The following is a 57,671-nucleotide window of genomic DNA, read 5'->3' as shown; positions in this document are numbered from 1 at the left end:
ATGACGCAATTCTCAGTGCCATGGATCAAGATCCGTCTGGCGAAGCCGGGCGCAGTGCCTCAAGCGAAAGCTGTAGGCGTGGTCATCGAACGAGGCCAAGCATGACCATTGCTTATGTCGGGGTCGGCACCAATATCGACCGTGACAAACATGCCAAGGCCGCTTGGCTAGAGCTGCAATCTTTGGGGAGCAATCTGCGTTGCTCCTCGATTTATCACTGTGAACCGGTGGGGTTTGATAGCCATCCGTTCTATAACTTCGTGATTGAGCTCGATACTTTGTTGTCATTGACCGAATTTTCACAACAGCTGCGTAAAATTGAGTTTAAATACGGGCGCGCGAAGGATGCCCATAAGTTGCAAGACCGCAATTTAGATCTCGATATCGTGTTGTTTGGTGATGTGGTTTCTTCTCAAAAACCTCAACTCCCTCGCAGTGATATCTTTAAATATCCTTTTGTCACACAACCACTATATGATCTCTGTCCTGCTCGGGTAATCCCCCAGGATGGACGAACCGTCAGTGAAATATGGCAGAAAATGGAGCAGCTAGACTCCCTCTCTGTTGTAGATATAGAACTATAAATTTATAAGGTTAGAAATGAGTTATTTTGAAGCGTTTATTTTGGCGTTGGTGCAAGGCTTTACCGAATTTTTGCCGATCTCAAGCTCTGCACACTTGATCCTTCCTTCAGCTGTACTTGGCTGGGAAGACCAAGGCTTGGCATTTGATGTGGCGGTACACGTTGGTACATTGGCGGCAGTAGTTATCTATTTCCGCAAAGAGGTTATCTCACTACTGAATGCGTTTTTTGGTTCAGTGTTCAAAGGTGATCGAAGCAAAGAAGCGAAACTGGCTTGGATGATCATCTTAGCGACTATTCCTGCTTGTGTGTTTGGCTTGTTGATGAAAGATATCATTGAGCTTTACCTACGTAGTGCGTGGGTTATCGCGACCACGACCATCGTGTTTGGTTTGTTGTTGTGGTGGGTAGATAAGAACTCAGCACTACGTGACGATGAGTATCAAGCAGGATGGAAGAAGGCGCTATTCATTGGTTTGGCGCAAGCGATGGCGATGATCCCAGGTACGTCTCGCTCTGGCGCAACTATTACTGCAGCGCTGTACCTTGGTTTTACTCGTGAAGCGGCAGCTCGTTTCTCTTTCTTAATGTCGATTCCTATTATCACGCTAGCGGGCGGCTACTTAGGCCTTAAGCTAGTCACTAGCGGTGATCCAATCCACGTTGGTACTTTGTTGACGGGTATTGTGGTCTCTTTCATCAGCGCTTATATCTGCATTCACTTCTTCTTGAAGTTAATCTCTCGCATGGGTATGACGCCATTTGTTATCTACCGCTTGATTCTAGGTTGTGGCCTGTTTGCTTTCTTGATGATGCAATAAGCTCCAACTCAAAGTTCAAAACGCACAAAGCCCGCGGATTCAGCGGGCTTTGTTGTTTAAATTAATGATACAAGTTAGCTACTTTTAAGCGGTAGCTAGAGCGCTCTCAATAGCCTGAATACGGCGCTTCTCTTGCTCATCACGAATATCTTTACCTTTAAAACCATCGGCAATCACGGCTTTAACATCGACCCCTAATGCAGCTTGATACGCTGCTTCAAAGCGCGGTTTTTGTGGATAAGGATCAGACTCTAATCCTTTTCTTCCCGCATGATCTGCTTGGCAACACAGCAAGATGTCATTGAGTCTCTCAGGTTTGCGCCACACATCAAATTTGTTGAGGATCTTTAGGAAGGTGGATGGTTTGAGCTCACCTGCACGATGGATGTTGGAGTGCTGTTCGCAGACAAGCAGTGCCAAATCGCGAAACTCATTTGGCACTCGCACTCGTTCACACAGTGATTTGATCAGCTTGAGCCCAGTATGACAGTGCATCTTATGGCTTGGCCATTCACTTGGTGGGGTAACACCTTTACCAAGGTCATGAACTTGAGCGGCAAAACGAACGGGCAGAGAGGTGCTTAATAGTGCTGCCTGCTGAGCAACCATCAAGGTGTGAATACCAGTGTCGATCTCAGGATGCCACTTTTCAGGCTGCGGTACGCCAAATAGCGCATCCAACTCAGGGAGTACCACGGCTAGGGCACCGCATTCTCTTAAGGTTGATAAGAAGATCTCAGGGTGTGGTGTGCTCAGTGATTTGTGCCACTCTTGCCAGACTCGTTCTGCTGTTAGATGTTCTAATTCACCTGACTCAACGATACGTTGCATCATCTCTAGTGTTTCTGGCGCAATGGTAAAACCCAAGTGATGAAGCTTGGCGGCGAAACGAGCCACGCGCAGCACGCGAAGTGGGTCTTCGACAAAGGCTTCGGAGACGTGCCTTAGGACGCGGTTCTCTAGGTCTTGTTGACCATGATAGGGGTCGTAGAGTGTACCTTGTTCATCTTGTGCGATAGCGTTGATGGTTAGGTCGCGACGCATGAGATCTTCTTCGAGGGTAACGTCAGGTGCAAAATAGCACTCAAAACCTGTATAGCCAGAGCCAGACTTTTTCTCAGTTCGTGCTAATGCGTGCTCTTCTTTAGTTTTTGGGTGCAAGAAAACTGGAAACTCTTTACCAACGGCGGTAAACCCAAGTTCTTCCATCTGCTGCGGCGTACTGCCGACGACAACCCAATCTTTGTCGTAGCTCGCAATTTCCAGTAATTGGTCGCGTACTGCACCACCTACTAAATACCTGTTTAGGCTCTGGTGTATTGGTAAGCCATCGTAGTTTTGCAACTTATCACCTCGAAATCTTTTATCACTGCTGGACTTTATGGCGAGCAATGGTAATTTCCATTTATCGTAATTATAGGGCAGCCCATGTATAAGGAATATTTTGGCTTCGTAGAGATGCCATTCTCGATTGTACCAAATTCTCGCTACTTGTTTTTAAGTCAGCGTCATCAGGAAGCAATGCAGAACCTGCAAGCTGGATTGGGTGACGGTGGTGGTTTTGCCATGCTGACAGGTGAAGTGGGAACTGGTAAAACGACCGTTGCTAAGGCGATGTTGGCATCTTTGGATGATCAAACTCAAGCAGGCCTTATACTGAATCCGACATTCTCTAACATTGAGCTGCTCGAAGCGGTGTGTGATGAGTTTGAGATTGATTACCCAGAACAGGCTTCACTCAAGCAGTTGAGCCAGGCTATTCATAGTTTCTTGTTGGACAGCCATGAGCAGGGGATTCACACCCTACTGGTGATTGATGAAGCTCAGCATCTCGCCGCTGATGTATTGGAGCAGCTGCGACTTCTGACCAACTTAGAGACAGACAGCCGTAAATTATTGAAAGTGCTGCTGGTGGGGCAACCCGAGCTGCAACAACATTTGCAAACTAATCAACTTCGACAGCTAGCACAACGTATCACAGGGCGTTATCACCTGCTGCCTCTCAACGCCCAAGAGGCGGGTAAGTACATTGCGTTTAGATTGGAGACTGCGGGTGCACAGCAGATGCTGTTCTCTAATCGCGCAGTGAAATCCATCGCCCAATACACCCATGGCATACCGAGATTGATTAACCTTGTGTGTGACAAAGCCCTTCAATTGAGCTTTCATCAAGGCGAAAAAACACCATCTCAAGCTACCGTTGAGCAAGCGTGTCAGCAGATCATGTCGTTCCAAGCTGAGGTGTATCAAGCGCCGGTTAAACAGCAGTCGGCAGTTTGGCCGAAACTGGTGCAATACAGCGCGTTGAGTGTGCTGGGCTTAGGACTCGCTTGGGGGACGTTTACGTACCTACCGCAAAACATCGATAAGTGGCTTGTTAATGAACAGGTGGCGTCTGACCTTGAACCTCAAATTAAAACGGCGATGCAGGCTCCTATAGAGATTCAAGCTGAAACAACAGCCCCTCTGCTGCCTGAACATATTGCTCAACAGCTCACGCAGGGCACAAGTCGAGCTTCTGCCATCCAAGACCTGTATCAGTTGTGGGGTTATCAATCTTCACTTCGAGATGGCTTATGTTTGAGTGAACCACAGAGTGTGTTCGTGTGTGTTGAAGGGCAAGCGACACTGCGTGAACTGATTCAACTCAACTCACCAGTAGTATTAAACCTGACCTTTGAGGAACAGTCTTATCATGCAGTGCTGTATGGTCTTTCTGACAAGTCGGTTGAATTATTAGTGAATCAATCTTTAGTTCAAATACCGGTTTCAGCATTAGAAACCTTGTGGCAGGGCGATTATGTTGCGATATGGAAACAACCTCTGAGAGAGACACTTAGAGAGGGGGATTCCGGAGAAGCGGTCGCATTGCTTGATTTGCTGCTGTCTGAAGCATTAGGAGAAAATGTAACGGGACAAGAGCTGTTTGATGACGAGCTCAAGCGTAAGGTCGAAGCATTTCAGATCTGGCAAGGAATGTCAGTTGATGGCATTGCGGGAAAAAGAACGCTTGCGCGTCTACAACGAATCGCTCAGTTAGATTCACCTATCCTGATGAGCATTGATGAGGAGAGAGGGTAATGTCTCGAACAATGAGCCGTTTACAAAAATCGGAAATGCCCGGGTTCCAGCTGCACCTGGTGTCGACTCAAGCTCCTAAGTTGCGTTCGCATCGTGGTGCATCAATCGCGTTGAGCCTATTGATCTTATTGGTACCATCGCTACTTGTTGCGGGAGGCTTGCTTTATCAAGAGCAAACCTCTAAAGAGCAAGGGAGTGTAGTTGCACTAACTGAGTCAGTAAGTGTGGTCGCGGCGGTCACGCCAGAGTCGATTCCTGCTCAAGAAGCCCCAGAACTCGACCCTGATGAGTTGGTGGTGAGTGACGTAGATTCTGAGTTGTTTAGCATTCGTCCTGCACCTCAGGTGGGCGAACTGAAAGCTTTACCTCGTCAAATGAACTATGCATCGGTTAACGCTGAAACAGTTAACAGTGATGAGCAAGAGACACAAGTGTCGAATGAGCAAGACGACTCTGTATTGGCTCAGGTTGATTCCGAGGATGAACCGCAACAACTGGCCGATGAATCAAACAATCCGCAAGTGAAGCAAAACACTAGTAGTGCAGGTAATGAAGCGATGGAAGGTGACCTGTTACAAGGACTGGATCTTACCGAGCTGTCTCCTGAGTTAGCCCTCAAGATTGAGTCGATTCTTGATAACAGTGATTCACCGTCTGAGGTGGACATTGACCAATACCGACCTCAACCGACTGTCCAGCTGGAGTCGCATACCCAGAGCTTAAGTGGTCGTTTACCAAGCCTGAACCTGCAAACGCATATGTACTCAAGCAGTGCAGAGAGGCGCTGGGTTAAAATTAACGACAAAGAGGTGGCACAAGGGGATTGGATAACTCCTGAAGTGCAGCTAATAGAAGTGAAGCCGCAATCTATTGTGGTGGAGTTTGAAGAGCAGGCTATCGAAATCCCAGCGCTTTATGAGTGGCAAGGTTAATCGCTGGAGCGATTGAACATTAGAAAAACAAAAAGGAGCACATGAGTGCTCCTTTTTTGATTTGTTGCGATTACGCCCAACCGTTTGGTGATTTTCTCTTGCGCGGGATTAGGTGCGGAAGAATCAGACCAAACAACAGACCTAGGCCTGCGACACCGCCGCCGTACATGAAGTACTTCAGCAGTAGGTCATCTTTTTGCGTGTCTAACTTAGCGCGTAGTTCGCGGTTTTCAGTTTGAACGCTTGTCAGCTGTTGGCTGATTTCGCTGTAGTTCTGCTCTAGCTCAGAAATTTGCGTGTTGCGAGAATCAAGAGAGCTGATTAGGCCCGCTTTTTCGCTATCTGCGCTTTGACGAGCGTTAGCCAGCTTAGCTTTCACTTCTGCTAGTTCTTTTTCTAGCTTAGGCATGCGCAGTGCCATGCTCTCTTGAGAAGTGACAAACTTGCTCTCAACCCAGCCTTTACGGCCACGGTTGTCTTGAATTTGGGTATAACCAGTTTGCTTATTTGCTTGTAGGAATGTGATTTTTTGACCGGCATCGACACTACCAATAATACGGTAGCTATTGTTTGGGCCAGAGTGCATATAAGTAAATAGTTTATCAGCAATATAACGGTCTTGTGCAAACGCAGCTGGGGCTGCAAGCATTGCGAACAAAACGAAGCTAATCAGTTTTTTCACAGTAAATCCCTTAACGATTTCAATTGGGGTGGGCAATAAGTCAGCCTCAGTTAGCAGATAGTATTTAGTTTCTCGGTAGGGTGCAACAAAGAAGGGAGGCTGAGCCTCCCTTTCTGTGTATTTGAGTCAATAATGACATGAGATTTACATATCGTTACTGAAACTCACAATTTTCTGACGTGCATTCAGCCCCTGAAATAGGGTTAGCCGATGAACATACCTTGAATTGCGTAGAAGAATACAACCGCAAGCAGTGCACCTGCTGGCAGTGTTACAATCCAAGAAGCAACGATGTTACGTACTACGCCAAGGTTTAGAGCTGCGATACCGCGAGCGAAACCAACACCCAATACCGCACCAACAAGTGTTTGTGTGGTTGAGATTGGTAGACCAGTACCAGAAGCAAGAACTACGGTACATGCTGTTGCAAGTTGTGCTGCAAAACCACGGCTTGGTGTTAGTTCTGTAATACCAGTACCAACTGTTGCCATTACTTTATGGCCAAGTGTTGCAAGACCAACAACGATACCAAAACCACCTAGAGGTAGAATCCACCATGCGATGGTGCTCTTACCTGTGATTTCACCCATGTGTTCAACTGTTGATACAACAGCAGACAGTGGACCAATCGCGTTAGCTACGTCGTTTGAACCGTGAGCAAATGCCATCGCACACGCTGTGATAACCATAAGAACAGAGAAGATACCTTCTACGCCAGCAAAGCTGTGGTCTTCTTCGCGGTTAGCGAATTTCTTCTGGATGTATAGGTAGCCACCAACCATAACGATCGCAGAAACGCTAGCAGCCCAAACCCAAGCTTCAGTGTTGCTTAGGTGAAGACCAACGTGCTTTAGACCTTTCTTGATTGTTACTAGCGCGATCACCATTGTTGTGATGAACATGTACACAGGAACAAAACGCTTAGCGTTGAACAGTGGGTTCTCAGTATCAAAGATCAGGCGCTGAGCACTTACGAAGATAACGTAAGCGAAGAAACCAGAGATAACAGGCGTAATGATCCAGCTACCTACGATACCTTGAACGCTGCCCCAGTCCACCGCTTCAGTACCAACAGACACACAAGCGAAACCGATGATAGCACCGATGATTGAGTGCGTTGTTGAAACAGGCCAGCCCATGTAAGAAGCAAGTAGTAGCCATGTACCAGCAGCAAGTAGTGCTGACATCATGCCGAATACAAGTACGTCAGGTTGGTGTGCAAATAGAGATGTCTCGATAACACCTTTACGGATAGTATCGGTAACTTCACCGCCAGCAAGATAAGCACCAGCAAATTCAAAGATCATTGCGATAATGATCGCTTGTTTAACGGTTAGAGCTTTTGAGCCTACTGAAGTGCCCATTGCGTTCGCAACGTCATTCGCACCAATACCAATAGCCATCAAGAAACCGAAAGCTGCTGCAATAAGAATCAGGACAGTGCCGTAGTTAGCAAGGATATCCATCGTAATACCTAGTTGTTTGATAACAAGCGGAGCAAATTTAGACGCAAAAAACCGCTCAGCGAGAGAAATACTCAACGCATAAGTGGTTTTGGTTAAAAAGTGCTCTTCGTTATATAGTTAACGTTTGATTTAAGATCGAGAAAGCATTACTTCAAGACGAGCGCCAACACGCTGCGCTTGGTCTGCAATACCACCGACCCATTCAAGAATCTTGTATAAGAACATGATGTCGACAGGGTTTAGATCCGCTTCAATTGCCATTAGTTGTTGGCGTAGCTCGATCTGCATCGCGTCTGTATCATCTTCGATTACATCTAATTGATGAATCATCTCAGCAACGAGTGTTACTTCACGGCCTTTAAAGCCAGTCTCAAGTAATTCATCTAGTTCATTGATTACGTTTTGTGCTTGGTTCGCTGCATCTAGGCAACGTTTAACGTAAGCGATGAAATTCTCTTGTAGAGGAGCAGGAATGACAAGCTGACGACCGTAAACGCGGCCAGCGATGTCTTTCGCTAGGTTTGCAAGTTTGTCTTGCTGAGTTAATAGCTCCAACATATCGGTGCGATCAACCGGCATAAACAAACCGCGAGGAAGTTTAAGGCGGATTTCACGTTTTAGTACGTCTGCTTCTTTTTCAAGATGAGAAATCTGCGCACGAATTTCAGCTGCCTTTTCCCAGTCACCCTTTGAAGATACTTCAAAGAAGTTAACTAGGTGAGAACAACATTCGTTCACACACACAACGTGACGTTGCAAAGGTTTAATTGGGGACTTTGCAAATAACCCCATAATTGTATTTACTGGCATGGTTGTCCAACCTAATAAATAATAACCTTAAAAAAAACATACACCATGTTCGTGGTGAAATGTTAAGCGATGGCTATAAAGTCGCGCATGTTAACCTAATCAATCTCTCATTAAAACTGTTTTAGATCATCATATGGGCGATATTTCTGACTTGCCGAGTTCTAAAATTGGCAATATCCTGTTCCTATCTTCCCAGAAAGGTATAACTATGGAAACCGAGATAGAACTGAAGTTTTTTGTTTCTCCTGAATTTTCAGAGACTTTACGCAATAAAATTGCTGAAACGAAGGTACTTCAGCACAGTTGTCGAGAGCTAGGTAACATCTACTTTGATACGCCGGACAACTGGCTACGTGAGCACGATACTGGCTTGCGCATTCGACGCTTTGATGACGTATTTGTACAAACCGTAAAAACAGCGGGTCGTGTGGTTGCAGGTTTGCACCAGAGACCAGAGTACAATGCGGAGCACGATAGCAATCAACCGAATCTATCTCTTCACCCTGGCGATATTTGGCCAGACGGTAAGGATATCGAGACACTGCAATCTGAACTGATTCCTCTTTTTTCGACTAACTTCACTCGCGAACAATGGCTGGTGGGGATGCCTGATGGCAGTCAGATTGAGGTGGCGTTTGACCAAGGCTTTGTTGAGTCTGGTGACAAACAAGAGCCAATCTGTGAGGTTGAGTTAGAGCTTAAATCTGGGCAGGCTGATGCACTATTCACACTGTCGCGACAGTTCTGTGAACAGGGCGGGATGCGTTTGGGTAATCTGAGCAAAGCAGCAAAAGGCTATCGCTTGGCACAGGGTTATCAAGGTGATGAAGTTAAACCACTGGCATTGGTCGATACCGACAAGAATGACACGGTTGAATCTTGCTTTATTCAGTCACTAGAACACGCTCTATCTCACTGGCACTATCATGAGCAGATCTTCACTGAGCGTCAATCAATTGAAGCACTGCATGAGATCAGCCATTCTCTGAGCTTTATCCGTCAAACCTTTACTATTTATGGTGGCATTGTCCCGCGTCGTGCGAGTGCGATCCTTCGCCAAGAACTGAAATGGTTAGAGCAAGAACTAGAGTGGCTTAAGAGCTACGACCATCTAGAAGATTTGCTAGAAGATAAAGGCCACGTTTTACGTAAGCTAGATGCTCGCAAGTTCTTGGTTGCTGAGCTAAAAGAGATGCAAGAGCAGCTTCCAGATCGTGAAGAACTACTCACTCTTTTGAGCTCTGCGCGTTATACAGGTTTGCTGCTTGATTTGAGCCGTTGGATCCTATCGCGCGGTTGGCAGCCATTCCTTGATGAGAAAGCGCGTGAACAAATGGCACGTGGTATCGAGTGGTTCTCGGTCAAGCAATTAGATCGCACTTGGGCAGAGCTAATGGAAGCTTTCCCACCTGAACGTGTCATGACCAGCCAAGCTTACATCGATCAGCAGTACCGCTTAATGCGCAACCTATACTCAGGTGTTGGGTTTGCCAGTCTGTATGATGCTGATGAACGTAACAGCTTCCGTCTACCGTGGGCAGATATGATCCAGGGTATTGATGACCTGTTGATGCTAAGAACGCTTGCCCCGTTAACTGACAAGTTAGAGGGTGATGAGAAGGATCAACTGGAGCGTTGGTTGGCTCGCCAAGAGGTATCTATCCTGCATGCGATGGAGCAGACGCGTCAGATCAGCGTTGAAGTTGAGCCATACTGGCAAGACTAATAAAAACCAAATAGAACATGAAAATAGGGCATTGCGCCCTATTTTTTTATCTGCTGTTCTAGCTTATCTAGCCGTTCAAGGATCTGTTGCTGTTGTTCCAGAATAAGGTCGAGTTTTTTGTCCTTGTTCTCCAGCTTTTGATTCTGTAAATCGGTTGGTTCGGTAATTAAGGACGTCACCAAACCTGAAATCATACCGAATACACCCACACCACAAATGATCACCAAAGAGGCGACCAGTTTTCCTGAGTTTGTCACTGGGTAGTGATCGCCATAGCCTACGGTACTAATCGTCACAAACGCCCACCACAGTGCGTCGTGGCCAGTGGTAATGTTCGCCCCTGGCTGTTTATGCTCAAGCAGCAGAATCGTACCGGCACCAATGGTGAGCAACAGCACTAGCAATAAAATGATGGAGGCGAGTGTGGTTTCTTTGCGATTGCGAAACAGCTCTCTAAAAATACGTTTGCTTGAGCGTAAAACCAAAATAATCCGTAATATCTGAAAGATACGTGCGAAGCGTAGAGGTTCTATCATCGGGATACTGGCAAGGAAATCTATCCAGTGGATCTTTAAATATGATGTTTTACTTTCCGCTCGAAATAGATCAATAGTGAGCTGCAGAAGAAAAACACTACAGATTATAAAATCGAGGCCGATAAGAACTTGTTTAGATTCGTTATCGATAGGCGCGAACAATAAGCCAGAGATCACAAATAACGCTAAGAAAGAGAGAATCAGTGATAATAAGCTCATTGGCTTGGGTGTGTCTTTGGTACTATCTAACATTCATACGAAGCTCGAAATAAATCGCAATCTTTAGCAAATCGTTGCTATTGCGCGGATATGGAAGCGTCCAATATATAAGACTTAATGGAGAACTGACAATGACCAAACTGTCATTCAAGCCGTGGGAAAGGGTAATCTCTGACGTTCGTCTCGTTCCAAAAATGATCATGCTGATGGTATTCAGTACCATTTTGATCATTGCCAAGCAGCTGTGGGATGCAAGCACATTCCATGATTCACTGCTTGCAGCAACGAACAACGCACAAGTAGCACAAGAGCACTACGAAACGTACCTAGTACAAGTGGCTTGGCAAACTGGCTTGATGATTGTGGTGTTTGTGGTTCTTCTGATGGCAGCGGCACGTGTAATGCTGCGCCAGACTCAGTATCTGAGTGAAGCCATTAAAACGATGGCGGATAAAAATCTGTCAGTGCCAATCCATATGGACTGTAAAGATGAGTACGGTGATGTTGCTCGTGAGCTTGAGAAAACTCGCGTTCAACTGAATGACATGATTAAAACGCAAGTGGCTTCATCTGATGAATTGTTTGCACTGACCGAGGTGATGACAATCAGTATGTCAGAAACCAAAGAGTCAGCGCAGGAAGAGTTCAACGAGATTGATCAGCTAGCGACTGCAATGAGTGAGATGACATCAACGGTTCAAACGGTGGCTGAGCACGCACAGAATGCCTCTTCTCTCACGGAACAAGCATCAGGCCAAGCTCTGACTGGTCAAAAATTTGTGCAAGGCTCTGTGTCTAAGATGAGTGAGCTCTCGACTGATATCGCAGCATCAGCGGCGGCGGTAAACCAAGTAGAAGAGCGTGTGGATTCAATTGGAAGCGTAGTGGGTACTATCCAAGGTATTTCTGAGCAGACTAACCTTTTGGCATTGAACGCGGCAATCGAAGCTGCACGTGCTGGTGAGGCAGGTCGTGGCTTTGCGGTTGTTGCTGATGAAGTGCGTAACCTAGCGCAACGCACTCAACAAGCCACGGTCGAAATTCAAGATATGATCACTCATCTGCAAACCAGTGCAAACTCAGCGGTTGAGTTGATGGAGAAGAGTGTTGTCGAAGCAGCTGAAGGCGTTGATTTGGTCACCAACGCGGGCTCAGAGCTCGATGGCATCGTGAATCAAGTAAACCAAATCAATGATATGAACTTCCAAATCGCGACAGCAGCTGGTCAACAAAGTAGCGTCGCGGAAGAGATGAGTGTCAATCTAACCAATGTTCGTGAGCTGGTGGAAGCCTCGGTCACCGTGGTTGGTGAGCTTCTTGAGACCTCACAAATCATGCAAACCAATGCTGAAGAGCTGGATGGTAAGATCAAGCAATTCAAGGTCTAAGTAGGCTTTATAAGCTTAGGTTTTGTTTCTAATCCGATAAAACGCCCACATTCCTGATGTGGGCGTTTTTTATTGGCATAAGTTTGATATAAATAGAGACAGTATGCGCTTAGCCAAACAAGGAAGAAAAATGCAATTGCCAGCTTCACTTACTCAGCACTCTCAATCGGCTTTAGAAAACCTGCTTGAACATCAAGGCGAAGCGATTTCGACTTGGTCTCCTCAATATCAAGAGCAACTTAACTACATTTTAGGGCTGAGCAGTTTTGTCGGCGATTGCTTGCAACGTGATAGTGAGTTAGCAAAAGTGCTGCCTTCAATGCTTGAGTGTGAAGAGCGTGCCGAAGGCTATCGAGAGAGGTTGGCAGCCCTGCTGGTTGAATGCCAAGATGAGATGAGCGGTCAGCGAGTGTTGCGTCAGTTTCGTAATCGCGAAATGTCTTATATCGCGTGGCGTGATTTTACCGCGTCTTGGCCTCTAGAGCAGAGCCTCAGCCACCTTTCAATGCTCGCTGAAGCCATGATCTTTGAAACCTATCAGTGGCAATACAACATCTGTTGCAAAGAGTGGGGCACGCCTTGTAATGCGCAGGGAGAAGCTCAACCTATGCTGATCATCGGCATGGGTAAGTTAGGCGGAGGAGAATTGAACTTCTCTTCAGATATCGACCTTATTTTTACCTATCCAGAGAATGGCGAGACACAAGGTGCACGCAGAAGTATCGCTAATGCGCAGTTTTTCACTCGTCTCGGGCAGCGCATCATCAAGGCACTCGACCAACAGACCTTTGATGGCTTTTGCTATCGCGTTGACATGCGATTGCGTCCGTTTGGTGAAAGCGGTCCATTGGTCATGAGTTATGCAGCGCTAGAAGATTACTATCAAGAGCAAGGGCGCGATTGGGAGCGCTATGCCATGGTGAAAGCTCGGGTGATGGGGAGTGAGATGTACCCTGAGTATCAAGAGCTGCGCCAAATGCTGCGTCCGTTTGTGTTCCGTCGTTATATTGATTTCAGTGCTATTCAATCTTTGCGTCGAATGAAATCGATGATCAGTAGCGAGGTTCGTCGTCGTGGCTTATCTAACAATATTAAGCTTGGCCCTGGCGGAATTCGTGAAGTGGAATTTATTGCGCAGGTCTTCCAGTTGATTCGCGGTGGGCGTGAACCAAGCCTGCGAGACCGTGGTCTATTGAACACCCTTGAAGCGATCGACAGCTTGAAGCTTTTAGAGTCAGGTGAAGTTGCACACCTCAGAGACGCTTACCTATTCCTTCGCCGTTTAGAGAACCTACTGCAAGCGATGGCCGACAAGCAGACTCAAACCCTGCCTGATAATGAGCAAGAGCAGCTCCAACTGGCGGTAGCTATGCAGTTTGAAAGCTGGCAGGCACTGATTGATGAGACCCGTCAGCACATGGCTAACGTTCATGTGGTGTTTGAAGAGCTTATCGGTGTGGAAGAGGAGGAAGCGAATCCAATCGCGAGCCACTTTAGCGAGTTGTGGGATATGGCACATAAGCCAGATGTGATTGAGCATGTCTTGGAGACAGACATTGATGCCGTCGACCCACAGAAAGCCGCTAATACCATTATTCAGTTTAAGGTTGACATCGCGAAGAAAACGTTAGGCCCAAGAGGACGTGAAGTTCTTAACCGTTTGATGCCGAAAGTGTTCCAAGCTTTATATACCAATAAAGATGCAGAGTTTGGCTTGTCGCGTGTGCTGCACCTGCTGCATAAAATCGTCACGCGAACAACGTACCTTGAACTGCTCGATGAGCACCCAGCGGCTCTGACTCAGTTGGTACGCCTGTGTACCGCGAGTCCAATGATCTCAGAACAGTTAGGGCGTTACCCAATCCTGCTTGATGAACTGATTGATCCTCAGCAGTTGTATAACCCTGTACCACTTGAGTCCTACAAAACTGAGCTGCGTGATTATCTGGCGCGCATTCCTGAGGATGATATGGAGCAGCAGATGGAGGGGCTGCGTCAGTTTAAGCAGACCTGTATCTTGAGAATTGCAGCGGCGGATATTGCAGGTGTGTTGCCTGTAATGAAGGTGAGCGATCACTTAACCTATCTAGCAGAGGCGATTGTGGAAGCGGGTGTGAATCAAGCTTGGCTGCAGGTGGCCGCTAAATATGGCGAGCCAACACACATCAAAGATCGTGATGGACGCGGCTTTGCGGTCGTTGGTTACGGCAAAGTCGGTGGTTGGGAGCTAGGTTATAACTCGGATCTAGATATTGTCTTCATGCATGACTGCCCAGTGCATGTTTATACCGACGGTAAAAAAGAGATCGATGGTCGTCAATTCTATCTGCGATTGGCTCAGCGCATTATTCATATCTTCTCGACTCGCACTGCCTCAGGCATTCTTTATGAGGTTGATACGCGCCTGAGACCTTCTGGTGCATCAGGCTTATTAGTAAGTCCAACCGATGCTTTTGACGAGTACCAGCACAGTGAAGCATGGACGTGGGAGCATCAGGCATTGACTCGCGCACGTATGATCTATGGTGATGAGCCTTTGGCATTGGCATTTAACAAGACGCGTCATGATGTGCTGTGTCTTGAGCGTGATGGTGAAAGCCTCAAGCAAGAGGTAGTTAAGATGCGCGAAAAAATGCGTGACCACCTCGGCGGTAAGAAAAGCGATCGCTTTATGCTTAAACAAGACAATGGTGGCATAACAGATGTTGAGTTTCTTGCTCAATATCTGGTACTGAGATACAGCCATGAGAAACCAAAGCTGACACGTTGGTGTGATAATGTGCGCATCTTCGAGAGCTTGATGTCACAGGGTATTATGGAAGAACCACAAGCGATGGCACTCACTCACGCCTACACCACACTGCGCGATGAAATTCATCACCGTAACCTACTTAATCTCGATGCTGATGTGGCAATGGATAAGTTTGAGCAAGAGAGAGCTCTCGTCACTCAGGCTTGGCAGCAGTGGATGCTCGCTGAATAGCGGGAACCTTGTATCAGCGTAACTGTCTAGAATGTGAAGCGGTGACTCAAACCGCTTCATTGTCTTTTTCTATGGTTTAGCCACTACTATCAGTGTGCTAGACTCTATCCAGATTCGATTTTTGGAGATCCCTAATGAAACCTATTCTACCTGACTACAGCCAATCGGGCGTGTTGATTGTCGGTGATGTGATGCTAGACCGTTACTGGTATGGCCCTACCGGTCGTATTTCACCAGAAGCGCCAGTACCCGTAGTAAAAGTAGAGAATAACGAGGAGCGTCCTGGTGGTGCAGCTAACGTGGCAATGAATATTGCATCATTAGGTGGCCATGCGCATATCGTTGGTTTAACGGGTAAAGATGAGCCTGCACAAGTACTTAAGAACACACTGAGTGCACTTAAAGTTAATTGTGATTTTGTTGAGCTAGAAGATTACCCAACCATCACTAAGCTACGTGTGATGAGTCGTGGTCAACAGCTGATTCGTCTAGATTTTGAAGACAAATTTGAGAACACTGACCCTGAGTTGGTTCTATCTCGTATGGAACAAGCGCTACCGAACGTGCGCTCTGTGATCCTGTCTGATTACGCAAAAGGCGCGCTTGAGCATGTACAGAGCTTTATTCAGAAAGCGCGTGCAGCAAATGTTCCGGTGTTTATTGACCCGAAAGGCGCGGACTTTGAACGCTACCGTGGTGCAACACTACTGACGCCGAACATGGCGGAATTTGAGCTAGTTGCGGGTAAAGTGAAATCTGAAGAGGAGCTAGTGGCGAAAGGTTTAGCTCTGATTGAAGAATTTGATTTTGAAGCGTTACTTGTTACTCGCAGTGAACACGGTATGACGCTACTGCGTAAAGGCCAAGAACCGTTCCACCTGCCGACACAAGCGAAAGAAGTGTATGACGTGACTGGTGCGGGCGATACCGTTATTTCGGTACTTGCGGCTTCTGTTGCTGCAGGCAAGCCACTTGATGAGGCGTGTGCACTGGCAAACGCAGCGGCAGGTGTTGTAGTTGGTAAGCTGGGTACTTCGACTCTTTCTATGATTGAGCTAGCAGAAGCAGTACATGGTAGCCAAGATACAGATTACGGCGTGATTTCAGAGGCTGCTCTGATTGAAGCGGTGAAACGAGCTCGCGCTAAAGGCGAGAAAGTGGTTATGACTAACGGCTGCTTCGATATTCTTCATGCGGGCCATGTTTCTTACATGAATCACGCTGCTGAGCTGGGTGATCGCCTGATTGTGGCTGTGAATACTGATGAGTCGGTTAAGCGCTTGAAAGGTCCTGGTCGTCCTGTAAACCCAACTGATCGTCGTATGGCGGTTCTTGCTGGTCTAGGTGCGGTAGACTGGGTTGTTCCTTTCTCTGAAGATACCCCACAGCGCCTAATCTCCGAGGTGCTGCCGAGCATCTTAGTTAAGGGCGGTGATTACAAGCCAGAAGAGATCGCGGGTGGTGCAGAAGTGATTGCAGCTGGTGGTGAAGTGAAAGTGCTTAACTTTGAAGATGGTTGTTCAACTACAGAGATCATTGAAGCGATCAAAGGTGGTCGTGGCTAAGCGCTTCACTTAGGTTGATAGCTGATAAATAAAAATGCCGCTCTATGAGCGGCATTTTTGTATTTGCTATGTAGAGAACGATAAGCTCGCTCTCTATCAGACGGTGTGTTGAGTGATTAGCTTGCTGGTTTTAGGCCTGCGTTTACGTCAACAATGTCTTGCTCGCTAAGTGTTCCTACCGCTTGACGCAGTTGCAGTACGCTTAGGATGTAGTTGTAACGAGCGTCAGAGAGGTTCTTGTTCGCATCGTATAGACGACGAGTTGAATCAAGTACGTCAACGATAGTACGAGTACCTACATCGAAACCTGCCTCTGTCGCTTCAAGTGCAGATTGAGCTGAAACTACCGATTGCTCGTAAGCACGTAGTGCACCGATCGATGCGCTGATGTTGTTGTTGAACGCGCGAACGTCTTTAACAACACTACGGTAAGTCGCTTCAAGATCTTCACTTGCTGCTACGTAGTTGTATTCAGCCTGCTTAGTTAGTGAGGTCGTATTACCACCTGTGTATAGTGGCACAACTAGGTTTAGGCCAAGGTTTAGGTTGTCTTGGTCATAGTCACTTGAACTGTTCGATTGATCAGCTAGAGAGTAGCTACCATCAAGCGTTAGGCTTGGAAGGTGACCAGAGCTTGCTAGCGAGATGTTATCTTTCGCGATGTCTTGAGAGATACGTGCAGCCAGTAGGCTTAGGTTTTTCTCTTGAGCTTGTTCAACTAGCGCGACTGCTGACTCAGAAGACTTGCTTGCTGAGAAGCGGTCAGTATCAAGAATGCTTAGGTTAGAGTGCTCTTGACCTGTGATTTCACGAAGCCCTTCGTAGTTGTTAGTCAGTGTGTTTTCAGCTAGAACTTCGTCAGCTAGCACTGCATCGTATTGTGCTTGTGCATCGTGTACGTCAGTAATTGCCGATAGACCAACCTCAAAGCGCTGCTTAGTTTGCTCTAGTTGACGAGCAACAGCAGCTTTCTCTGCACGAACGAACTCAAGGTTGTCTTGTGCACGCAGTACTTCGAAGTAAGCCGTCGCAACACGAAGGATCAGACCTTGTTGCTCCGCCGCGTATGATGAATCAGCTTGACGTGCTGTTTTCTCAGCAGTGTCTAGTGTGATCCAAGAAGAGCGTTGGTAAAGCTCTTGCGTGAAGCCAATGCCTGCACCCCAAACATTGCTGTCATTGTTTGCGCTGTTACGGTCACCACGGTTGATGTCGTAGTTCGCAGTTAGGTTGATTTGCGGTAGTAAAGTACTACGGCTAGAAGTGACTGCTTCAAAAGCGGCATCACGCTGCGCAGCTGAACGAAGAAGTGTTGGATCGTTTTGTTTTGCTTGGTCATATACTTCGGCTAGCGTATCAGCGAAAGCTGATGAACTCAGGCTGCCAATTGCTGCACTGATAAATAGTGGAAGCAGTTTTCTCATTTTCCTATTCCTGCCTTAATAGAATTTTTCTTTACAGAGTTTAACTCAGTTTGGTGGTAATTTACTCGAAACTTTGCACTTTTTTACATTTAACTGTCCACTTGTGCAATATTTATTTTCGGATACTTAAATTTAATTATAAATTTTGTATAAAAAGTTGAACCTAGACCTTGGTAGTTAACTCGTACAATGAGTAAACTATAAAGATCACTTAGTGAGGTGCTAAATGCAACAGTATGACAATCAACAACATGAGTTTACTCCACAAGATGTGGAAATTGTCTCAAAAGAAACGCTCTTTCGTGGTTTTTTCAAAATGGTTAAGTACACCTTTCGACATAAGTTGTTTGAAGGCGGGTGGAGTAAGCCAATAGAACGCGAAATGTTTGAGCGTGGACATGCTGCTGCACTGCTACCTTACGATCCTATTCGAGATGAAGTAGTGATCGTCGAGCAGATCCGAGTTGGTGCCCTTGAGCACGAGAACCCTTGGCAATATGAAATTGTCGCGGGAATCATCGATACCGATGAATCACCGGAACAAGTCGCTCGTCGAGAAGCGGTCGAAGAGGCTGGTGTTGAAGTGACTCATGTCTTGCCGATCACTTCATATTACCCATCATCGGGTGGTTGCTCTGAGAAGTTGGATGTAATGGTTGGCTGCGTTGATGCAACCACGGCGAAAGGTGTCCATGGGCTTGACTACGAAGGTGAAGATATTCGTGTTCAAGTGATGAGTCGTGAACAAGCTTATCAACTGGTACAGCAAGGTGTGTTCGAAAATGGTGCTACTATTATTGCTTTGCAATGGTTGCAACTGAACTACCTGGATTTACAGTCAAAGTGGAAAGAGTAACGCTATGCCGAATATAGCGGTGAAAAAGCCGTATCATGTTGATCTTGCTGAATTGATGCGAGTCTATGAGACAAATTACGCGAAATTGAACGCGCTGCTGCCTGTGGGACATCAGGTCGGCGACGTGCGTTGTTATCAAGCGGTTAATATGGTGTATCAATTGACAGTGAATGAGGTCACAAAATACACCACATTAATAGATATATGTCAGAGTGATGCGATGCCAGTATTCCCTTTGCCAAAAATGTCTGTCAGGCTATATCACGACGCTCGCGTTGCAGAAGTGTGTGCCAGTGGGGACTTCTCAAGAGTCAAAGCGAAATACGACTACCCAAACACTAAACTTTTGCAAAAAGACGAGAAATTTCAACTCAATAAGTTTCTTGGCGAATGGTTAACGTTTTGTTTAAAAAATGGAATCAGTCGCACACCTATTACGCTGAGTTAGCGTACGTTTGAATACTTTGAAGATCTAACAGTAACGTATCTGGATTTGTTATTTTGGAATTATCACACACTTCAAAATTAGATGAGAGCAGCATTAAGTTAGTGCAACTGACCGACACGCACCTCTTTGCGCCAAGTAATGGTAGCCTGCTGAGCATCAACACAGAAGATAGCTTTCGTGCTGTTGTCGATGGCATTGTGAACCAAGGTTATGAATATGAAGCGGTTCTGGCGACTGGTGATATCTCTCAAGATCACAGCGCAGAGTCTTACCAAAAATTTGAGGCTGGCATTCAGCCTTTAGAGAAGCCTTGTTACTGGTTGCCAGGTAACCACGACTACAAACCTAATATGGGCAGCGTTATCCCATCAGCTCAAATACAGTGTGTTGAACACGTGCTGTTGGGAGAACATTGGCAGATGATTCTGCTCGACTCACAAGTCGTCGGTGTCCCACATGGTCGCTTAAGCGATCAACAGCTCGATCTATTAGAACAGAAATTAGCGGAATATCCGCAAAAGCACACGTTAGTTTTGTTGCATCACCACCCACTACTGGTTGGTAGTGCTTGGCTTGATCAACACAGTTTAAAGGATGCAGATCAGTTCTGGGATGTCGTATCACAACACAGTAATGTTCGTGGTGTTTTATGTGGCCACGTGCATCAAGACATGAATCGTGAGCATCTAGGTGTACAGGTCATGGCAACGCCATCGACCTGTGTTCAGTTCAAGCCAAATTCAGACGACTTTGCGCTTGATACGCTCAGCCCGGGCTGGCGAGAGCTTGAATTGAAATCGAATGGCGAGATTGCGACAGAAGTACGTCGACTTGAGCGCGGTGCATTTGCCCCTGACTTCAATGCTGAGGGTTACTAATGTCAGCTGCTACACCACAAACTAAGCCTTCAATGCTGCTCTATATCCACGGTTTTAATAGTTCATCGCGTTCGCACAAAGCCAATGTCATGGCTGAGTACTGTGCTGAGCATCGTCCTGATATCAAAGTGGTGACGCCACAACTGCCTAGCTTTCCAGCTCTGGCAGCTGCGCACCTTAAGAGCGTTGTCGAAGAGCACAAAGAGCAGTACCAAATTGCGCTGGTGGGCAGTTCGTTAGGTGGTTATTTGTCGACGTGGCTGAATGCGCATTACGGGTTTAAAGCGGCTGTGGTTAATCCAGCAGTGAAACCTTATGAGTTGTTGACCGATTACCTCGGTGAACAGGTTAACCCATACACCAATGAACATTATGTTTTAGAAGAAAAACACATTGATGAGCTTAAGCAGCTCGATGTGGTCTCTATTTCCGAGCCAAGTGATTTTTGGTTATTGCAGCAAACAGAAGATGAAGTTTTAGATTACCGCCAAGCGGTGGCTAAGTTTCAGGGAGCGAAGCAGACTGTAGAAGAGGGCGGCGACCACAGCTTTGTCGATTTTGAACGTTACCCTCAAAAGATAATTGAATTTCTAGCCTTATAAGGTTTAACTTCAGCCGCAACATCTTATCTTTTTTGCCTGTTATTTCATCTGTCAGTGGTGAAATATCATAGTTTGGTGTCATAGTTTTTGAACGTGCTTGACATCAAACCCCTGCTTCCAGACTATATTCCCCAATACTTTCGCTCGTTCGCTCTGCTGTGAGGGTTCACGGCAACTAACACGGTTATATCGAATTAGAGCCCAGCGAACAGACGTAAATTTTTTGAGTAAACTCCGTATTATGACTGAACAATATAATGCAAAAGACCTCGAGGTTCTTGAAGGTCTCGACCCGGTTCGACACCGTCCGGGGATGTATACCGAGACTGAAAGGCCAAACCACTTAGCCCAAGAAGTTATCGATAACTCTGTAGATGAAGCATTGGCTGGCCACGCGAAGAAGATCAAAGTGGTCTTGCATGCTGACCAGTCTTTAGAAGTGGTGGATGATGGTCGTGGTATGCCTGTCGATATTCACCCAGAGAAAGGCATCTCAGGTGTTGAGCTGATTTTAACTAAGCTCCACTCAGGTGGTAAGTTCTCAAACAATAACTATAAGTTCTCAGGCGGCCTACACGGTGTAGGTATTTCCGTGGTGAACGCACTCTCGAAGCGCGTTGAAGTTACTGTCCGTCGTGATGGTCAAGTCCATGAAATTGCATTTGAAAACGGCGTTGCTGTCACCGACCTAACTGTTACTGGCTCATGTGGCCTGCGTAACAGCGGTACATCAGTACATTTCTGGCCGGATGCGAAGTACTTCGATAGCTCTAAATTCTCAGTGCTGCGCTTGGTGAACAACCTGCGCGCGAAAGCTGTTCTTTGTCCAGGCCTAGAGATCACCTTTAGCGATAAGGTGAACAACGAAGAACATAAATGGTTCTACGAAGATGGTCTAAAAGACTACCTTGCAGAGGGCGTGAAGGGTTACACCTTACTACCTGAAGAGCCGTACATCGGTGAGTTCACAGCAGAAACTGAAATGGCAAACTGGGCGGTGATCTGGCAGCCAGAAGGCGGTGAGATGATCACTGAGAGTTACGTGAACCTAGTACCAACCAAACAAGGTGGTACTCACGTGAACGGTCTACGCCAAGGTCTATTGGATGCAATGCGTGAGTTCTGTGAATTCCGTAACCTGTTGCCGCGTGGCGTTAAGCTAACGGGTGATGACATCTTCGATCGTTGTTCATACGTGTTATCGGTGAAGATGCAGGATCCTCAGTTTGCAGGTCAAACGAAAGAGCGTCTTTCTTCTCGTCAAACCGCTGCGTTCGTATCTGGCGTTGTAAAAGATGCATTCAGCTTGTGGCTTAATGAAAAACCGCAACTGGCTGAGCAACTAGCCGAAACCTGTATTGCCAATGCGCACCGTCGTATGCGTGCCAGCAAGAAGGTAGTACGTAAGAAGGTGGCATCAGGCCCTGCATTACCAGGTAAATTGACAGATTGTTCAGTTCAAGACTTAAACCGCACAGAAATCTTCTTCGTGGAAGGGGACTCGGCGGGTGGTTCAGCAAAACAAGCGCGTGACCGTGAGTTCCAAGCTGTGATGCCACTGCGTGGCAAGATTCTTAACACATGGGAAGTATCGGCTGACCAAGTTCTCGCATCTCAAGAAGTACACGATATCTCAGTGGCTTTGGGTATCGACCCAGACAACGATGACCTATCTGGCCTACGTTACGGTAAGATCTGTATCCTTGCCGATGCGGACTCGGATGGTCTACACATTGCGACGCTGCTGTGTGCTCTGTTTACTCGTCACTTCCGCTCTTTGGTTGAAGCGGGTCATATCTATGTGGCTATGCCGCCTCTGTATCGTATCGACTGTGGCAAAGAAGTGTTCTATGCCCTTGATGACGATGAGAAAGATGGTGTGCTAGAGCGCTTATCGAAGAAGAAAGCCAAGATCAACGTACAACGATTCAAAGGTCTGGGTGAGATGAACCCACTTCAGCTACGCGAAACCACCATGGATCCAAATACTCGTCGTCTGGTTCAGCTAACGATTGATGACAGTGAAGCGACCAACGAAATGATGGACATGCTGCTAGGTAAGAAGCGTGCTGATGATCGCCGTTCATGGCTACAAAACAACGGTGATTTGGCCGAGGTATAATGAATGTCTAACGAAATTACTTTTGATGGCGTTGAACAATTGCCAATGCGCAAGTTCACCGAAGATGCCTATTTAAATTACTCAATGTACGTGATCATGGATCGTGCATTGCCTTACATTGGTGACGGCCTCAAACCAGTACAGCGTCGTATTATCTACGCGATGTCTGAGCTTGGCTTGTCAGCAGCTTCAAAATACAAGAAGTCGGCACGTACCGTTGGTGATGTACTGGGTAAGTACCATCCACACGGTGACTCGGCGTGTTACGAAGCCATGGTATTGATGGCACAACCGTTCTCTTACCGCTACCCATTGGTAGATGGCCAAGGTAACTGGGGTGCTCCGGATGATCCGAAATCATTCGCTGCGATGCGTTATACCGAAGCGAAACTGTCTAAGTTTGCTGAGGTTTTGCTCGGCGAATTAGGCCAAGGCACAGTTGAGTGGCAACCAAACTTTGACGGCACGATGAAAGAGCCGCAAATGCTGCCAGCGCGCCTGCCTCATATTCTGCTTAACGGTATCACTGGTATCGCGGTAGGTATGGCAACAGATATCCCGCCACATAACGTGCGTGAGATCGCCGATGCGACCATCAAACTGATCGATAGCCCGAAAGCGGAACTGTCGGAAGTGATGGAGCATGTGAAAGGCCCTGATTATCCAACCGAAGCTGAGATTATTTCTCCGAAATCAGATATCGAGAAGATCTACAAAACGGGGCGTGGCAGCATCAAGATGCGTGCGGTTTGGCACAAAGAGGGCTCTGATATTGTTATCACGGCTCTGCCTCACCAAGTATCGGGCGCTAAGCTTCTAGAGCAAATCGCTAACCAGATGCGTGCTAAGAAACTACCAATGGTAGACGACCTGCGTGACGAATCGGATCACGAGAACCCAACACGTATCGTTGTGGTGCCTCGTTCGAACCGTATCGACTGCGATCAACTGATGAGCCACCTATTTGCTTCAACGGATCTTGAGAAGAACTTCCGCGTTAACTTGAACATGATTGGTCTAGACAACCGCCCTCAAGTTAAAGGTCTAGTTCAGATCCTTAAAGAGTGGATCGAGTTCCGTCGTACAACAGTACGTCGTCGTTTACAGCACCGTCTTGATAAAGTGCTAGCGCGCTTACACATCTTAGAAGGTCTTTTGGTTGCCTATCTCAACCTTGATGAAGTGATTGAGATCATCCGAACTGAAGACGATCCTAAAGCCGTGCTTATGGATCGCTTTGGTATCACAGAGATTCAAGCAGACGCAATCCTAGATACCAAACTTCGCCATCTTGCTAAGCTGGAAGAGATGAAGATCCGTGGCGAGCAAGATGAGCTAGAGAAAGAGCGTGAAAAGCTAGAGAAGCTACTAGGCTCTGAACGTCGCCTGAACACTCTGATTAAGAAAGAGATTCAAGCGGACGCAGATAAGTACGGTGATGACCGTCGTTCTCCACTGGTTGAGCGTGCAGAAGCGAAAGCTCTGACAGAGCGCGACCTTGTCCCAAGTGAACCAATCACAGTCGTGCTTTCTGAGAAAGGTTGGATTCGTCATGCGAAAGGGCATGAAGTGGATCCAGAAGGCTTGAACTACAAGTCGGGTGACAAATACCTTGCGAGTGCGCGTGGTAAAAGTAACCAACAAGCAGTATTCCTCGGCAGTGATGGCCGCAGCTACTCACTTGAGTCGCACTCTCTACCTTCGGCGCGTAGCCAAGGTGAGCCGATTACTGGCCGCTTGAATATCAATGCTGGCAGCTCGATCCGACAAGTTGTGATGGGTGAAGACGATCAGCTATGGCTGGTGGGTTCAGATGCAGGTTACGGTTTCGTATGTAAAGGCAGTGACCTGTTGTCAAAGAACAAGAGCGGTAAGGCTCTGGTGAACTTGCCTCAAGCGTCTGAAGTGATGCTACCAAGTCCGATTGAAGATCTAGAGACCAACGAGATCCTGGCGATTACTAACCAAGGTCGTATGTTGTTGTTCCCAATTAAAGATCTGCCTCAATTGAGCAAAGGTAAGGGTAACAAGATCATCAATATCCCATCAGCGAAGGCCAAAGAGCGTGAAGAGTTTGTCTCACACCTAATGGCAATTCCTCAAGGGACAACACTGACACTGTATGCAGGTAAGCGTAAGCTTGGCTTGAAGCCGGCTGATCTGGATAATTTCCGCGGTGAGCGTGGTCGTCGTGGTGGATTACTGCCAAGAGGACTACAGCGTGTTACTCGTATCGATATTGAGAGTGACGAGTAATCGCAGCTTTTGATCAACAGCTTTATAGATAAGAAAAAACCCAGCTTTGAGCTGGGTTTTTTGTAGTTCGCAATCTACGGAGTGTTAGTCGTAGATTCGCTTAATTTAACTAGCGCTTGTCTTCCGCAATCGTCACCTTGAGGGTTTTGCTTTCACCCTGACGAAGTATGCCCACATCGACCACTGTGCCAGGTCTTAGGTCGGTAACGATATCCATAACACTTTGGCGTCCATTGATCTTGGTGTTATCGATACTGATGATAATGTCTTGAGCCTCGAATCCAGCATCAGCGGCAGGACCCGCAGGATCGATACCTAGCACCACAATTCCACCAATATTTTTATTGCCCAGTAAACGAGAAGTAACTGAGTTGATGTCTTGTCCATCGATACCGATATAGCCACGGATCACACGGCCATCGGCGATGATCTTCTGCATGATCTTGTTCGCCAATCCATAAGGGATAGCAAATGAGATGCCATAGGTTTCCATGTCTGTCGCTTGTTGGAAAGAGGCTGTGTTGATACCGACCAGTTCACCTTGTGAGTTGACGAGCGCACCACCCGAGTTACCCTCATTGATTGCAGCATCGGTTTGGATGAAGGCTTGATGGCGGTCGGCACTGATCGACGAGCGGCCAGTCGCGGAGATAATGCCAAACGTAGTCGTCTGGCCTAGGTTATATGGGTTACCAATCGCGAGTACGATATCACCGACATTAGCCTCGTAATTTGGATTCAAAGGAATCACAGGAAGGTTGTCACCACTGACTTGTAGTATCGCGATATCTGTTCGTTTGTCCGAACCGACTAACTGTGCGGCAGCAGCGCGACCATCTTGCAGGGCAACGACGACTTGGTCTGCTTGAGCAACCACGTGGTAGTTGGTAATGATGTAACCTTTTTCACTGACAATAACGCCAGAGCCTAAACCCTGAGTGAGCAGTTTATTACGATCGGATTCATCGTATTTTCGGCTATAGATATTGACGACCGCAGGCGCTGCGCGTCGAACTGCATCATTGAATGAAAGTTGCAGTGAGCCGATGTTGCTTACCTGCTTACTTGCCGCTTCAGAGACGAAGTTAGGTCTTAGCTGTGGGAAAGCCACAAGAATAATCAGTGCTGATACTAATCCAAGGGAAATAGAACGAAATAGAAAGGACAGCATGTTTCCCTCTTCGACAGGTAAGGTATTGAGCCTCCACACATGGGTGACCAGTTTGAGTTACTTGTGAAGCATAGCATTTTGATTCATCTAAATAAAAGGGCAGGCTGATTAAGTTCTATACGAACTTGTTCAACCTGCCCTCAATAATGGTGACTAATTGTTAGCGAATCACTAGGTAAATGGTTCTTGGACCACGCTGGATATTGAGTGCCAATACACCAGGGTTCTTCTCAACAATTGATCTGAACTGCGCTAGGTTCTTCACCGTTTGACGGTTCACACCAATAATGATGTCGTCTGGCTGAAGTTGGTATGCCTCAGCTGGTGAGCCTTTGGCTACACTTGAAACCTTAACGCCTTTCACTGGGTCACTGTCATTGGTATTGGTAAGCTCTGCACCAGCTAAGCCTTCATGCAATTTTTCTGCTTGAGTTTTGCTGTTGGTTGATTCACCTAGCGTCACGTCGAAGGTTTTATTTTTACCGTCACGAACGACACCAAGTTCTATCTCTTTACCTGCGCCAAGAGTCGCGACTTTGGCTCTTAGTTCACTAAAGGTATCAATGCGCTTGCCATTGATGGCCACAATGATATCGCCTGCTTGTAAGCCAGCTTTATCTGCAGCGCTGTCTGGAACCACTTGGCTCACAAATGCACCTTTACTTGACTCGTAACCCAGTGCTTCAGCTAATTCTGAAGTGATTTCGCCACCTTGAACACCAAGCATGCCACGCTTCACCTCACCAAACTCTAGGATTTGGTCGGTTAGGTTACGCATCATATTAGATGGGATCGCAAAGCCGATACCTACGTTGCCACCGTTCGGGCCAAGAATCGCGGTGTTAATACCGATCAACTCACCGTTAAGGTTAACCAGTGCACCGCCTGAGTTACCGCTGTTGATAGCCGCATCGGTTTGGATGAAGTTCTCAAAATTTTCGAGGTTGAGGCCACTTCGACCTAGCGCTGAGACGATACCGGATGTCACCGTCTGACCTAAGCCAAATGGGTTACCGATAGCAACACTGAAGTCACCAACGCGAAGCTTGTCGGAGTCGGCGAAGCGAATCTCAGTCAGGTCTTTGGCTTTTTCGAGTTTGAGTAGGGCGATATCAGACATTTCATCACCGCCAATCAGCTCGGCATCGTATTCACGTCCATCGTGCAGTTTTACGCGGATTTCGTCAGCGTTATTGATAACGTGATAGTTGGTAACGATATGTCCTTTCTTGGCATCGATGATTACACCAGAGCCTAGACCTCGGAATGGGCGCTCTTGTGCTTGCTCTGGGCCAAAGAAGAATTGGAATTGTTCTGGAATGCGTTGACGTTGGACTTGTTTACCTTCAACAGCAATGCTGACTACCGCAGGGGTAACTTTTTCAAGCATCGGTGCAAGGCTAGGTAGTTGTTGGTTGTCGACACTTAATGGTAGTGCCGCAGTTGCCTGAATCGGTGTGATGATGGAACTTAAGCTTAAAGTCAGTACCGATAAAGCAAGCAAAGGTTTTTTCATCATAAACTCCTCGTTAGTTAAGGCCTTGTAACACACATAAAGTTGGACTATTGCCAAGTGTTATACGACCCAAGTGAAGGTTATGACTCAAAAACCTTTGTAAAGTTCATTGAATTTAGTTGTTTAAGAAGCTTTCGCTGTTACAACCTCTGGTGCTTCAATGACCTCTTTCTTCTCATCGCTGAACAAACCGGTTGCGCCATTTGCGTAATCTTTTGGTTGTTCATCAATAGTTGATACTTTGCTGTCTGCTTTCTCTGATGACTTATCTGAGTGTGCCGCAGCCGTTTTTACAAATGGATTATCCTGTTCTGGTAAGTTGGGGATTAACTCAGTGCTGGTCTTTTCCATATGTTGGTAAAGCTTGGTGTAGTCTTTACCTAAGGTATCCAACATTTCAGCTGTTTTAGCAAAGTGATCGGCAAGCTCTTGGCGTTGCTGTTCTAGTGCAAACTTTGCTGTGTCTAATTCTTTTTGAACATTCTTTTGCTTCTTGTACTCAGGAGTCGTGAGGCGAGAAATAGCAACCCCTAAGATAATTCCGATTAGTAAACCGCCAACGGCATACATCCAAGGCATAACAGCTCCTTATTGTTGTTTTTTAACATGTTTGTTACTGCTTAGTTACACATAATGCAGCTTCATGGTACTATGAGAACGCAGCAGTATAAAGAAAAATGCGTGTGCGCTAGCTATCAGTTTGAAGCTGCACATACAGCGCTGAGCCCCCGCCTATTGTACTGTTGAAGCCCTTTTTCCTTCTCTGGTTGATATCGATTTCATTGTGGAAATGTCGTCATGAATCCCGTTAAAAAATACGAACAAGATATAAAAGAACATGGATTTCAAAGAGATCCAGCCCAAGAGCAAGCCGTACAGGCATTAGACCAACTGTTCCACCAATTCCAAGAATACCAAAATGCACCAGTGCCACAGCTGACGCGTTTTCAAAAGTTAATGGGTAAAAAACCACAGCTGCCTACGCCACCAAAAGGGCTCTATTTCTGGGGCGGAGTAGGGCGAGGTAAAACCTACTTAATGGATACCTTTTGCGATGCTCTACCGACATCACGAAAAATGCGTGTCCACTTTCACCGCTTTATGTACCGAGTGCATGATGAACTCAAAGCGCTGGGAGAGGTTAGTGATCCTTTGCCGTTGGTCGCTGATAAGTTTAAGCAAGAAGCGGATATTATCTGTTTTGATGAGTTCTTTGTTTCTGACATTACCGACGCGATGATTCTGGGTACTCTTTTCCAAGAGCTCTTCGCTCGCAACGTTATCTTGGTTGCGACCTCAAACATTCCACCTGAAGACCTTTACCGAAATGGTCTGCAACGTGCGCGCTTTCTGCCTGCGATTAAACTGATCCAAGAAAATTGTCGAATCCTGAATGTAGACAGTGGCGTTGACTACCGACTACGTACATTAGAACAAGCAGAAATCTATCACTACCCATTAGATGCACAAGCGGATATCAATTTACGTACCTATTACCAACAGCTAGTCGGTGAGGGTAAAGAGGTATTAACTCAGATTGAAGTTAACCATCGTCAACTGGATGTGGTTGAAGCGAGCGATGGCGTTTTGCATGGCACCTTTGCTCAGCTTTGCCAATCTGCCCGCAGCCAGAATGACTATATTGAGCTATCTAAGATCTATCACACGGTGTTACTGGCTGAAGTGAAGCAGATGAATGCGACCTCTGACGACGCAGCAAGACGCTTCATTGCTTTAGTCGACGAGTTTTACGAACGTAATGTAAAGCTGATTATTTCTGCCGAAGTTGCGCTAGAGGAACTCTACACTCATGGTCAGTTAGAGTTTGAATTTAAACGCTGTCAGTCACGTTTAATTGAAATGCAGAGCCATGATTATCTAGCAAAAGAGCACCTAAGTTAGGCGGGGAATTCTTTATTAAGAAAATGGAAGAAAAAAATCGTGATTTTGTTCAAAAAGAGGTGATTTTTTCTTCGCTCTTCTCTATAATCCTGCGACCTACCGTTACTGCGGGCCTCTAACGATGAGTTAAATCACGTTATGCCAAGAGTTTTCCAACACTCGAAGGGGTGATGAATGGGGACTCTTAGACAGTGGGAATACTCAGTATTCCTTAAGTGTAAATTTTTTTAATAGGTAATTATTAGCATGAAAACTTTCGTTGCTAAACCAGAAACTGTAAAACGCGACTGGTACGTTGTAGACGCTGAAGGTAAAACTCTAGGTCGTCTTGCAAGTGAAATCGCTTCTCGCCTACGCGGTAAGCACAAAGCTGAATACACTCCTCACGTAGACACTGGTGATTACATCATCGTTGTTAACGCTGAGAAAGTTACTGTAACTGGTAACAAGGCTAAGGGTAAGGTTTACTACCGTCACTCTGAGTTCCCTGGTGGTCTTAAGTCTATCACTTTTGAAAAGCTGATCGACCGTAAGCCAGAGATGGCTCTTGAACTAGCTGTTAAAGGTATGCTACCACGTGGTCCTCTAGGCCGCGCTATGTACCGTAAGCTAAAAGTATACGCTGGTGCTGAGCACAACCATGTTGCTCAACAACCACAAGTACTAGACATCTAATTGGGGATTATGAAAATGGCAGAGAATCAATACTACGGCACTGGTCGTCGCAAAAGCTCAGCAGCTCGTGTTTTCATCAAACCAGGTTCTGGTGAGATCGTAATCAACAAGCGTAGCCTTGATGTTTACTTCGGTCGTCCAACTTCTCGCATGGTTGTTAAGCAACCTCTTGAGCTAGTTGAACTAACTGAGAAACTTGACCTATACATCACTGTTTCTGGTGGTGGTATCTCTGGTCAAGCTGGCGCAATCCGCCACGGTATCACTCGCGCTCTTATGGAGTACGATGAAACTCTACGTCCTGCTCTACGTGCAGCTGGCTACGTTACTCGTGACGCTCGTTGCGTTGAACGTAAGAAAGTTGGTCTACGTAAAGCACGTCGTAAACCTCAATTCTCTAAGCGTTAATTTTCCTTTACCGGAAAATACACGCTCCCAGTTTTATTACTGGAATTGTGGTTCAAAGCTCGGCTATATGCCGGGCTTTTTGTTTTTCTACTCCCCGCTAAATGCTTTTCCCCCCTCGTTTTATTTCCAATTTCTTATATTTTGATAGCTTTTGTAACCCAATGTGCGCTTTGCCTCATGATTGTTACAAAAAGGTAGCTTTATCTTGTCAAAAAGTAGGGTTTTATTTATCATTTGCCGTCAATAAATAGAACTAAATACGTATTTTGTTAGCCATGCTCTTTAAGCGGAATAATTTCAATCCAAAAGGAGCAAATGGGAGAATGTTTGGATGAGCAACGCGCCTTTAAATAACGGTCGCAGGCGTTTCCTAACCGCAACAACAGCCGTTGTTGGTGGTTTAGGGGCTGCTGCTGTAGCCGTGCCTTTTATTAAATCATGGAATCCGAGTGCCAAAGCGAAAGCTGCGGGCGCGCCGGTGGAAGTGGAAGTCAGTAAATTAGAAGCTGGCCAAATGGTTCGTGTCGAATGGCAAGGTAAACCTGTATGGGTTGTACGCCGTGCTGAGTCGGTACTAGAAAACTTGAAAACCATTGGTGGTCAACTTCGAGATCCTCAATCGGAAGCTGAACAACAACCTGAATACGCTCAAAATGAGTTCCGCTCAATTAAGCCGGAATTCTTTGTTGCGGTTGGTTTCTGTACTCACCTAGGTTGTTCTCCAACTTACCTACCTGATTCTTTCGCAGAACAAGTACAAGGTGTTAAGTCTGGTTTCTTCTGTCCATGTCATGGTTCGAAATTTGATATGGCTGGTCGAGTATTCCAAGGCGTACCTGCACCGCTAAACCTTGTTGTGCCAAAGCATATGTATTTAAGTGACACCAAGATCCTGATCGGTATTGACGAGGGAGATGCATAATGCAAGGACTACTAGATTGGGTAGAGAAACGTATACCCGCGATGAATGCTTATAAAAAGCACTTATCTGAATACCCAATGCCTAAGAACTTTAACTTTTGGTACCTTTTTGGTTCTTTAGCAATGTTAGTTTTGGTTAACCAAATCCTTACAGGTATTTGGCTAACAATGAACTACGTACCATCTGGTGAAGGTGCGTTCGCTTCTGTTGAATACATTATGCGTGATGTGGAATACGGCTGGCTGCTACGTTATATGCACTCAACGGGTGCATCTGCGTTCTTCGTTGTTGTCTACCTGCATATGTTCCGTGGTCTGATTTACGGTTCTTACCAAAAGCCTCGTGAGCTACTTTGGATCTTCGGTATGTTGATCTTCCTAGTGCTAATGGCTGAAGCCTTCATGGGTTACCTACTACCATGGGGTCAAATGTCATACTGGGGTGCTCAGGTAATCATTTCTCTGTTTGGTGCGATTCCAGTTATCGGTGATGACTTAACGCTTTGGATCCGTGGTGACTACATCATCTCTGGTGCAACGCTTAACCGTTTCTTCGCGCTACACGTTATTGCTCTGCCAATCGTACTTCTGCTGCTTATCGTTCTTCACGTTCTAGCACTGCACGAAGTAGGTTCGAACAACCCAGACGGTATCGAGACTAAGCTTCCTAAAGGCACAATGGGCGACGACTACAAAACTCAGTTCCCATTCCACAAGGATTACACTAAGAAATACGACATCATTGACTCTATTCCTTTCCACCCATACGGGACTGTGAAAGATATGGTTGGTGTTGCTGGTTTCTTGTTCTTCTTCTGTTACGTGCTGTTCTTCAACCCAGAAATGGGTGGATTCTTCCTTGAGCCGCCTAACTTTGAAGCTGCGAACCCGCTGAAGACTCCTGAGCACATTGCTCCGGTATGGTACTTCACACCGTTCTACGCAATCCTACGTGCGGTTCCTGATAAGCTGCTAGGTGTTGTAGCTATGGGCGCATCTATTGTTGTGCTATTCCTACTACCATGGTTCGACCGTTGTAAAGTACGTTCGTACCGTTACCGTAGCAAACTGCATTTGATTAACATCATCCAATTCACAATAAGCTTTATTGCGCTTGGTATTCTTGGTGCGCTTCCAGCAACACCAACGTACACAATACTTGCACAAGTATTTAGCTTAGGTTACTTCATGTTCTTCGTACTACTGTGGTTCTACAGTAAGAATGAAGCGACGAAACCATTACCAGAAAGGGTGACATTCAAATGAAAAAATGGATTGTAATTTTATTTGCTATGTTGCCGTCATTAGCTATGGCAGCGGGCGCAAATGTTCCGCTAGACAAAGCGAACAATGACTTAACGGACCAAGCTTCACTGCAAAACGGTGCTAAGCTGTTCATGAACTACTGTTTTGGCTGTCACTCTACGCAGTATCAGCGTTACGAGCGAGTTGCTAACGACCTTGAGATCCCTGTGGATCTAATGAAAGAGAACCTAGTCTTCGATCCTGAAGCGAAGATTGGTGACCTGATGGTTAACGCAATGCCTGCGAAACAAGCGGCAAACTGGTTCGGTGCTCCACCACCGGATCTAACTCTGGTTGCTCGTGTTCGTGGCGCAGACTGGCTATACACTTACCTTCGTACTTTCTACGAAGACCCATCTCGTCCATTTGGCGTAAACAACATTGTTTTCCCAAGTGTTGGTATGCCACATGTGCTTGAAGAGCTACAAGGCATCCCAACGCCAATCTACGAAACTCACATCGTAGATGGTGAAGAGGTAGAAGTGGTTGTAGGTACTGAAACTGACGGTTCTGGTGAACTAAGTTCAGGCGAGTACGACGAAGCTGTACGTGATTTGGTTAACTTCCTAGTTTACTCTGGTGACCCAGTTCAACTTGAGCGTCACGCTCTAGGTTGGTGGGTAATGGCCTTCTTAGTATTGTTCACTATCGTTGTGATTCTACTGAAGAAAGAGTATTGGCGTGATGTGCACTAATTGTGCTATAATACCGTGCTAATTCCCAAATTATGTTAATGTACAATGGAGGCTTAGGCCTCCATTGTTTTTATTTAAAGTGTACTGGAGGGCTCCATGGCTGTAGCTGCCAATAAACGTTCTGTGATGACTCTTTTCTCAAGTGCTTCTGATATGTATAGCCATCAGGTGCGCATTGTTCTTGCTGAAAAAGGCGTAAGTGTTGAAGTTGAGTTGGTTGATGAAAATAATCTTCCAGCAGAGCTTGTTGAACTGAACCCGTACAAATCAGTACCCACTCTAGTTGATCGCGAGTTGGCTCTATACGACTCAAAAATCATCATGGAATACTTAGATGAGCGTTTCCCTCATCCACCATTGATGCCTGTTTACCCTGTTGCTCGTGGTAACAGCCGTCTAATGATGTACCGTATCGAACGTAACTGGTACTCAGTTGCTGAGAAGATTGTAAAAGGCAATGTAGAAGAGTCTGAAGCAGCACGTACTAAACTGCGCAACGACCTACTAACTCTGGCTCCTATCTTCGCAGAGTACGAATACTTCATGAGCGAAGAATTCAGCCTAATCGATTGTTACCTTGCTCCGCTACTATGGCGTCTTCCTGAGCTAGGTATCGAACTAATTGGCCCAGGTTCTAAAGAACTGAAAGTTTACATGAACCGTGTATTTGAGCGTGATTCATTCCTAGCTTCTCTAACAGAAGCTGAGCGCGAGATGCGACTGGCTCGTTAATCGTTATGGATATCTCAACGATGACGCCACGCCGTCCATACATGCTTCGTGCATTTTATGATTGGCTGGTTGATAACGAACTGACACCACACCTTGTTGTTGAAGCAACATTGCCGGGTGTTCGTGTACCAGAAGAGTTTATTCAAGATGGTCAGATCATCCTGAATATTGCTCCTCGTGCGGTAGGCAATCTTGAGCTTGGCAACGAAGCGGTGACATTCAGTGCCCGCTTCAGTGGACGTCCTCACTCTGTGATCGTACCGCTTTATGCTGTTCAAGCGATCTACGCTCGTGAAAATGGCGCTGGTACTATGTTTGAGCCTGAAGAGGCTTACATGGATGTGCTTGAAGAAGGCATTGAAGAGGGGCCATTTGAAGCTCCGGAACAAGGTCCTTCACTGAGTGTTGCAACGGCAGAGGTTGAAGTTGATGCGGAAGATTCAGACCCTGAGCCTGAACCACCGCGCCCAACTAAAGGCCGACCAAGCCTTCGAGTTATCAAGTAACCGAACGACATTAAAAAAGCAGCGATGATTCGCTGCTTTTTTTATAACTCGATTTTTATTCGAGTTTATATATTTGGATGAAGTTAGTTAACGACAGTTTCTGCTTCAGTTTCAGCGGCCGCTTCAGCCTTCACCGTTGCCTCATCACCATATTCGAATGCTCGAATGACTTGTTTGACCCCAGAGATATTACGAGCAACATCAGTTGCAATATCAGCATGCTCACGAGTTACAAGACCAAGTAGGAACACTTCACCATCTTCGGTAATAACTTTAACCTTGATGCCATTGAGTTCGGCATTGGCTAGTAGGGCGGATTTTACCTTGGTCGTGATCCAGCTGTCTTTGCTGATCTCACTTACGCTCAATGGTGGCTTAACGCGTACTTGGTTATGGACATTGTTCACACCAGCTACTTTTCTTGCTTCACTCTCAAATGAGCGGCGCTCTGCCTCTGTTGATGCTTGGCCCATCAGTACCACTGTGCCACGGTAAGAGCTGGCAGTGATTCGAACGTTACCGCGATATGGAGCCTTGTTAGTGATGGCTGCAACTTCGAACTCGATATTATTGTCATTCCAAATCTCTTTGGTAGTGCGAGTGTCGGTGACTAGGTTTGCTGTCGTCGCAGCGCCTGCAATGAACAGCCCCGCACATCCAGACAATGATAGTGTCAGCAGTGAAACGCTGAGCAACTTAACAATAGAAAACTTCATGTTACTCCAATTACTCCTCGTGAGCTGGGAATAGAACTTGGTCAATGAGATCGCACAAGCAATGCAGTGTGACCATATGAACTTCATGGATACGAGCGGTGCGATGCGATGGAATTCGAATCTCTACATCGTGTTCGCCTAGAAGACCTGCCATCTCACCACCGTCTTTACCGGTAAAAGCGATGATGGTCATATCACGGGTTACTGCCGCTTCCATCGCCTTGATGATGTTTTTGCTGTTACCGCTAGTCGAAATAGCAAGAAGGATATCGCCAGTTTGACCAAAAGCACGTACCTGTTTTGAGAAGATCTCTTCGTAGTGGTAGTCGTTTGCAACCGCAGTTAGTGTAGTGTTGTCTGCGGTTAGCGCCATTGCAGGCAGGCTAGGGCGCTCGGTTTCAAAGCGGTTAAGTAGGCAAGAGACAAACTGCTGTGCGTTCGAAGCTGAGCCACCGTTACCACAACATAAAATCTTATTACCATTAAGCAAGGTTGCAACCATGGCTTGAGCGGCATGGGTAATAGCATCTGGCAGGGCTTCTGCTGCCGCGATTTGGATCTGAATACTTTCTGTAAAACTTTCTTTGATGCTATCTAGCATGTTTATCCTTGGGTAATTGCATTTTCTATCCAGTTGATTTGTTCACTTGGCCCTTCAATAGCCACAACATCAAACCGGAAGTTAGTCGAGTGTACCGACATGCCTTGCTTCATCAGCCATAGATTGGCGGTGTTGATCAGCTTTTTCGCCTTACTGGCGGTGACCATTTCTGCTGCATGTCCATAACGTGTCTGTTTGCGGTATTTGACCTCAACAAACACAATAGTCTGGTTGTGGTGCATTATAAGATCAATTTCACCACATTTTGCTACGAAGTTTTGCTCTATTAAAGAGAGTCCGTGGCCTTCGAGGTGCTCTTTGGCCACGCGTTCGTATCTATCGCCCACTTGTCTGTGGGCGTTGAGTTTTTGTATCAGTTTGGTTCGGCTAAAGAGCCCCATGTTCAGCCCAGCTAATTTGACGCTGTACCACACAGTTATTGTCGATGGTCAGCACACCGGTTTCACCAGAAATACTGTGTCCTTCAACGGCTTTCATCTGTGGTAGCGCGTCCATTAGGTAGTACGCATCCATACCTAGTGCTTGTAGACGTTTTTGACCATTAGAGTGTGATGGCCAAAGCTCGTTTAGTTGTTTGTTTAGCTCGCCTTTACCCTCTACAAGCAGAGGAATATCGCTGTAGAAAACGCCGGTTAAGTCTTCATACTGCTTGTCACCACTGTTACTGCGAGAATTCGAGAATAACGCAGGCTGCTTCGCATCTGGGTTAATAGCAACCTCAATGAAAGGTTTGATCAGTGTGAGTTCAGAGTTCTTCGCCACAATGTATACTGCGTCGACGTCGCGACGGCTGCGTGGTTCCGTTTCTAATGGCAAGTCGATCAGGTTATCCATTTGAGCAATGCGTTGTTGGCTCTCTTGCAGACCAAATATCTGATTCACATTGCGTTGCAGTTGACGTTTGTCAGCGAAGAAAGAGGTCGCGACCTCGTTGCTGCTGTATTTCGACCACTCTTCTTTGAAGGCTTCTTGTACACGATCACCTAATCGGCCTTTCGGCGCCAAGATAAGTGGGTATTTGTAACCTTGCGTGAAGAGATGTTTAGCAGCTTGTGCGACTTCTTGCTCAGGTGATAGCGCAAGGTAACAAAGCTTAGTATCTGCCTCTAATTGATCGGGAATGTTCAGTGCAAGAGCTGGAATGGCATCTTCGTGACCTTTCTGAGCTTCCTGCAGTTTAGTAATATTGCTCTTAATCAGTGGGCCGACGATAAAGTCGACTTTGTTATCAACCAGTGTCTGTTTGATCTCTTCTGCGCTTTGCGTGTTGGTATCTAAAACTGTTAGCGTTGCGTCTTCTTCACGCTCTTTATCGTTCATCATCGCAAAGATGAAACCATCACGAACCAACTGTGCCTGCTTGCTGTACTTACCAGTCAAAGGCAGTAGCAGGGCAGTGCTGGTTGGTTTACTGATCTCTAGCGCTAAGATGTCAGTGATCGCTTGCGGTGTATACTTCGCTGCTGGGTGATACGGGTTATCCGCCAACCAATCTTGCAGTGTGCTTTGTAGCTCAGGCAGATTACCGTTAAGAGTTTTCAGGTAGATAGAAAGCTGTAACCAACCAGCCAATACGTCTTCGTCTGGCGCCGTTTTCAGTGCTAACACTTCATATTGAGAATAGCTGCTGAGGTTTTGCCAGATACGGTCAGCGATCAACTGTTGGTCTTGGTTGTCATCAAACTCTTCAAGCTTGGTGAGCTCACGGCTCGCTTCAAAATATTGATTCAATACCTCAAGAATATCAGCGCGCAGGTTGTGATAGTCTTTCCACTGCTCATTCGGTAGCTTCCACCACGGTTGAAAATTCAGTTGTTGGTACGCTTGTTCAGTCTGTTGATTGTTGAACAGCAGTTGCGCACGCGCTAATTGCCACTCAGCCTGTTGGGTTTCTGTGAGTGGTTGCTTTGCTAAACGCTTGGTCAGCAAAGTCGCTTGATCGGTTTTGCCCGCTTGCACCGACGATTTAAGTGCCATGATCAGCCAGTCATTTTGCAGACTGCCTTGGCTGCTGTCGGCTTGCATCATATAACTTTCTGTCGATTGTGTCGGATCAAGTGTAATATCAACACGCGTCGGGGCTTGTGGCGTAGAAGAACAAGCCGCCAATGAAATTGCTAATGCAATTGGAGTTAGTAAGCGTGGTACACTGAGTCTCTTATGGTTCATTGTTGCCATGAGTTCTTTTTAATTCCGTATAAATTTGTATCTATATTAATCGTTGAAGTGATGGTAAACAAATGACAGATAACAAAACCTTGCTCACAGAGAGCCCAACTCTCTATATTGTGCCGACTCCTATCGGAAATTTGGGAGACATCACTCAAAGAGCAATCGAAGTATTATCAAGCGTCGATGTTATTGCAGCGGAAGACACACGTCACACGGGTAAGCTGCTTGCTCACTTCAATATATCCACCAGAACGTTCGCCTTACATGACCATAATGAGCAAACTAAGGCGCAAGTTCTAGTAGAAAAATTATTAGAGGGTCAGTCTATCGCATTAGTCTCAGATGCTGGAACCCCTTTAATCAGTGATCCAGGTTACCACTTTGTATCACAATGTCGTCAGGCTGGTGTGAGAGTTGTACCACTTCCAGGTGCATGTGCTGTCATCACCGCGTTAAGTGCATCGGGTCTGCCGTCTGATCGCTTCAGTTTTGAAGGCTTCTTACCACCTAAGAGTAAAGGTCGTAAAGATAAGTTCCTTGAGATCGCGAAAGCGGAACGTACTTGTATTTTCTACGAGTCACCACACCGTATCTCAGATTCTCTACAGGATATGCTAGATATTTTAGGCCCGGAGCGTGAAGTTGTACTAGCGCGTGAGCTAACGAAGACCTTCGAAACCATTCAAGGTATGCCATTGGGCGAGCTGATTGAGTGGATTGAAGAAGATGCTAACCGCAAACGCGGTGAAATGGTGCTATTGATTCACGGCCACCGCGAAGAAGCAACAACCGACTTACCGGATGAAGCAACGCGTACTCTGGCTATTCTGACTAAAGAGCTACCACTTAAGAAAGCCGCAGCAATGGCTGCTGAGATCTACAACCTGAAGAAGAACGCACTCTACAAATGGGGCCTAGAGCATCTAGATAACTAATACTTGTTTAGTTACACAATTCAGATACAGATGAACGAGCGATTAAACTATTCTCTTTTATCTGTATCTCTACTTTGTTCTTAACTCTTTTCTCATCTCGAACCTCACTACTCTTATCTTCTTTTAAATCTTTTCGAATCTCGCATCCCGCCACTCGCATCTGCTCCTCATTCTCTTCGAATCCCGCATCTCATCACTCGTATCCGCTCTTTCGCTCAATTCCCCACCAGTTAACACCTTGATTGCATCATATTTGTGATCTCGCTAGACACGTCTCTTTAATCTCTATACAATCCGCCCTCGGAGTTGACTGGGTAGTCGCTGCTTTGTTGATGTCCTTCGGGAGACTGACGCTGAAGTCCTTTGGGAGACTGGCGTTGACGTCCTTCGGGAGACTGACAAAGGGGAGGAAAGTCCGGGCTCCATAGAGCAGGGTGCCAGGTAACGCCTGGGGGGCGCAAGCCTACGACAAGTGCAGCAGAGAGAAGACCGCCGATGGCCTTAGGGCACAGGTAAGGGTGAAAGGGTGCGGTAAGAGCGCACCGGACGGCTAGCAATAGTCCGTTGCAGGGTAAACTCCACCCGGAGCAAGACCAAATAGGCCTCCACATTGCGTTGCTCGCGTAAGGAGGCGGGTAGGTTGCTTGAGCCAGTGAGCGATTGCTGGCCTAGACGAATGGCTACTACCGCGCAAGCGGAACAGAACCCGGCTTATATGTCGACTCCACCTATTCCAAGAACCCATCATTACTTAACAGTAGTGATGGGTTTTTTGCTTTATATTGACGTAAATTATTTAGATTTCCTTAAAATCCGCTTTTCTTGTAAAGACTTGGGTTAAAAATCCCAACTCGCTACACACAATGTAGTGGAGATAACGTGCGAAATCAGTACACTAAAACGTTAACAGAATCATTTGTAGCCGAACTAAAGGCTTAATCCACTCACTGAGAAGACTATGACAGAAGCGTTCAAACATATTTCAGTATTGCTTAACGAATCAATTGACGGACTGGCGATCAAACCTGATGGTACCTACATTGACGGTACTTTTGGCCGTGGTGGTCACAGCCGTACAATCCTGTCTAAACTGGGCGAGAATGGACGACTATTTAGTATCGACCGCGATCCACAAGCGATCGCTGAGGCACAAAAAATTGATGACCCGCGTTTTACTATCATCCACGGCCCATTCTCTGGCATGGCGGAATACGCTGAGCGCTATGACCTAGTGGGTAAAGTAGATGGTGTTCTTCTCGATTTAGGTGTGTCTTCACCACAATTGGATGACGCTGAGCGCGGCTTTAGCTTTATGAAAGACGGCCCATTGGATATGCGAATGGACCCTACTTCAGGCATGCCTGTTTCACAGTGGCTAATGGATGCAGAATTGGATGACATCACTTGGGTTATCCGTGAGTTTGGTGAAGACAAGCATGCGCGCCGTATTGCTAAAGGCATCGTGGCTTACCGTGAGAACGAAGAGAACGAACCACTTACGCGTACTGGTCAACTGGCGAAGCTTATCTCGGATGTCGCACCAAAGAGCTTTAAAGAGAAAAAGCACCCAGCAACACGTGCATTCCAGGCATTTCGCATTTACATCAATAGTGAGCTGGATGAGATCGCGACTGCGTTAAAAGGTGCAACCAGCATTCTTGCTCCAGAAGGTCGTCTGTCAGTCATCAGCTTCCACTCTCTAGAAGATCGCATGGTAAAACGTTTTATCCGTAAAGAGAGCCAAGGCCCTCAAGTACCACACGGTCTGCCTCTTACTGAAGAGCAAATTAAAGCGCTAGGCAGTGCAGTTCTTAAACCTGTGGGTAAAGCGATTAAGCCTTCAAAGAGTGAAGTGGATGAAAACACGCGTTCGCGAAGCTCAGTACTTCGTCTAGCCGAAAAGCTTTAATTAATGAAGACCGCCAAGCCAAACCTAGCCAAGATTATCTTCTTTGATCTGATTTCAGTGGGTCGTGTCCCACTGTTATTGCTCATTGCTATCTTCGCTAGCGCGATGGGGGTCGTTCTTACTACACACATGTCTCGTCAAGCTATTACTCAGAAAGATATGGCTTTGGTGGAGCGTGAGCAGCTGGATGACGAGTGGCGAAATCTGATGCTCGAAGAGACTGCGCTTGCCGAACACAGCCGAGTTCAAGCTTCTGCAATTAAAGAGCTTGATATGAAGCGCCCAGACTCAGACAAAGAAGTTGTGATCTCACTGAAATGACCGCTAAAAAGGAAAAAGCATCTGCGAAGAAAGCCGAAGCAGCCGCTTCCAAGGCAACCGCAGTGAATGGAAAGGACTCTGATCCTATCTTGATCAAATGGCGCTTTAACTTAGTTATTGCGTTTGTCTTCCTCGCATTTGCAGCACTGGTTTCACGTGTTGCTTACATTCAAATCATCGAGCCTGATAACTTGATTCGCCAAGGTGACTTGCGTTCGGTTCGCGTCAAAGAGATCCCTTCTGCGCGCGGTATTATTTCTGATCGAAACGATGAACCTCTTGCTGTCAGTGTCCCTGTTGAGGCGGTATGGGCCGATCCGAAAACCATTTTTGATAAAGATGGCCTTGCTCAGATTGATCGTTGGTATGCCCTTGCGGATGTATTGGGGCTAGAGCGTCAATCGATGATCGATAAGATCTCAGCCAATAAAAAGCGTCGTTTTATCTACCTCCAAAGGCAAGTGAGTCCAGCGATGGCGAAGTACATTCGCGATCTCAAGCTGGTGGGCGTTGGCCTTAAAGCGGAATCTCGTCGCTACTATCCTGCGGGTGAAATCAGCGCACACCTTATCGGTGTAACGGGTATAGATGGTCACGGTTTAGAAGGTGTTGAACGTAGTTACGACCAGTGGTTAACCGGTGAAGCAGGTAAACGCACGATTCGTAAAGACCGCTATGGTCGCGTAGTTGAAAATATTGCCTTAGAAGAGCGTGAGCAAGGTAAACCACTCACCTTGACCATAGACCAACGTTTACAAGCGATTGCCTATCGTGAAATCAAGCAAGCGGTAGCCGATCACCGAGCAACCTCTGGCTCGGCGATTCTTCTTGATGTCAAAACCGGTGCGGTGTTAGCCATGGTCAATGCGCCATCGTATAACCCTAACAACCGTGCCGACCTGCAAAGTTTTAAGATGCGTAACCGTGTGCTGACGGATGCGATGGAACCCGGCTCTACCGTTAAGCCATTTGTTGTATTGGCGGCACTCGAAAATGGTGCAGCAACCCCAGACACCGTTATCAACACCGGGAATGGCATCATGCAAATCGGCGGTAGCCGCGTGCGTGACACCTCCAAAGTCGGCAAGGCTGACCTAGCCATGATCCTCAAAAAGTCGAGTAACATTGGTGTTGCGAAGCTAGCACTGGATATGCCGCTCGAAGCTCTATTAGGGCTTTATAGCTCGGTTGGCTTAGGTGAAATGTCTGGCTTGAACTTAGTCGGTGAGACAACAGGTATCTTCCCGAATCGACGCCGTTGGTCAAAGTTTGAAATCGCCACCCTATCTTTTGGTTACGGCCTATCTGTCACCCCGATTCAATTGGCTCATGCTTACGCAACATTGGCGAATAAAGGTGTTTACGAGCCGATCCATATCATTGAAAACAATGAGCAAGATTTTTCTAAGCAGATCATTGATAGAGACAATGCGCAGCTTGTTTTAGAGATGCTTGAAGGGGTAACCCAAAAAGGCGGCACAGCAACGCGCGCAGCTGTACCGGGTTATCGCGTCGCGGCTAAAACGGGTACTTCTCGTAAAGCGGAAGCGGGTGGTTATAGCGATGAGTATATTGCGATTACCGCAGGCGTAGCACCTGTGAGCGACCCTCGCGTATCGCTGGTTGTGGTGGTGAATGAGCCGCAGGGCGATCTCTACTACGGCGGTTCTGTTGCTGCCCCTGTATTTTCAGAAATCATGAAGGGTGCACTGCAAATTCTTAATGTGCCAGCTGATGAAAACAAGTTTCAAGAATAGAACGAATCAGGATTCGATATGAGTAATAGCCTAACACTGTCTAACTTACTGAGCCCTTGGGGGCCATTTGACTGCGCTGAACTGGCGGAAGTCGAGGTCACGCACCTTGAGTTAGATAGCCGAGCGGTAAGTTCGGGAGACATTTTCGTTGCTGTTATTGGCCATGCTGTTGATGGACGCCGTTTTATCGATAAAGCCATCGACTTGGGTGCCAGCGCTGTCATTGCTCAAGCGTGCGAAGAGCATGTTCATGGCAGTGTTGAGTTACGTAATGGCGTCGCTATCGCTTATGTCCAAGATCTGAATCAAGAGCTCTCTGCTCTAGCTGGTCGAGTCTATCAATCAGATGCGACTCAGCTTATCGGCGTGACAGGCACCAATGGCAAAACCACAATTACTCAACTTATCGCTCAGTGGCTTGATTTAGTTGGTCAGCGCTCTGGTGTTATGGGCACGACAGGGAATGGTTTTCTTGACGACCTACAAACCGCAAAAAATACCACGGGTAGTGCGATTGAAATTCAACGTACTTTGAGTGAATTATCGGCTCAAAATGCGGCCTATACTGCAATGGAAATCTCATCACACGGCTTGGTTCAAGGCCGAGTTAAAGCACTCAAATTCGCAGCCGGTGTTTTTACCAACCTGAGTCGAGACCACCTTGACTATCATGGCACAATGGAAGAGTACGCGTTAGCCAAACAGAGTCTGTTTACCAAGCATCACTGCCAGCACGCCATCATTAATGCCGATGATCCAGTGGGTTTGGCGTGGTTATCTGAGTTACCCGATGCCGTTGCAGTGTCGCTTAATTCTATGACTGATCGTGCCAATGCAGTGTGGGCCTCAGACGTGGCTTATGCCGAAACTGGCATCCGTATGGATTTCGATGGTGCGTGGGGCACGGGGTCACTGCAGGTACCTTTGATCGGTCAATTCAATGCCTCTAATGTTTTGGTCGCGTTCGCAACACTGCTTGCTTTAGGTATTGATAAACAACAATTGGTTGATAGTGCACCAAAGCTACAGCCAGTGATCGGCCGTATGGAACTATTTCAAGCGCCACAAAAAGCCAAAGTCGTCGTCGACTATGCTCACACTCCAGATGCACTTGAAAAAGCATTAGCTGCACTGCGCGTGCATTGCTCTGGCAACTTATGGGCTATTTTCGGTTGCGGCGGTGATAGAGATAAAGGCAAGCGTCCAATGATGGCGGAGACGGCGGAACAGTTCGCCGACAAGATCATTATCTCTGATGATAATCCTCGTAGCGAAGACCCGGCGGAAATCGTCAAAGATATGCTGGTGGGGCTTAAGCAGCCTCAAGCCGCATACGTTGAGCATGACCGCTATCAAGCGGTGAAGTTTGCCCTTGAGCAAGCTGGTAACAATGACATTATCCTACTGGCAGGTAAGGGCCATGAGGATTACCAAGTATTAAAAGATGAAACTGTGCACTACTCTGATCGAGAGTCAGCACTGCAATTATTAGGTATTCACAATGATTGATGTATCACTAGAACAGGTCTGTCAGGCCGTTAATGGTGAACTAATTGAATCAACGGAAGCGGGGAAAGCGACCATGATTCATTTGGTATCTACAGATACACGTACCGTTCAAAGTGGTGCTCTGTTCGTGGCTTTGGTTGGCGAGCGATTTGATGCCCATGACTTTTGCCATCAAGCGGTCGAAGCACAAGCCAGCGCGTTGTTAGTCGAACGAAAACTTGACCTAAATATTACTCAAGTAGTTGTTGAGGATACTAAACTTGCGTTGGGTCAGTTGAGTGCATGGGTGCATGCTCAATGTGAAGTGCCAACCATGGCTATCACAGGTAGTTGTGGCAAAACCACGGTCAAAGAGATGGTCGCTAGCATTCTACAACAGCGCGGAAAAGTACTGTTTACCGCGGGTAACTTCAATAATGATATTGGGGTACCTCTGACGTTACTGCGCAGCGAGCCAAGTGATGACTTCGCTGTGATTGAGCTTGGTGCTAACCACATCGGTGAGATTGCTTACACGACACAACTGGTCAAGCCGCAAGTGGCGGTGGTAAATAATGTTGCCGCAGCGCACCTTGAAGGCTTCGGTTCAATGGATGGTGTAAAGCAAGCTAAGGGTGAAATCTACCAAGGCCTCTCGGCTGGAGATACCGCTATCGTCAACTTAGAGAGCAATGGTGGTGCATATTGGGAAGAAGTCTTGGCAGATAAGTCGGTGCTTACCTTCTCAGATGTAAACTCTGCTGCCGATTACTTTGCCGACGAAGTTGAGCTTAATGATCAAGGCGAAGCCTGTTTCACAATGCACACCCCACAAGGGGTGATCGCTATTGAGCTGGGTATTATAGGTCAACATAATGTGGCAAATGCGCTTTGTGCAGCTGCATTAAGTATCCAGTTTGGTGCGAGTTTGAATGACATTCAGACTGGTTTAAAAAACTTAAACTCAGTAAAGGGCCGCGTTGAGGTTCAACAGCTGAGTGAACAACTTAAGCTAATTGACGACAGTTACAATGCCAGCGTGCCTGCGATGAAGGCGGCGGCAAAACTGTTGTCTAGCTTTAAAGGGCAGCGTTGGCTGATTTTAGGCAATATGGCTGAATTAGGCGATGAAAGCCTTGCACTTCACCGTCAAGTCGGTGAATATGCTGCCCCATTCGCTTTTGAGCATGTACTCACTTACGGTGATGATACAAAGGTGATCAGTGAGGTCTGCAACGGCATTCACTTCGCCACGCATCAAGCGATGATCGCACATATAGAGCAGCAGTTAAGCTTGCCAAATAATGCGTCGCACACACTGTTAGTTAAAGGCGCAAACAGTGCAGGAATGAGTAAAATTGCCGCTGCTTTAAAGGAGAACTTTTCATGATTATTTGGCTTGCAGAGCTGCTACAGCCACACTTTTCGTTTTTTCGTTTGTTTGAATATCTTTCGTTTCGAGCAATCGCGAGTATTTTAACGGCTCTATGCTTGTCACTGTGGATGGGACCTCGTTTAATCGAGCGTCTACAAATGCTGCAAATCGGTCAAGTTGTTCGTAATGACGGTCCTGAATCTCACTTCAGCAAACGCGGTACCCCAACCATGGGTGGTGTGATGATCTTGGCTGCGATCATCATTACTGTTCTGTTGTGGGCAGATCTTTCTAACCCTTATGTATGGGCTGTGATGGCAGTACTTGGCGGTTATGGTGCGGTTGGTTTTGTTGATGACTATCGTAAAGTTGTCCGTAAGAATACCGATGGCCTAATTGCTCGCTGGAAGTACTTCTGGCAGTCAGCGATTGCATTGGTTGTGGCGTTTGCACTGTATGCACACGGTCAAGACACGGCAGCGACTCAGCTTGTTGTACCTTTCTTCAAAGATGTGATGCCACAGCTTGGCTTACTCTACATTGTGTTGACGTACTTTGTTATCGTGGGCACCAGTAATGCGGTTAACCTAACAGATGGTCTAGACGGTCTAGCAATCATGCCAACGGTAATGGTAGCTGCTGGTTTTGCGGTGATTGCATGGGCGACGGGTAACGTTAACTTTGCTGAGTACCTACATATTCCATATATCCCGTTTACGTCTGAGCTGGTTGTTGTATGTACCGCTATTGTTGGTGCTGGCCTTGGTTTCCTATGGTTTAACACTTACCCAGCGCAAGTATTTATGGGCGATGTTGGCTCTCTAGCACTCGGTGGTGCTTTAGGTACTATCGCGGTATTGGTTCGCCAGGAGTTGGTACTGGTTATTATGGGCGGTGTATTTGTAATGGAGACGCTATCAGTAATCTTACAAGTAGGTTCTTACAAGTTGCGCGGTCAGCGTATTTTCCGTATGGCACCAATTCACCACCACTACGAGCTGAAAGGCTGGCCAGAGCCACGTGTAATCGTGCGTTTTTGGATCATCTCAATGGTTCTTGTTTTGATTGGTCTAGCGACACTGAAAGTTCGTTAATTCCACTTTAAGCCTCGTTAATACGGGGCTTTATCCACATTAAGAGCGTCTTGTTTAAATGGAACCTTGGCAAAATATTCAAAATGTAGTGGTTGTAGGGCTCGGTATTACCGGGCTCTCTGTCGTTAAACATCTTGTAAAATATCAGCCTCACTGCACGGTGAGAGTGATCGACACTCGCGATAATCCACCGGGTAAAGAGCCACTGCCTGATGGTGTTGCTCTGCATTCTGGGAGTTGGCAAAACGAATGGTTAGCACAAGCCGACCTTGTAGTTGCAAACCCAGGTATCGCACTGGCAACACCAGAGATTCAAACCGTGTTGGCACGCGGCGGTGCTGTTGTGGGTGATATTGAATTATTCGCTTGGGCGGTAGAGAAGCCTGTCGTGGCAATCACGGGCTCCAACGGTAAGAGCACTGTGACAGATCTTACCGGTGTGCTTGCCAAAGCTGCGGGTCTTAAGGTGGGTGTTGGTGGCAACATCGGTGTACCAGCTCTGGATCTACTTGAACAAGATGCCGACCTCTATGTCTTAGAATTGTCGAGCTTCCAGTTAGAGACCACATCAAGTCTTAAATTAGCGGCGGCGGCCTTCTTGAACCTCTCTGAAGATCACATGGATCGCTATCAAGGTATGGCTGATTACTGTGATGCTAAGCGCCGTATCTTCAAACATGCGCAATACGCTCTAGTAAACCGTGATGATCGCGAAACCTATCCGCTGGATTCACAACAGGTCGTAAGCTTTGGTTTTGATAACCAAGAGTTCGGTGTTGATGTGATTGATGGCGAAGAGTGGCTCATTGATCATGGTGTGCCGGTTATTCGCAGCCAAGACCTTACTCTGGTTGGTCGACACAATGTATCAAATGCCTTGGTTTCTTTAGCACTACTTAAACTGGCAAATATCGACTACACCAACAGTCTTGATGCATTAAAAGCATATAACGGCCTGACTCATCGTTGCCAAGTCGTCGCAGACAAGCGCGACGTGAAGTGGGTTAATGACTCTAAGGCAACCAACGTTGCCAGCACGTTAGCGGCTTTGTCTGGTCTAGAGTGTGCAGGAACACTTTATTTGTTAGTCGGTGGTGTGGGTAAAGGGGCAGACTTCAGTGAGCTTGCACCGGTACTCAACAATATCGCACGCGTTAAACTGTGCTGTTTTGGTGAAGATGCTGAACAGTTTATGCCTCTGCATCCATCGGCACAAAAGTTTGACACCATGCAGCAGATTATCGAAACCGTTTCACCAAAGCTGGTAGCGGGAGATATGGTGATGTTGTCGCCTGCGTGTGCAAGCTTCGATCAGTTTAGTAATTTCATGGCAAGGGGTGATGCATTCACCGAGCTTGCTCAAAAGTACGCTTAATCGTTAAAGGACTGGAACCCAGTGCAGAAAGTGAGACAGCTCAACCACTCAATTTGGCAATGGCTTAACCGCTCTACGCCAGAGGCGCTTTATGATCGTCAATTGGTCTGGATCGCGCTTGGGCTGATGCTGACTGGATTGGTAATGGTGACGTCTGCTTCGTTCCCAATCAGTGCTCGTTTAACCGATCAGCCTTTTCACTTTATGTTCCGCCATGCGATCTTTTTGCTGCTCGCTTTGGGTGTATCCAGTGTGATATTGCAAATCCCGATGAAACGCTGGCTCCAATACAGTATGTACCTACTGGGATTATCATTCTTCTTGTTGATAGTGGTATTGGCTGTTGGTAAATCGGTGAACGGCGCATCGCGTTGGATTCCTTTGGGGTTATTCAACCTCCAGCCTGCCGAAGTGGCGAAGTTGTCGTTGTTTATCTTCATGGCCGGTTACTTGGTTCGTAAGCAAGACGAAGTGAGAAAGACCTTCTTCGGTGGTTTTGCTAAACCCATTATGGTGTTTGGGGCCTTTGCAGTCTTGCTACTAGGTCAGCCCGACTTGGGTACCGTGGTTGTGATGCTGGTGACTCTATTTGGCATGCTGTTCATTGCTGGTGCGAAACTGTCGCAGTTTATCGCTCTCATGGTTGCTGGTGTGGCTGCGGTTGTTGGCTTGATTGTGATAGAGCCATACCGTGTGCGACGTGTGACCTCATTCTGGGAACCCTGGAATGACCCATTTGGTAGTGGCTACCAGCTAACACAATCTCTGATGGCATTTGGTCGTGGGGATTGGATGGGGCAAGGCTTAGGCAACTCGATTCAAAAACTAGAGTACTTGCCGGAGGCGCATACCGACTTTGTATTCGCTGTACTTGCAGAAGAGCTCGGTTTTGTGGGCGTGACCTTGGTATTGATGCTGATCTTCAGTCTGGTTTTCAAAGCGATTTTTATTGGTAAGAGAGCGTTTGAAAACGACCAGGTGTTTAGCGGTTACCTCGCTTTTGGCATCGGTATTTGGTTTGCTTTTCAAACCTTGGTTAACGTTGGTGCGGCATCAGGTATCGTACCGACCAAGGGCCTGACTCTTCCACTGATCAGTTATGGTGGCTCCAGCTTGATCATCATGTCAGTCGCGGTATCTATGTTGCTGCGAATTGACCATGAATGTCGTCTAATAGAACAACAAGATGCTGAGCATCAGAACGAATTAAATGAATAGTAGCAGCATGAAAAAGAACAAAAGATTATTGGTGATGGCTGGTGGTACCGGCGGTCACGTATTTCCAGGCTTAGCGGTCGCGAAAAAACTACAACAACAAGGTTGGGAGATTCGCTGGCTAGGTACGGCTGATCGTATGGAAGCGGATCTGGTGCCAAAGCACGGTATCGAGATTGATTTCATAAAGGTGAAAGGACTGCGAGGCCAAGGCATCGCTAAGTTAATTAAAGCGCCTTTCCAAATTATTAATGCCATACTTCAAGCAAAGCAACACATTAAGGCGTGGCAGCCAGATGTGGTGCTTGGCATGGGCGGCTATGTGAGTGGTCCAGGTGGCATCGCAGCTTGGTTATCGGGTATTCCAGTGGTTCTGCATGAGCAGAATGCAGTGGCCGGTTTAACCAACCAATGGCTATCTAAGATCGCGAAAAAGGTGTTTCAAGCATTCCCAGGTGCATTCCCTAGTGCGGATGTTGTGGGTAACCCAGTACGTGAAGATGTGGTTGCATTGCCTGAGCCAAGTGAGCGCATGGCGGAACGTGACGGTGATATCCGAATCCTAGTTATGGGCGGTAGCCAAGGTGCCAAGATCCTCAATGACACCTTGCCAGTTGCTTTGGGGCAGCTTGGTGAAGGCTTCACAGTGATGCACCAAGCGGGCAAAAACAATCAACAGCAAGTGATTGAACAATATAATTCTCATTCTGTGAACAATGTTCAAGTGACTGAATTTATTGATGATGTAGCGCAAGCTTATGCATGGGCAGATCTATTAGTGTGTCGTTCAGGTGCGTTAACAGTGTCTGAAGTCTCTGCTGCAGGTGTTGGCTCTATCTTTGTGCCTTTCATGCATAAAGACCGCCAGCAAGCGCTTAATGCCGACCACTTAGTTGATTGCGGCGCTGCGTTGATGATCGAACAGCCAGATCTAACGGCAGAAAAGCTAGCGAATACTATCGCTCAGCTAGATAGAAATGAATTAAAAACGATGGCAACAAAGGCACGCCAAGCGGCGAAGCTGGACGCTGATGTGACCGTCGCTAAAGCCATTCAAGCTTTAGCAAAATAACGAGATAAATTTGATGACGATTGAACATACGCAAGACTTAGCGCAGATCCGTGCAATGGTGCCAGAGATGCGCCGAGTGAAATCTATCCACTTCATCGGTATTGGTGGCGCAGGTATGAGCGGGATTGCTGAAGTCTTGCTAAACGAAGGCTACCAGATTACGGGTTCTGACATTGCTCAAAACCCAGTAACAGAGCGTTTGGTTAGCAAGGGTGCAACGGTCTACATTGGCCATCAAGCGAGTAATGTTGCTAACGCAAGCGTGGTGGTCGTTTCGACTGCAATCAACGAAGAGAACCCAGAAATTGTAGCGGCTCGTGAAGCTCGCACACCGATTGTACGTCGTGCAGAGATGCTCGCAGAGCTAATGCGCTTTCGTCATGGTATTGCAGTGGCTGGTACGCACGGCAAAACAACCACGACGGCTCTGGTTACACAGATTTACTCTGAAGCGGGTCTTGATCCAACCTTCGTTAACGGTGGCCTGGTAAAAAGCGCGGGCACGAATGCTCGTCTAGGCTCAAGCCGCATCTTGATTGCAGAGGCTGATGAGAGTGATGCATCGTTCTTACATCTGCAACCTATGGTAAGCATCGTGACTAACATCGAAGCTGACCACATGGATACCTACGGTGGTGACTTCGAAACGTTAAAGCAGACCTTCATCGACTTCCTACACAACCTGCCGTTTTACGGTCAGGCTGTCATGTGTGTTGATGATCCAGTGGTACGTGAGCTTATCCCTCAAGTAAGTCGCCAAGTGATCACTTACGGTTTCTCTGAAGATGCTGATGTGCGTATTGAGAACTACCGCCAAGAAGGTCAGCAAGGCAAATTCACGGTAGTTCGCGAAGGCAAAGCGAATCTTGATATCACACTTAATATCCCGGGTCGCCACAACGCATTGAATGCATCGGCTGCGATTGCAGTGGCTACAGAAGATGACATCAACGATGAAGCAATTCTAAAAGCAATGGCTGGCACTCAAGGCACTGGTCGCCGTTTTGATCACTTAGGTGAATACGAAACTGGTAAAGGTGTGGCAATGCTGGTGGATGATTACGGTCATCACCCAACTGAGGTCGACGTGACTATCCAAGCAGCACGCAGCGGTTGGGAAGACAAGCGTCTGGTGATGATATTCCAGCCGCACCGTTATAGCCGCACCCGTGATCTGTTTGATGATTTTGCTAACGTTCTTGAGCAGGTTGACGTTTTAATCCTGCTTGATGTCTACTCAGCAGGTGAAAAACCGATTGCTGGCGCTGATGGCCGTGCGTTGAGCCGAACCATTCGTGGCCGCGGTAAAATCGACCCTATTTTTGTCTCAGACATTACTGCGCTACCTTCGACATTAGCCAATGTTATCCAAGGTGGTGACCTCGTGTTAACACAAGGCGCAGGCGATGTTGGCCGAGTAGCGAAACAGCTTGAAGCGTTGCAGTTAGACATTAATAAAATGCAGAGCGCTTAATAGAATAAGTTCTCACATACTGTGGTCGAGCGCTCACTTCTTGCGCTTGACCCAAATTTAACCAAAAATCTGATTATCAACGTTTGATAGTTTGATTTTGCTCAGTATAATTCATAGGTTAAAGTAAGTGCTTTTACCTCTATTACGAAAAGATAGGGAATAGAATTGCGAACCAACGACAGGGACTGCGGGTTTTGGTAGAAAGTACTTTCAGCGAAAACCGCCACCTATTCAGCTTACCATCGTTAAAGAAACACGCCCTTGGTGGTTCTTTTCTGATTTTGGTAGTGCTTTTCATTGGGTTTCTTTTCTATACCACTCTGAGCTGGATGTGGGACGATCAACGATTGCCCCTCTCTAAAATTGTACTTCAAGGCGACTTAACATATGTCTCCGCCAGTGATGTTCAGCATGCGTTTAGCCAGCTTGAACATATTGGAACCTTCATGTCTCAAGACATTGATGTGTTACAAGACAGTTTAGAGGCACTTCCTTGGGTATCTGTTGTCTCTATTCGTAAGCAATGGCCTGACACGATTAAAGTTTTTCTGACTGAGCATCAAGCTGCCGCTATTTGGAACGGTAACATGCTGCTAAACGAAAATGGCGATGTGTTTAATGGAGATATAGGCCAACTTGAAGGTGACAGAGTCAAACTCTATGGCCCTCAAGATTCGAGTCAAGAAGTGATCGCCAAGTGGCGTCAGATCACCCCGCTGATCAATAGCGTGGGATTGAGTGTCACTTCATTGGTTCTGAATGAACGTAGAGCATGGCAAATCATCCTAGACAACGGCATTCGCCTAGAGCTAGGTAAAGATTCTTTAGATGAGCGTGTTGAGCGCTTTATTTCGCTTTATAACGAGTTAGGTGATAAAGCGAATCGAGTGAGCTACATCGACCTCAGGTATGATACGGGAGCCGCTGTAGGCTGGTTTCCAGAGCAAGAGTTAGAAGAGAGTACAGATGACTAAGGCCGCAGATGACAACATAATTGTTGGTCTTGATATAGGCACTGCAACCATATCAGCTCTAGTAGGTGAGGTACTGCCTGATGGTCAAATCAATATCATTGGATCTGGGCAGAGCCCATCCAGAGGTATGGATAAAGGCGGTGTTAACGACCTAGAGTCGGTAGTGAAATCGGTTCAGCGTGCTATTGATCAAGCGGAACTGATGGCTGAATGCCAAATCAGCAATGTATTTATCTCACTATCGGGTAAGCACATCGCAAGCCGAATTGAAAAAGGCATGGGCACTATCTCGGATGAGGAAGTGTCACAAGACGATATGGATCGAGCAATCCATACCGCGAAATCAATTAAAATAGGTGACGAGCAGAGAATTCTGCACGTGATTCCACAAGAATTCACCATCGATTACCAAGAGGGCATTAAGAACCCACTTGGCTTATCTGGGGTTCGAATGGAAGTGAGTGTTCACCTGATTTCTTGCCACAGCGATATGGCGAGAAACATTATTAAAGCTGTTGAACGATGTGGTCTCACTGTAGAGCAGATCGTGTTTTCAGGGCTTGCCTCAAGTAATGCGGTAATCACTGAAGACGAGAGAGAGCTTGGAGTGTGTGTGGTCGATATTGGTGCAGGGACGATGGATATCTCCATTTGGACCGGTGGTGCACTGCGACACACAGAAGTCTTTTCCTATGCAGGAAATGCAGTAACCAGTGATATTGCCTTCGCATTCGGTACACCTGTAAGTGATGCCGAAGAGATCAAAGTAAACCACGGTTGCGCTCTGAGTGAACTTGTAAGCAAGGATGACTCAGTTAACGTCCCAAGTGTGGGTGGTCGACCATCTCGTAGTTTGCAAAGACAAACACTTTCTGAGGTGATTGAACCACGTTATACAGAATTAATGGGGCTTGTTAACCAAACTATTGATACTGTTCAACTACAGTTAAGAGATGAGGGTATTAAACATCATCTTGCTGCCGGTGTAGTTTTAACTGGTGGTGCTGCACAGATTGAAGGATTAGTAGAGTGTGCGGAACGCGTTTTCCGCAATCAAGTTCGAGTGGGTAAGCCGTTAGAAGTTAGTGGCTTAACCGATTATGTTAAAGAGCCGTATCATTCTACGGCGGTTGGTTTACTTCATTACGCAAGAGACTGCCAAATAAACGATGAAGGTGATTACAGCGAGCCAAAGCGTAGCGCACCTTCGATGACAGGTTTGTTTGGTAAATTGCGTAATTGGATACAAAAAGAGTTTTAACCTGAGTTGCAGGAAAAACGGAGATAACACATGTTTGAACCGATGATGGAAATGTCTGACGATGCAGTAATTAAAGTCGTTGGAGTTGGTGGCGGTGGCGGTAACGCTGTTGAGCACATGGTACGTGAGTCAATTGAAGGTGTTGAGTTCATTAGCGTAAACACTGATGCTCAAGCACTTCGCAAAACTAGCGTGAGCAGCGTGATCCAAATTGGTGGTGACATCACTAAGGGTCTAGGCGCTGGCGCAAACCCACAAGTTGGCCGTGATGCAGCTCTCGAAGACCGAGAAAGAATTAAAGAAGTTCTAACTGGCGCCGATATGGTATTTATCGCAGCTGGTATGGGTGGTGGTACAGGTACTGGTGCCGCTCCAGTAATTGCTGAAGTAGCAAAAGAGCTGGGCGTACTAACAGTCGCTGTTGTAACTAAGCCATTTAGCTTCGAAGGTAAAAAGCGTCTAGCGTTTGCTGAACAAGGTATTGAAGAGCTTTCTAAACATGTGGATTCATTGATTACGATTCCAAATGAGAAGCTACTGAAAGTACTGGGTCGTGGTGTAACACTACTGGAAGCATTCGCAAGCGCGAACGATGTTCTTAAGAACGCGGTTCAAGGTATTGCAGAGCTAATTACTCGCCCTGGCATGATTAACGTCGACTTTGCGGACGTACGCACTGTGATGTCGGAAATGGGTCATGCAATGATGGGTAGCGGCATCGCGAAAGGCGAAGACCGTGCAGAGGAAGCGGCTGAAACGGCAATTTCTAGCCCATTACTAGAAGACATCGACCTAGCGGGCGCTCGTGGTGTGCTTGTTAACATCACAGCTGGTCTAGATATGCGTCTAGATGAGTTCGAGACCGTAGGTAACACAGTTAAGGCCTTTGCTTCTGATAATGCAACAGTAGTAATCGGTACTTCTCTAGACCCAGATATGACGGACGAAATCCGCGTAACTGTGGTAGCAACAGGTATTGGCACTGAGAGAAAGCCAGACATTACGTTAGTTGCTGGTGGTAAAGCAAAAGTGGCTTCGGCTCCTCAACCACAAGCTGCAGTACAAGCTGCACCAAAAGTGGAAGAGAAAGTGGCACAGCCATTGCAAGAAAAAACTGAGGTTAAACCTCAAGTGAAACCACAGCCAACAACGTCACCTGTTTCTTCTGGTACAGGCGCTAGCCAAAGTGCAGCACCTAAGCCAGAAAAAGAGAGTGGGTACTTAGATATTCCAGCATTCTTACGACGTCAGGCTGATTAACAAACAACCAATATTTGACTATAGTCAATTTAGTGGTAAAATTCGCGGTCGGTAAATACTGGCCGTGATTTGTAGCACTGATAAGAGGCAGGCAGATGATCAGACAACGTACTCTGAAAGAAATTGTGAAAACAACTGGTGTGGGTCTCCACTCTGGTCGTAAAGTCACACTTACTCTTCGCCCGGCAGCTGCAAATACAGGCATTGTATACCGTCGTACCGATGTAAACCCTCCTGTAGATTTCCCAGCTGATCCAGCATCAGTTCGTGACACTATGTTGTGTACAGCGCTTGTAAACGATGCAGGTGTGCGTATTTCAACGGTTGAACACTTGAATGCAGCATTAGCAGGTATGGGTATCGACAACATCATTGTTGAAGTAGATGCTCCTGAGATTCCAATCATGGACGGCAGTTCAAGCCCGTTTGTGTATCTAATCCAGCAAGCTGGTGTGGAAACTCAAAATGCAGCGAAGCGTTTTATTCGTATCAAAAAGCCAGTACGCTTTGAAGACGGTGATAAGTGGGCAGAGTTTGTACCATTTAACGGCTTCCGTATGGACTTCGAGATCGACTTCAACCACCCAGCGATTGAAGCTGATGAGCAGCGTCTTCTGTTTGACTTCTCTTCACAAGGTTTTGTTAAAGAGATTTCTCGCGCTCGTACTTTCGGCTTCATGCGTGACATCGAATACCTACAATCTCAGAACCTAGTTCTAGGTGGTAGCTTTGATAACGCTATCGTGCTTGATGAGTACCGTATTCTTAACGAAGAAGGTCTTCGTTTTGATAACGAGTTTGTAACTCACAAAGTGCTGGATGCGATTGGTGACCTTTACATGTGTGGACACGCTATCATTGGTGAGTTCCGTGCATACAAATCGGGTCACGGCCTAAACAACCAACTTCTACGTGCAGTTCTTGCTGATGCAGAAGCTTGGGAATGGGCAACGTTCGAAGAAGAAGCAGGCTCTCCAGTTGCCTTTGCAGAACCAGGAATGGTTTTAGCGTAAAACTGCAATCAAAGATTTTAAAAACCAGGCAATGCGCCTGGTTTTTTTGTATCTGTAATAAAGCTAAAGTGCGATAAAGCATTGGAATAAGCGTTAGGCTTGCCTTGAGGTTGTTTATTCCATCGGCAATTGGTAATAAAAGTTCAAACCACATCAAACAAATGACCTCATAAATGGTCGTTGAGGTGAAAATTACTTACACTAGATGCCAATAATTTTAACTCAAGCCTTGAAAACTCTACTCTCCAACACAATATCAGAGGTACTAGATTTATCTCAGTATCCTTGGTTCGTAACTAACACTAGTTCACAACTGGTAGAGACTGACGGCATTTAAAATAGATCGCGGACGATCTGAGAACGAAGAGATTCCAAGCACATGATTACTAAGCTGCTGACAAAGGTAATTGGCAGTCGCAATGACAGAAC

General features: G+C 46.6%; 52 protein-coding genes and 1 other RNA gene (2 of these 53 cut by a window edge). 40 read left to right on the top strand and 13 right to left on the bottom strand.

Translation table 11 applies throughout. The annotated features are described in order from the left end of the window. The 3 genes in view from folB to KI743_RS19260 are tightly spaced (at most 16 nt apart) and all read left to right on the top strand, a layout consistent with a single transcriptional unit that may run on beyond the window. Nucleotides 1-105: the 3' portion of a dihydroneopterin aldolase gene (folB, locus tag KI743_RS19270; protein WP_285467782.1), read on the top strand. 255 nt of this gene lie to the left of the window's left edge; only the last 105 of its 360 coding nucleotides appear in the window; its start codon lies beyond the left edge, outside the window; it ends in the stop codon at nucleotides 103-105. Beyond that, nucleotides 102-584 carry a 2-amino-4-hydroxy-6-hydroxymethyldihydropteridine diphosphokinase gene (gene folK / locus KI743_RS19265; RefSeq protein WP_032553076.1) on the top strand — a complete coding sequence of 161 codons (483 nt, stop codon included), beginning with the start codon at nucleotides 102-104 and terminating at the stop codon, nucleotides 582-584. Before folB ends, folK begins: the two co-directional genes overlap by 4 nt. 16 nt (nucleotides 585-600) lie before the next feature. Further along, nucleotides 601-1,404, top strand: coding sequence for an undecaprenyl-diphosphate phosphatase (locus KI743_RS19260; protein WP_032553077.1), 804 nt, complete (start codon nucleotides 601-603; stop codon nucleotides 1,402-1,404). A gap of 84 nt (nucleotides 1,405-1,488) precedes the next feature. On the opposite strand, the gene KI743_RS19255 is transcribed toward KI743_RS19260, so the two are convergent. Continuing rightward, nucleotides 1,489-2,796 carry a multifunctional CCA addition/repair protein gene (locus KI743_RS19255; protein ID WP_285467781.1) on the bottom strand — a complete coding sequence of 436 codons (1,308 nt, stop codon included), beginning with the start codon at nucleotides 2,794-2,796 and terminating at the stop codon, nucleotides 1,489-1,491. A gap of 36 nt (nucleotides 2,797-2,832) precedes the next feature. On the opposite strand from KI743_RS19255, the gene KI743_RS19250 reads away from it, so the two are divergent. Together KI743_RS19250 and KI743_RS19245 are read left to right on the top strand one after the other, a co-directional pair. Further along, the gene (locus KI743_RS19250; RefSeq protein ID WP_285467780.1) at nucleotides 2,833-4,485 is read left to right on the top strand and encodes an ExeA family protein; all 1,653 of its coding nucleotides are present in this window, start codon (nucleotides 2,833-2,835) and stop codon (nucleotides 4,483-4,485) included. Next, nucleotides 4,485-5,417, top strand: coding sequence for a general secretion pathway protein GspB (locus tag KI743_RS19245; protein ID WP_285467779.1), 933 nt, complete (start codon nucleotides 4,485-4,487; stop codon nucleotides 5,415-5,417). Before KI743_RS19250 ends, KI743_RS19245 begins: the two co-directional genes overlap by 1 nt. A gap of 70 nt (nucleotides 5,418-5,487) precedes the next feature. On the opposite strand, the gene KI743_RS19240 is transcribed toward KI743_RS19245, so the two are convergent. From KI743_RS19240 to KI743_RS19230, 3 genes are all read right to left on the bottom strand, one after another. Further along, complete coding sequence (locus KI743_RS19240) at nucleotides 5,488-6,099, bottom strand: TIGR04211 family SH3 domain-containing protein (protein WP_032553081.1); 612 nt, start codon at nucleotides 6,097-6,099, stop codon at nucleotides 5,488-5,490. Between the two features lie 203 nt (nucleotides 6,100-6,302). Next, entirely contained in the window at nucleotides 6,303-7,565 is a 1,263-nt protein-coding gene (locus KI743_RS19235) for an inorganic phosphate transporter (RefSeq protein ID WP_285467778.1), read from the bottom strand. A gap of 129 nt (nucleotides 7,566-7,694) precedes the next feature. Then, on the bottom strand, nucleotides 7,695-8,375 hold the full coding sequence (locus KI743_RS19230; protein ID WP_032553084.1) for a TIGR00153 family protein: 681 nt from the start codon (nucleotides 8,373-8,375) through the stop codon (nucleotides 7,695-7,697). Between the two features lie 208 nt (nucleotides 8,376-8,583). Between KI743_RS19230 and KI743_RS19225 the strand changes: the two genes are divergently transcribed. Continuing rightward, the gene (locus KI743_RS19225) at nucleotides 8,584-10,101 is read left to right on the top strand and encodes an inorganic triphosphatase (protein ID WP_150870846.1); all 1,518 of its coding nucleotides are present in this window, start codon (nucleotides 8,584-8,586) and stop codon (nucleotides 10,099-10,101) included. Nucleotides 10,102-10,139: 38 nt separating this feature from the next. On the opposite strand, the gene KI743_RS19220 is transcribed toward KI743_RS19225, so the two are convergent. Beyond that, nucleotides 10,140-10,889 (bottom strand): potassium channel family protein, encoded by a 750-nt coding sequence (locus KI743_RS19220; protein WP_285467776.1) that lies wholly within the window; start codon nucleotides 10,887-10,889, stop codon nucleotides 10,140-10,142. Between the two features lie 98 nt (nucleotides 10,890-10,987). Here KI743_RS19220 and KI743_RS19215 point away from each other — a divergent pair, with 98 nt between their 5' ends. The 3 genes from KI743_RS19215 (at nucleotide 10,988) to hldE (ending at nucleotide 16,792) form a co-directional block, all read left to right on the top strand. Then, complete coding sequence (locus KI743_RS19215; protein WP_150870849.1) at nucleotides 10,988-12,244, top strand: methyl-accepting chemotaxis protein; 1,257 nt, start codon at nucleotides 10,988-10,990, stop codon at nucleotides 12,242-12,244. Between the two features lie 130 nt (nucleotides 12,245-12,374). Next, the gene (glnE, locus tag KI743_RS19210) at nucleotides 12,375-15,227 is read left to right on the top strand and encodes a bifunctional [glutamate--ammonia ligase]-adenylyl-L-tyrosine phosphorylase/[glutamate--ammonia-ligase] adenylyltransferase (protein ID WP_285467775.1); all 2,853 of its coding nucleotides are present in this window, start codon (nucleotides 12,375-12,377) and stop codon (nucleotides 15,225-15,227) included. Nucleotides 15,228-15,361: 134 nt separating this feature from the next. Further along, the gene (gene hldE / locus KI743_RS19205) at nucleotides 15,362-16,792 is read left to right on the top strand and encodes a bifunctional D-glycero-beta-D-manno-heptose-7-phosphate kinase/D-glycero-beta-D-manno-heptose 1-phosphate adenylyltransferase HldE (RefSeq protein WP_150870851.1); all 1,431 of its coding nucleotides are present in this window, start codon (nucleotides 15,362-15,364) and stop codon (nucleotides 16,790-16,792) included. A 116-nt stretch (nucleotides 16,793-16,908) separates the two neighbouring features. Here the strand turns inward: hldE and tolC are convergent, their stop codons facing one another. Continuing rightward, complete coding sequence (gene tolC, locus KI743_RS19200) at nucleotides 16,909-18,216, bottom strand: outer membrane channel protein TolC (protein ID WP_032553090.1); 1,308 nt, start codon at nucleotides 18,214-18,216, stop codon at nucleotides 16,909-16,911. Nucleotides 18,217-18,442: 226 nt separating this feature from the next. On the opposite strand from tolC, the gene nudF reads away from it, so the two are divergent. The 6 genes from nudF to parC all read left to right on the top strand — a co-directional run bounded on the left by nudF (nucleotide 18,443) and on the right by parC (nucleotide 25,378). After that, the gene (nudF, locus tag KI743_RS19195; protein WP_032553091.1) at nucleotides 18,443-19,072 is read left to right on the top strand and encodes an ADP-ribose diphosphatase; all 630 of its coding nucleotides are present in this window, start codon (nucleotides 18,443-18,445) and stop codon (nucleotides 19,070-19,072) included. Nucleotides 19,073-19,076: 4 nt separating this feature from the next. Beyond that, nucleotides 19,077-19,520, top strand: a complete 444-nt coding sequence (locus KI743_RS19190; protein ID WP_032553092.1) for a DUF1249 family protein — start codon at nucleotides 19,077-19,079, stop codon at nucleotides 19,518-19,520. A gap of 53 nt (nucleotides 19,521-19,573) precedes the next feature. Further along, a complete protein-coding gene (gene cpdA / locus KI743_RS19185; protein WP_285467774.1) occupies nucleotides 19,574-20,398 on the top strand; it encodes a 3',5'-cyclic-AMP phosphodiesterase in 825 nt (274 codons plus the stop codon). After that, on the top strand, nucleotides 20,398-21,000 hold the full coding sequence (yqiA, locus tag KI743_RS19180; protein ID WP_285467772.1) for an esterase YqiA: 603 nt from the start codon (nucleotides 20,398-20,400) through the stop codon (nucleotides 20,998-21,000). The genes cpdA and yqiA overlap by 1 nt, the downstream gene beginning before the upstream one ends. A 241-nt stretch (nucleotides 21,001-21,241) precedes the next feature. After that, on the top strand, nucleotides 21,242-23,122 hold the full coding sequence (gene parE / locus KI743_RS19175) for a DNA topoisomerase IV subunit B (RefSeq protein WP_032553096.1): 1,881 nt from the start codon (nucleotides 21,242-21,244) through the stop codon (nucleotides 23,120-23,122). Nucleotides 23,123-23,125: 3 nt separating this feature from the next. Then, the gene (gene parC / locus KI743_RS19170; RefSeq protein ID WP_285467771.1) at nucleotides 23,126-25,378 is read left to right on the top strand and encodes a DNA topoisomerase IV subunit A; all 2,253 of its coding nucleotides are present in this window, start codon (nucleotides 23,126-23,128) and stop codon (nucleotides 25,376-25,378) included. Nucleotides 25,379-25,487: 109 nt separating this feature from the next. Here the strand turns inward: parC and degS are convergent, their stop codons facing one another. From degS to zapG, 3 genes are all read right to left on the bottom strand, one after another. Further along, on the bottom strand, nucleotides 25,488-26,549 hold the full coding sequence (gene degS, locus KI743_RS19165) for an outer membrane-stress sensor serine endopeptidase DegS (RefSeq protein ID WP_285467770.1): 1,062 nt from the start codon (nucleotides 26,547-26,549) through the stop codon (nucleotides 25,488-25,490). A gap of 160 nt (nucleotides 26,550-26,709) precedes the next feature. Then, nucleotides 26,710-28,065: a DegQ family serine endoprotease gene (locus KI743_RS19160; protein ID WP_032553099.1), complete on the bottom strand. Its 1,356-nt coding sequence runs from the start codon at nucleotides 28,063-28,065 to the stop codon at nucleotides 26,710-26,712. Nucleotides 28,066-28,188: 123 nt separating this feature from the next. Further along, the gene (gene zapG / locus KI743_RS19155; RefSeq protein WP_285467769.1) at nucleotides 28,189-28,644 is read right to left on the bottom strand and encodes a Z-ring associated protein ZapG; all 456 of its coding nucleotides are present in this window, start codon (nucleotides 28,642-28,644) and stop codon (nucleotides 28,189-28,191) included. 219 nt (nucleotides 28,645-28,863) lie between these two features. Between zapG and zapE the strand changes: the two genes are divergently transcribed. The 8 genes from zapE to sspB all read left to right on the top strand — a co-directional run bounded on the left by zapE (nucleotide 28,864) and on the right by sspB (nucleotide 35,209). Beyond that, nucleotides 28,864-29,967 (top strand): cell division protein ZapE, encoded by a 1,104-nt coding sequence (gene zapE, locus KI743_RS19150; protein ID WP_152468137.1) that lies wholly within the window; start codon nucleotides 28,864-28,866, stop codon nucleotides 29,965-29,967. A gap of 246 nt (nucleotides 29,968-30,213) precedes the next feature. Beyond that, entirely contained in the window at nucleotides 30,214-30,642 is a 429-nt protein-coding gene (gene rplM / locus KI743_RS19145) for a 50S ribosomal protein L13 (RefSeq protein WP_032553102.1), read from the top strand. Between the two features lie 15 nt (nucleotides 30,643-30,657). Continuing rightward, a complete protein-coding gene (rpsI, locus tag KI743_RS19140; RefSeq protein ID WP_004740758.1) occupies nucleotides 30,658-31,050 on the top strand; it encodes a 30S ribosomal protein S9 in 393 nt (130 codons plus the stop codon). Between the two features lie 331 nt (nucleotides 31,051-31,381). After that, on the top strand, nucleotides 31,382-31,972 hold the full coding sequence (gene petA / locus KI743_RS19135; RefSeq protein ID WP_032553103.1) for a ubiquinol-cytochrome c reductase iron-sulfur subunit: 591 nt from the start codon (nucleotides 31,382-31,384) through the stop codon (nucleotides 31,970-31,972). Further along, on the top strand, nucleotides 31,972-33,237 hold the full coding sequence (locus KI743_RS19130; RefSeq protein ID WP_032553104.1) for a cytochrome bc complex cytochrome b subunit: 1,266 nt from the start codon (nucleotides 31,972-31,974) through the stop codon (nucleotides 33,235-33,237). Before petA ends, KI743_RS19130 begins: the two co-directional genes overlap by 1 nt. Beyond that, nucleotides 33,234-33,971: a cytochrome c1 gene (locus KI743_RS19125; protein WP_032553105.1), complete on the top strand. Its 738-nt coding sequence runs from the start codon at nucleotides 33,234-33,236 to the stop codon at nucleotides 33,969-33,971. The genes KI743_RS19130 and KI743_RS19125 overlap by 4 nt, the downstream gene beginning before the upstream one ends. 96 nt (nucleotides 33,972-34,067) lie before the next feature. Beyond that, nucleotides 34,068-34,703, top strand: coding sequence for a stringent starvation protein SspA (sspA, locus tag KI743_RS19120; RefSeq protein ID WP_285467768.1), 636 nt, complete (start codon nucleotides 34,068-34,070; stop codon nucleotides 34,701-34,703). A gap of 5 nt (nucleotides 34,704-34,708) precedes the next feature. After that, nucleotides 34,709-35,209, top strand: a complete 501-nt coding sequence (gene sspB / locus KI743_RS19115; protein WP_032553107.1) for a ClpXP protease specificity-enhancing factor — start codon at nucleotides 34,709-34,711, stop codon at nucleotides 35,207-35,209. A gap of 83 nt (nucleotides 35,210-35,292) precedes the next feature. Here the strand turns inward: sspB and KI743_RS19110 are convergent, their stop codons facing one another. Genes KI743_RS19110 through KI743_RS19095 form a run of 4 tightly spaced genes read right to left on the bottom strand, consistent with a single transcriptional unit; the run spans nucleotide 35,293 to nucleotide 38,725 of the window. After that, on the bottom strand, nucleotides 35,293-35,925 hold the full coding sequence (locus KI743_RS19110) for a BON domain-containing protein (protein ID WP_152468138.1): 633 nt from the start codon (nucleotides 35,923-35,925) through the stop codon (nucleotides 35,293-35,295). 10 nt (nucleotides 35,926-35,935) lie between these two features. After that, nucleotides 35,936-36,526: a phosphoheptose isomerase gene (locus KI743_RS19105; protein ID WP_004729817.1), complete on the bottom strand. Its 591-nt coding sequence runs from the start codon at nucleotides 36,524-36,526 to the stop codon at nucleotides 35,936-35,938. A gap of 2 nt (nucleotides 36,527-36,528) precedes the next feature. Then, entirely contained in the window at nucleotides 36,529-36,927 is a 399-nt protein-coding gene (locus KI743_RS19100; RefSeq protein WP_150872839.1) for a YraN family protein, read from the bottom strand. Further along, entirely contained in the window at nucleotides 36,914-38,725 is a 1,812-nt protein-coding gene (locus KI743_RS19095; protein ID WP_285467766.1) for a penicillin-binding protein activator, read from the bottom strand. Before KI743_RS19095 ends, KI743_RS19100 begins: the two co-directional genes overlap by 14 nt. Nucleotides 38,726-38,787: 62 nt before the next feature. Between KI743_RS19095 and rsmI the strand changes: the two genes are divergently transcribed. The 17 genes from rsmI to secA form a co-directional block, all read left to right on the top strand. Beyond that, nucleotides 38,788-39,654 carry a 16S rRNA (cytidine(1402)-2'-O)-methyltransferase gene (gene rsmI / locus KI743_RS19090; protein WP_285467765.1) on the top strand — a complete coding sequence of 289 codons (867 nt, stop codon included), beginning with the start codon at nucleotides 38,788-38,790 and terminating at the stop codon, nucleotides 39,652-39,654. Nucleotides 39,655-39,956: 302 nt separating this feature from the next. Beyond that, an RNA gene (gene rnpB, locus KI743_RS19085) (RNase P RNA component class A) lies at nucleotides 39,957-40,384 on the top strand. Between the two features lie 228 nt (nucleotides 40,385-40,612). Further along, on the top strand, nucleotides 40,613-41,563 hold the full coding sequence (rsmH, locus tag KI743_RS19080) for a 16S rRNA (cytosine(1402)-N(4))-methyltransferase RsmH (RefSeq protein ID WP_150870873.1): 951 nt from the start codon (nucleotides 40,613-40,615) through the stop codon (nucleotides 41,561-41,563). 3 nt (nucleotides 41,564-41,566) lie between these two features. Beyond that, a complete protein-coding gene (ftsL, locus tag KI743_RS19075) occupies nucleotides 41,567-41,884 on the top strand; it encodes a cell division protein FtsL (protein ID WP_150870876.1) in 318 nt (105 codons plus the stop codon). After that, on the top strand, nucleotides 41,881-43,641 hold the full coding sequence (locus KI743_RS19070) for a penicillin-binding transpeptidase domain-containing protein (protein ID WP_150870878.1): 1,761 nt from the start codon (nucleotides 41,881-41,883) through the stop codon (nucleotides 43,639-43,641). Before ftsL ends, KI743_RS19070 begins: the two co-directional genes overlap by 4 nt. 18 nt (nucleotides 43,642-43,659) lie before the next feature. Then, a complete protein-coding gene (gene murE / locus KI743_RS19065; protein ID WP_285467763.1) occupies nucleotides 43,660-45,150 on the top strand; it encodes a UDP-N-acetylmuramoyl-L-alanyl-D-glutamate--2,6-diaminopimelate ligase in 1,491 nt (496 codons plus the stop codon). Continuing rightward, complete coding sequence (gene murF, locus KI743_RS19060) at nucleotides 45,143-46,519, top strand: UDP-N-acetylmuramoyl-tripeptide--D-alanyl-D-alanine ligase (RefSeq protein ID WP_285467762.1); 1,377 nt, start codon at nucleotides 45,143-45,145, stop codon at nucleotides 46,517-46,519. Before murE ends, murF begins: the two co-directional genes overlap by 8 nt. Continuing rightward, entirely contained in the window at nucleotides 46,516-47,598 is a 1,083-nt protein-coding gene (mraY, locus tag KI743_RS19055) for a phospho-N-acetylmuramoyl-pentapeptide-transferase (protein WP_032553116.1), read from the top strand. Before murF ends, mraY begins: the two co-directional genes overlap by 4 nt. A gap of 58 nt (nucleotides 47,599-47,656) precedes the next feature. Beyond that, complete coding sequence (gene murD / locus KI743_RS19050) at nucleotides 47,657-48,973, top strand: UDP-N-acetylmuramoyl-L-alanine--D-glutamate ligase (RefSeq protein ID WP_285467761.1); 1,317 nt, start codon at nucleotides 47,657-47,659, stop codon at nucleotides 48,971-48,973. Nucleotides 48,974-49,003: 30 nt separating this feature from the next. After that, nucleotides 49,004-50,191, top strand: a complete 1,188-nt coding sequence (ftsW, locus tag KI743_RS19045) for a cell division protein FtsW (RefSeq protein WP_373417848.1) — start codon at nucleotides 49,004-49,006, stop codon at nucleotides 50,189-50,191. Between the two features lie 7 nt (nucleotides 50,192-50,198). Beyond that, a complete protein-coding gene (gene murG, locus KI743_RS19040; RefSeq protein WP_032553213.1) occupies nucleotides 50,199-51,260 on the top strand; it encodes an undecaprenyldiphospho-muramoylpentapeptide beta-N-acetylglucosaminyltransferase in 1,062 nt (353 codons plus the stop codon). Between the two features lie 13 nt (nucleotides 51,261-51,273). After that, on the top strand, nucleotides 51,274-52,734 hold the full coding sequence (gene murC, locus KI743_RS19035) for a UDP-N-acetylmuramate--L-alanine ligase (protein ID WP_285467759.1): 1,461 nt from the start codon (nucleotides 51,274-51,276) through the stop codon (nucleotides 52,732-52,734). A gap of 194 nt (nucleotides 52,735-52,928) precedes the next feature. Beyond that, complete coding sequence (locus KI743_RS19030) at nucleotides 52,929-53,708, top strand: cell division protein FtsQ/DivIB (protein WP_032553120.1); 780 nt, start codon at nucleotides 52,929-52,931, stop codon at nucleotides 53,706-53,708. After that, the gene (gene ftsA / locus KI743_RS19025; RefSeq protein WP_032553121.1) at nucleotides 53,701-54,969 is read left to right on the top strand and encodes a cell division protein FtsA; all 1,269 of its coding nucleotides are present in this window, start codon (nucleotides 53,701-53,703) and stop codon (nucleotides 54,967-54,969) included. Before KI743_RS19030 ends, ftsA begins: the two co-directional genes overlap by 8 nt. A 30-nt stretch (nucleotides 54,970-54,999) precedes the next feature. Further along, nucleotides 55,000-56,229: a cell division protein FtsZ gene (gene ftsZ, locus KI743_RS19020; RefSeq protein ID WP_032553122.1), complete on the top strand. Its 1,230-nt coding sequence runs from the start codon at nucleotides 55,000-55,002 to the stop codon at nucleotides 56,227-56,229. A gap of 95 nt (nucleotides 56,230-56,324) precedes the next feature. Next, entirely contained in the window at nucleotides 56,325-57,242 is a 918-nt protein-coding gene (lpxC, locus tag KI743_RS19015) for a UDP-3-O-acyl-N-acetylglucosamine deacetylase (RefSeq protein WP_032553123.1), read from the top strand. A gap of 379 nt (nucleotides 57,243-57,621) precedes the next feature. After that, nucleotides 57,622-57,671 carry the 5' portion of a preprotein translocase subunit SecA gene (gene secA, locus KI743_RS19010; protein ID WP_032553124.1) on the top strand. Its footprint extends 2,677 nt past the window's final position, so only the first 50 of its 2,727 coding nucleotides appear in the window; the start codon lies at nucleotides 57,622-57,624; its stop codon lies beyond the right edge, outside the window.

The organism is Vibrio sp. D420a, from assembly GCF_030248625.1.
Classification (GTDB): Bacteria; Pseudomonadota; Gammaproteobacteria; order Enterobacterales; family Vibrionaceae; genus Vibrio; species Vibrio fortis_A.
This window is presented reverse-complemented; position numbering and strand designations above follow the sequence as displayed.

What these genes read in the sequence shown, in the direction of transcription:
- folK (WP_032553076.1), top strand. Translation starts at nt 102, where the DNA reads ATGACCATTGCTTATGTCGGGGTCGGCACCAATATCGACCGTGACAAA.
- KI743_RS19260 (WP_032553077.1), top strand. Translation starts at nt 601, where the DNA reads ATGAGTTATTTTGAAGCGTTTATTTTGGCGTTGGTGCAAGGCTTTACC.
- KI743_RS19250 (WP_285467780.1), top strand. Translation starts at nt 2,833, where the DNA reads ATGTATAAGGAATATTTTGGCTTCGTAGAGATGCCATTCTCGATTGTA.
- KI743_RS19245 (WP_285467779.1), top strand. Translation starts at nt 4,485, where the DNA reads ATGTCTCGAACAATGAGCCGTTTACAAAAATCGGAAATGCCCGGGTTC.
- KI743_RS19235 (WP_285467778.1), bottom strand. Translation starts at nt 7,565, where the DNA reads ATGGATATCCTTGCTAACTACGGCACTGTCCTGATTCTTATTGCAGCA.
- KI743_RS19230 (WP_032553084.1), bottom strand. Translation starts at nt 8,375, where the DNA reads ATGCCAGTAAATACAATTATGGGGTTATTTGCAAAGTCCCCAATTAAA.
- KI743_RS19225 (WP_150870846.1), top strand. Translation starts at nt 8,584, where the DNA reads ATGGAAACCGAGATAGAACTGAAGTTTTTTGTTTCTCCTGAATTTTCA.
- KI743_RS19220 (WP_285467776.1), bottom strand. Translation starts at nt 10,889, where the DNA reads ATGTTAGATAGTACCAAAGACACACCCAAGCCAATGAGCTTATTATCA.
- KI743_RS19215 (WP_150870849.1), top strand. Translation starts at nt 10,988, where the DNA reads ATGACCAAACTGTCATTCAAGCCGTGGGAAAGGGTAATCTCTGACGTT.
- glnE (WP_285467775.1), top strand. Translation starts at nt 12,375, where the DNA reads ATGCAATTGCCAGCTTCACTTACTCAGCACTCTCAATCGGCTTTAGAA.
- hldE (WP_150870851.1), top strand. Translation starts at nt 15,362, where the DNA reads ATGAAACCTATTCTACCTGACTACAGCCAATCGGGCGTGTTGATTGTC.
- tolC (WP_032553090.1), bottom strand. Translation starts at nt 18,216, where the DNA reads ATGAGAAAACTGCTTCCACTATTTATCAGTGCAGCAATTGGCAGCCTG.
- nudF (WP_032553091.1), top strand. Translation starts at nt 18,443, where the DNA reads ATGCAACAGTATGACAATCAACAACATGAGTTTACTCCACAAGATGTG.
- KI743_RS19190 (WP_032553092.1), top strand. Translation starts at nt 19,077, where the DNA reads ATGCCGAATATAGCGGTGAAAAAGCCGTATCATGTTGATCTTGCTGAA.
- yqiA (WP_285467772.1), top strand. Translation starts at nt 20,398, where the DNA reads ATGTCAGCTGCTACACCACAAACTAAGCCTTCAATGCTGCTCTATATC.
- parE (WP_032553096.1), top strand. Translation starts at nt 21,242, where the DNA reads ATGACTGAACAATATAATGCAAAAGACCTCGAGGTTCTTGAAGGTCTC.
- parC (WP_285467771.1), top strand. Translation starts at nt 23,126, where the DNA reads ATGTCTAACGAAATTACTTTTGATGGCGTTGAACAATTGCCAATGCGC.
- degS (WP_285467770.1), bottom strand. Translation starts at nt 26,549, where the DNA reads ATGCTGTCCTTTCTATTTCGTTCTATTTCCCTTGGATTAGTATCAGCA.
- KI743_RS19160 (WP_032553099.1), bottom strand. Translation starts at nt 28,065, where the DNA reads ATGAAAAAACCTTTGCTTGCTTTATCGGTACTGACTTTAAGCTTAAGT.
- zapG (WP_285467769.1), bottom strand. Translation starts at nt 28,644, where the DNA reads ATGCCTTGGATGTATGCCGTTGGCGGTTTACTAATCGGAATTATCTTA.
- zapE (WP_152468137.1), top strand. Translation starts at nt 28,864, where the DNA reads ATGAATCCCGTTAAAAAATACGAACAAGATATAAAAGAACATGGATTT.
- rplM (WP_032553102.1), top strand. Translation starts at nt 30,214, where the DNA reads ATGAAAACTTTCGTTGCTAAACCAGAAACTGTAAAACGCGACTGGTAC.
- rpsI (WP_004740758.1), top strand. Translation starts at nt 30,658, where the DNA reads ATGGCAGAGAATCAATACTACGGCACTGGTCGTCGCAAAAGCTCAGCA.
- petA (WP_032553103.1), top strand. Translation starts at nt 31,382, where the DNA reads ATGAGCAACGCGCCTTTAAATAACGGTCGCAGGCGTTTCCTAACCGCA.
- KI743_RS19130 (WP_032553104.1), top strand. Translation starts at nt 31,972, where the DNA reads ATGCAAGGACTACTAGATTGGGTAGAGAAACGTATACCCGCGATGAAT.
- KI743_RS19125 (WP_032553105.1), top strand. Translation starts at nt 33,234, where the DNA reads ATGAAAAAATGGATTGTAATTTTATTTGCTATGTTGCCGTCATTAGCT.
- sspA (WP_285467768.1), top strand. Translation starts at nt 34,068, where the DNA reads ATGGCTGTAGCTGCCAATAAACGTTCTGTGATGACTCTTTTCTCAAGT.
- sspB (WP_032553107.1), top strand. Translation starts at nt 34,709, where the DNA reads ATGGATATCTCAACGATGACGCCACGCCGTCCATACATGCTTCGTGCA.
- KI743_RS19110 (WP_152468138.1), bottom strand. Translation starts at nt 35,925, where the DNA reads ATGAAGTTTTCTATTGTTAAGTTGCTCAGCGTTTCACTGCTGACACTA.
- KI743_RS19105 (WP_004729817.1), bottom strand. Translation starts at nt 36,526, where the DNA reads ATGCTAGATAGCATCAAAGAAAGTTTTACAGAAAGTATTCAGATCCAA.
- KI743_RS19100 (WP_150872839.1), bottom strand. Translation starts at nt 36,927, where the DNA reads ATGGGGCTCTTTAGCCGAACCAAACTGATACAAAAACTCAACGCCCAC.
- KI743_RS19095 (WP_285467766.1), bottom strand. Translation starts at nt 38,725, where the DNA reads ATGGCAACAATGAACCATAAGAGACTCAGTGTACCACGCTTACTAACT.
- rsmI (WP_285467765.1), top strand. Translation starts at nt 38,788, where the DNA reads ATGACAGATAACAAAACCTTGCTCACAGAGAGCCCAACTCTCTATATT.
- rsmH (WP_150870873.1), top strand. Translation starts at nt 40,613, where the DNA reads ATGACAGAAGCGTTCAAACATATTTCAGTATTGCTTAACGAATCAATT.
- ftsL (WP_150870876.1), top strand. Translation starts at nt 41,567, where the DNA reads ATGAAGACCGCCAAGCCAAACCTAGCCAAGATTATCTTCTTTGATCTG.
- KI743_RS19070 (WP_150870878.1), top strand. Translation starts at nt 41,881, where the DNA reads ATGACCGCTAAAAAGGAAAAAGCATCTGCGAAGAAAGCCGAAGCAGCC.
- murE (WP_285467763.1), top strand. Translation starts at nt 43,660, where the DNA reads ATGAGTAATAGCCTAACACTGTCTAACTTACTGAGCCCTTGGGGGCCA.
- murF (WP_285467762.1), top strand. Translation starts at nt 45,143, where the DNA reads ATGATTGATGTATCACTAGAACAGGTCTGTCAGGCCGTTAATGGTGAA.
- mraY (WP_032553116.1), top strand. Translation starts at nt 46,516, where the DNA reads ATGATTATTTGGCTTGCAGAGCTGCTACAGCCACACTTTTCGTTTTTT.
- murD (WP_285467761.1), top strand. Translation starts at nt 47,657, where the DNA reads ATGGAACCTTGGCAAAATATTCAAAATGTAGTGGTTGTAGGGCTCGGT.
- murG (WP_032553213.1), top strand. Translation starts at nt 50,199, where the DNA reads ATGAAAAAGAACAAAAGATTATTGGTGATGGCTGGTGGTACCGGCGGT.
- murC (WP_285467759.1), top strand. Translation starts at nt 51,274, where the DNA reads ATGACGATTGAACATACGCAAGACTTAGCGCAGATCCGTGCAATGGTG.
- ftsA (WP_032553121.1), top strand. Translation starts at nt 53,701, where the DNA reads ATGACTAAGGCCGCAGATGACAACATAATTGTTGGTCTTGATATAGGC.
- ftsZ (WP_032553122.1), top strand. Translation starts at nt 55,000, where the DNA reads ATGTTTGAACCGATGATGGAAATGTCTGACGATGCAGTAATTAAAGTC.
- lpxC (WP_032553123.1), top strand. Translation starts at nt 56,325, where the DNA reads ATGATCAGACAACGTACTCTGAAAGAAATTGTGAAAACAACTGGTGTG.